The following is a 56966-nucleotide window of genomic DNA, read 5'->3' on the forward strand; positions in this document are numbered from 1 at the left end:
GAACCGAGGGCGCTTCGACCGGCGGGTGCCCGTCGGACCGCTGCGGGGGCTGGTAGCCGTGCTGTCCGGGGTCCGGGTAGCCGTAGCCGCTCCGGCGCGTGTCCTGGTAGCCGCCCTGCTGCTGGTCCTGGAGGAGGTGGGCGAAGGCGTCCGGCTCGTGGCGGTTCTCGCCGGAGTGGCTGACCAGGTCGTCGACGCCGACGAACTGTGTGGTGCGGGGGTCCTCGCCGTGCGGCAGGTACTGGGTGGCGCCCGACGGCTCCGGCGGCGGGGTCTGTGCCCACACCCGTGGGTCGGGGGCGTACGGCGACTGCGGGGGCTGCCCGTAGAGCGGCTGCCGGGGCCCGTGGGCGCCGGGTGGCGGCGGGGGGTGCGCGGCGCGGTCGTACAGTGCCTCGCCGACCGGGTCCTGCGCGGTGAGGTCCTGAGCCCGGTAGGGGTCCTCGTCGTAGGCGTCCTGGAGGTACATGTCCGCGGGCGGCTGCGGCGGTGCCTGGCCGTGCTCGGGCGGCGGGGCGTCGGGGTCGCCCGAGCCGCCCACGGCGTGGCCGCGGTCACCGTCGTACGGCGCGTTCATGGATTACCCCACCTCATTGTCCCGGGCCCTCCGGGCCACGACATGCTCAACGGTCCACTTTCTCACCCGTGCCGGACGGGTCGGCGTTTTCCGCTGCGGTGTCCGGTGCCGGGTCACTCGGCTGCTCCGGGGCGCCGCCTTCCGGCTCGTCTGCGCTCTCGCCGGTTCCGCCGGTGCCGCCCTCACCGCTGTCCGCGTCCGTCTTCCCGGCGTCCTCGGCCGTCTCGGCGCCCTGGGCGGTCTCCCGGGCCGCCGCCCGCTTGCGCTGGGTGTACATGCGGAAACCGGCGAGGACGAGCAGCAGGACACCGCCGCCGATGACCAGCATCACCGTGGCCGTGATCTCGGTGACCTTCACGTCGAAGGTGACGGGTGCACCGTACTCCCGGCCGTCCTGCGTGTAGAGCTGGGCGACCACCGTCACGGGGCCGTTGGCGTTGGCCGATGTGGTGAACTTCACGGACTGGCTGTGCCCGCCGGAGACAGTGACGGACTGTTCGGAGTAGGCCTTGCCGCCGATCTTGAGACGGGTGGGATTGGTCGAGGTGAGCCGCAGCACCAGGTGGTCGACGTCCTGCACCAGGTTGTTCTGCACGGTCACCGGGATCGTGGCGCTGCGGCCGGAGAGCTTCGTCTCCGACTTGTCGATCAGCTTGACCTGTTCGGAGAGGTCGTCGAGGTACGCCTCCACGCCGTTCCGGAAGTGCTTCGCCTCGCCGGCCCGGCCGCGCCACGCCGTGGACATCTCCCGGTTCATGGCCCGTCCGAAGGGTGTGACGACCCGGGACTCGTTGGTCAGGACGACCTTGAAATTGTTGACCTTGTCCTGCGTTCTGGCGATCGCCGCGAAGGCGGAGCGGCCCAGTTCCTTCTTGCGCAGCGAGGAAGGGTAGGCGGTGGTCGACGGGACCTTCGTGGTGGCACCGGGATCCGGCGTGGCCTTGGCGGCCGCGGCCAGGTCCTGCGACTGGGACCAGGTGCTCTGCTGGAGGGCTGTCAGCGCCTGCGCCATGGCCTGGGCCTGGTGCGCGGTCGGCATGCGCTGCGGGGCCACGACGATGCTGCGCTGTTCGTTCGTCTGGTCGTGGAGTTCCAGGCTCTGGGCGAGGAACTGCTGCACGGCGAGCGTGGTGGCGCCGGCTCGCGACATGTCGCCCTCGAACGCCGTCGACAGGCGCTCGTCCGCGACGACGGCCGTGGTGCCGCCGCCGATGGGACGGGCCGCCGAGGGCGTGTAGGTCATGTCGCCGGTCTCCCGCAGGCTGTCGCTGCGCGCGATGACCTTGTCGGCGCCCGCGGAGGTGGCGACCTTGACGATCGAGGGGTCCACGGCGCCGTCCACGGGCCAGGCGAAGTCCGTGCTCGGTTTCACGTGGAGCACCGTCTCCACCGTGCCGGCGGCGACGTCGGTGGCGTCCTTGAGCTGGCTCAGCGAGCCGGTCACGCTCGTGCCGCGGTGGGCGAGGGAAGCCAGGTCGGGGTCGGCGAAGGGCAGTGCCACGACCTCCTTGCCCGTCACCGCCTGCTGCAGCTCGGCGAGCCACTGCTTGGCGACCGCCTGGTGGGTGCCCGGGGTGGGTGTGCCGCCGTCCGTCTGGATGCGGTAGTTGCGGGTCATGGCGTCCACGGATGCCAGCAGGTCGGGGTCGATGACCCAGGTGACGTCGAGGTTCTTGCCCAGCGACAGCATCTGCTCCAGGCGGCCGCCGGGAGCGATGTCCTTGGCCAGGTCGTCGTTGAGGAAGACCGGCGTCTGCTGGGCGCTGGGGCCCGTCTCGGCGGTCATGTGGACGGGGGACACGAGCGGCCACAGATAGGTCGTCTTCGTCTTCGTGTCCGCATCGGCCGGCTGCCACGGCAGGAACGTGTGCCGGATGCCCAGGACCTGCTCCCAGGGCTGTCCGGAGGTCTGCCCGGACAGCGAGACGGAGAGCTGGTAGACCCCGTCCTCGCCGAGGTTCAGCTTGTCGACCGGCACGGAGAGGTTGAAGTGCTCGGCGACGCCCGGGGAGAGCTTGGGGAACTTCTGGACGTACTTGCCGCCGACCTCAAAGCCGTCGGCGCCCGGCTCGAACGCGGTGCGCCGGGCCACGGCGTCGATCGCCGAGCGGGTGTTCAGTTCCTGACCCACGCGCAGGCCCACGTGGGCGTCGGTGACCGCCTGCCTGCCGTTGTTCGTCACGGTGCCCGAGACGGTCAGCGTGTCCCCGTCCGAGGGCACGCTGGGGCTGAGGGAGTCGAGGGAGACGGCCACCGTGCGCGAGCCCGACGCGGACCGGAGGGAATCCTGGCCGGCGGCGTGCGCGGCCGCCGCGGCGGGCAGCTGGAGCAGTCCGGCCAGCAGGGGCGTTCCGGCGAGCAGTGCCCCGGCGCGCCTCAGCAGGCGGCGGGCAGGTGAGGGACAGGTCCCCTGGAAGTCTGCCGCCTCGGCCACGCGCTCGCCCGTCCCTCGTCGTCAGTGGTCGTCGGAATGTGCGTCCACGCATGGTAACGATGCGCGCTGAAGGGAAGTGCCGCGGAGGCGGCCACACGATCATGGGACGCCGACGACTGCCCTGGATATGGGTGTATCCGGGGATGCTGTTCGTTATGTCACAAAGGCTGGTACTGGGTGAGTGACAGGGGGTTTGTCGCCGGCATCCCACGGGGTGCCGTCCCCGCGCGCCCGCAGGGTGTCCCCGCAGGAACATCGACGGCGCGGCCGGCAGCCCGGGCCACGTACTCTTTTCTGTTGTGCCGAACGCCAACGAAGACACTTCCTCTGCCCTGAGCCAGGTGCAGCAGCGCGCGGTGAGCGAGCTGCTGCGGGTGGCCCCCGTCGCCGACGATCTCGCGCGTCGCTTCCAGGAGGCCGGGTTCTCCCTCGCCCTGGTCGGCGGCTCGGTCCGGGACGCGCTGCTCGGCCGGCTCGGCAACGACCTGGACTTCACCACCGACGCCCGCCCCGAGGACGTACTGAAGATCGTGCGGCCGTGGGCCGACGCCGTGTGGGATGTCGGGATCGCCTTCGGCACGGTCGGGGCGCAGAAGCGGGTCCGCGCCGGAGATGCTGATCGATGCTTCCAGATCGAGGTGACCACCTACCGGTCGGAGGCGTACGACCGCTCCTCGCGCAAGCCCGAGGTGTCGTACGGCGACTCCATCGAGGACGACCTCGTCCGGCGTGACTTCACCGTCAACGCGATGGCCCTGACGCTGCCGGAGAAGACGTTCATCGACCCGCACGGCGGCCTCGAGGACCTCGCGGCCCGCGTGCTGCGCACCCCCGCCACGCCCGAGGAGTCCTTCTCCGACGATCCGCTGCGCATGATGAGGGCCGCGCGCTTCGCCGCCCAGCTCGACTTCGAGGTCGCCCCCGAGGTCGTCACGGCGATGAAGGAGATGTCCGCACGCATCGAGATCGTCTCGGCCGAGCGGGTCCGGGACGAGCTGAACAAGCTGATCCTGTCGGCCCACCCGCGCAAGGGCCTGACCCTGCTCGTCGACACCGGTCTCGCCGACCATGTCCTGCCCGAGCTGCCGGCCCTGCGTCTGGAGAGCGACGAGCACCACCGGCACAAGGACGTCTACGACCACACACTGATCGTCCTGGAGCAGGCGATGGCGCTGGAGGAGGAGGGCCCCGACCTGACCCTCCGCCTGGCTGCCCTTCTGCACGACATCGGCAAGCCGCGCACACGGCGTTTCGAGAAGGACGGCCGGGTCTCCTTCCACCACCACGAGGTGGTCGGCGCGAAGATGACCAAGAAGCGCATGACGGCGCTGAAGTACTCCAACGAGCTGGTGAAGGACGTCTCCCGTCTGGTCGAGCTCCACCTGCGCTTCCACGGCTACGGCACCGGCGAGTGGACGGACTCCGCGGTCCGCCGCTACGTCCGTGACGCGGGCCCGCTGCTCGGCCGGCTCCACAAGCTGACCCGCTCGGACTGCACCACCCGCAACAAGCGCAAGGCGACCGCGCTGTCCCGGGCGTACGACGGTCTGGAGGCACGCATCGCCCAGCTCCAGCAGCAGGAGGAGCTCGACGCGATTCGCCCGGATCTCGACGGCAACCAGATCATGGAGATCCTCGGCATCAAGCCCGGTCCGGCCGTCGGCAAGGCGTACAAGCACATGCTGGAGCTCCGCCTGGAGAACGGGCCGATGGAGTACGACGCGGCGGTCGAGGCCCTCAAGGAGTGGTGGACCGAGCAGGACGGGCCGAACTGACAGCACGCGACGGGGTCATGTTTCACGTGAAACATGACCCCGGGGAGAACACCGAGGGGCGATGTTTCACGTGAAACATCGCTCCTTCCTCGCCCTCCGCCACCCTTCGTCACCCTCCACCACTCTTCATCAAGGAACCATCGGTGTGACCTCTACCGGCGTTCGAAACCGACCATGAGGGCCGCGACCGCCGCGTAGATGACAGCGACCGTGATCACCAGCACGGCCGAGCGGCCGTCCGGTGGCAGCATCAGTGTGGCGGCGCCCGCAGCGCCCACGAAGGCGACGTTGAACAGCACGTCGTACACGGAGAAGATCCGGCCGCGAAAGCCGTCGTCGACCGCGGACTGCACCACTGTGTCCGTGGCGATCTTCGCGCCCTGAGTGGTCAGTCCCAGGACGAACGCCGCGACCAGCAGGGGGCCGGTGGTGAACGGCAGGCCGAGGGCGGGTTCGAGGACTGCCGCGAAGCCGGCGCACACGGCGATCCAGCGGACGGGCCCGAGCCGTCCCGCCGCCCACGGCGTCACGACGGCCGCCGCGAAGAACCCGGCACCGGAGAGTCCCAGCGCCAGCCCGAGCAGGCGCAGCCCGTCCCTCGTGTTCGAGGTCAGACCATAACGGCACAGCATCAGCACCATGACCGTCAGAGCGCCGTAGCAGAACCGCATCAGCGTCATCGACGCCAGCGCCCGGGCAGCCTCCCGGCGCGGCGGTGCGGCGAGATGCCGTATGCCCGCCAACAGGCCGCGCGCGGTGCCGGTCAGTGTCGTTCCCAGCCGGGGTCGGGCCGCGCCCCGGTCGGGGCCGAGCAGTTCCGGGGCCATGAGGAGCGAGGTGAGGGCCGCGCACAGATAGAGGGCGGCTCCCAGCAGCACCACGGCAGCGTCGGAGTCCGCGCCCAGCAGCCGTACGAGGAAGGCGAGACCGCCACCCGCGAACGCGGCCAGGGAACCGGCGGTCGGCGACAGGGAGTTGGCCATCACCAGTCGCTCGGCGTCGACCACGCGCGGCAGCGCGGCGGACAGCCCGGACAGGACGAAGCGGTTGACGGCGGTGACGCACAGGGCGGAGACGTAGAACAGCCAGTCCGGCACGGCGGCGACCATCAGCACCGCGGTGGCGGCCGCCATCACCGCGCGTGCCAGATTGCCGTAGAGGAAGACCTGGCGGCGCCGCCAGCGGTCCAGCAGGACACCGGCGAACGGGCCGACCAGGGAGTACGGCAGCAACAGCACCGCCATCGCGGAGGCGATCGCGGCGGCCGAGGTCTGCTTCTCCGGGGAGAAGACGACGTACGTGGCGAGCGCGACCTGGTAGACCCCGTCCGCGCCCTGGGAGAGCAGCCGCACGGCGAGCAGGCGTCTGAAGTTCCTCAAGCGCAGCAGAACGCGCAGGTCACGGACGACGGGCATGGGGCACAGCCTCACATACGGCAGGCCCCCGGGAGCACACGGTGCGCCCGGGGGCCCGACAGCCCTGGCAGGAGCGGTTTCAGAGGCGGGGGGTCAGCGCTCGACCTCGCCGCGGATGAACTTCTCCACGTTCTCGCGGGCCTCGTCGTCGAAGTACTGCACCGGCGGGGACTTCATGAAGTAGGAGGACGCGGAGAGGATCGGGCCGCCGACGCCCCGGTCCTTGGCGATCTTCGCGGCACGCAGGGCGTCGATGATGACACCCGCGGAGTTCGGGGAGTCCCAGACCTCGAGCTTGTACTCCAGGCTCAGCGGGACGTCGCCGAAGGCGCGGCCCTCGAGACGGACGTAGGCCCACTTGCGGTCGTCGAGCCAGGCCACGTAGTCGGACGGGCCGATGTGGACGTTCTTCTCGCCGAGGTCCCGGTCGGGGATCTGGGAGGTGACGGCCTGGGTCTTGGAGATCTTCTTGGACTCCAGACGGTCGCGCTCCAGCATGTTCTTGAAGTCCATGTTGCCGCCGACGTTCAGCTGCATGGTGCGGTCCAGGATGACACCGCGATCCTCGAACAGCTTCGCCATGACGCGGTGCGTGATGGTCGCGCCGACCTGCGACTTGATGTCGTCACCGACGATCGGCACGCCCGCCTCGGTGAACTTGTCCGCCCACTCCTTGGTGCCGGCGATGAAGACCGGGAGAGCGTTGACGAAGGCGACCTTGGCGTCGATGGCGCACTGGGCGTAGAACTTCGCCGCGTCCTCGGAGCCCACGGGCAGGTAGCAGACGAGGACGTCGACCTGCTTGTCCTTGAGGACCTGGACGACGTCGACCGGGGCCTCGCCGGACTCCTCGATGGTCTCGCGGTAGTACTTGCCGAGGCCGTCGAGGGTGTGGCCGCGCTGGACCGTCACCCCGGTGGAGGGCACGTCGCAGATCTTGATGGTGTTGTTCTCGGAGGCGCCGATGGCGTCCGCGAGGTCCAGGCCGACCTTCTTGGCGTCGATGTCGAAGGCGGCGACGAACTCGACGTCACGCACGTGGTAGTCGCCGAACTGCACGTGCATGAGGCCCGGGACCTTGGACGCCGGATCGGCGTCCTTGTAGTACTCCACGCCCTGTACCAGCGACGCGGCGCAGTTGCCCACGCCGACGATGGCTACGCGAACCGAACCCATTGGCGGTTGCTCCCTGTGTGTACTCGGTGAGGCCCCGACGGGACCTCACGTGGCGGTGTCGTCGGGCGTATCCGGCCGGGAAGGCTCCCCGGACCGGGGCAGGCCGCCCGTCGCTCCAGTTGCGGTGTCCTGAGAGGCGGGCTCCCCGGAGCCGGAACCCTTGAGGTCCCGCCCGGCCCGCTCGCTCTCGATGAGCTCGTTCAGCCAGCGCACTTCGCGCTCCACGGATTCCATCCCGTGGCGCTGGAGCTCGAGTGTGTAGTCGTCGAGGCGCTCCCGGGTGCGCGCCAGGGAGGCCCGCATCTTCTCCAGGCGCTCCTCCAGCCGGCTGCGGCGGCCCTCGAGCACGCGCATGCGTACGTCGCGCGACGTCTGTCCGAAGAAGGCGAAGCGCGCGGCGAAGTGCTCGTCGTCGTACGCGTCGGGACCCGTCTGGGAGAGCAGCTCCTCGAAGTGCTCCTTGCCCTCGGCCGTCAACCGGTAGACGATCTTGGCGCGGCGTCCCGCGAGCGCGGCGGAGACGGCGTCCTCCGGTGCGTTGCCCGGCTCCTCGATCAACCAGCCGTTGGCGACCAGCGTCTTGAGGCAGGGATAGAGCGACCCGTAGCTGAACGCCCGGAACACACCCAGTGACGTATTGAGTCGTTTGCGCAGCTCATAGCCGTGCATCGGGGATTCACGCAGCAGGCCGAGTACGGCGAACTCCAGGATCCCGGAACGCCGGCCCATCGTCGCCTCCTCTCTGCCGCGACCCGGTGCGGTGGGATGCCGCTCCGAGTGTCGTGACGGTCTTTATCTCGCGCTGATGTATCGACTCGATACATCACGACGATAGAACGGTGCTTCGGATGCGACAAGAGGGGGCTGGGTGAGCGGGATCACATCACCGTCTCGTTGAAGCCAAGTTGCCTGGTTTGGGGTGAACTTCGGGGTTCAGTGGCTTGCGGTGGTGCGTAGTCTGTGCGGCATGCATACCGCCGGGAACCGTGTGACGCCTGGGGACGTCCTCGTCCCGGGTGCAGTACGGATGAATGAGCGACCGACCGCATCCGTACTTCGGGGGGACCGGAAACCAGCCGCCGTTTCCAGGCGCGCAAGGATGCGCCTGCCCGAGGAGTAGTCGTTCGATGAGCGAGCACCGTCGCAAACCGCCGCAGCCGCAGGGAGGCGGACGTGCCGCGGCCCGACGCGGCCAGTCCGGTTCGTCCTCCGGCCGCCGCGCGGCACCGCGAGGCGCCACCGGGTCTCCGTCCGATTCCTATGGGCCGGGTGCCCACGGCCCGGGAGGTGAGGGCCGTACGTACGGCGGCCGCGCCGAGGCACGACGCGCGGCACAGAGAGGCGGGAGCCGCCGAGCCGGTTCCACCGGGCCCGGGCGCGGCAGAGGGCGCGCGGCGCCTCCCGGCAAGGAGCGGATCATCGACTACCCCCGCCACGACAAGGACGGCTGGCGCCGCTGGATGCCGTCCTGGAAGCTCGTCTCCGGGTTGTGCATCGCCTTCTTCGGCAGCCTCGTGGCCGTCGCCGGCGTCGGGTACGCGATGGTGAGTGTGCCCAGTGAGGCGCACGCCGCGGCGTTGTCGCAGAACAACGTCTACTACTGGTCCGACAAGACGCAGATGGTCGCCACCGGCAGCGGTCAGAACCGGCAGAACCTTCCGTTCGACCGGATTCCCGAAGCCATGCAGTGGGCGGTGATCTCGGCCGAGAACAAGAGCTTCTACGACGACTCGGGTGTCGACCCGATGGGGATCGCCCGCGCGCTGGCCAACATGGCGCGAGGCGGTGACACGCAGGGTGGCTCGACGATCACCCAGCAGTTCGTGAAGAACACCTACCTGAGTCAGGAACAGACGGTCTCCCGGAAGTTCAAGGAGATGTTCATCTCGATCAAGGTGGGCACGAAGCTCACCAAGCAGGACATCCTCCAGGGCTACCTGAACACCTCGTACTACGGCCGTGGCGCCTACGGCATCCAGGCCGCCGCCCAGACGTACTACGGCAAGGACGCCGTCGATCTCACGCCGAGCGAATGCGCCGTCCTCGCCGCTCTGCTCAAGGGCCCGACGTACTACGACCCCGCGGGCAACGAGAACCTCGACGCCTCGGCCACCGCCGATGCCAACCGCAAGCGTTCGGAGCTGCGGTGGAGCTGGATCCTCGAGCAGATGCACAAGGACAAGCGCCTCTCGGACGCCGACTACCAGGAGGCGATCAAGAAGTACCCCCTGCCTCAGGGCCGTAAAGCGATCAAGGGCATGACCGGCCAGGTCAGCTATCTCGTCGACGCGGCGAAGCGGTACGTCCTGAAGCACTCCGACATCACGGAGGCGCAGTTCGACCAGGGCGGGTACCAGATCTACACCACCTTCGAGAAGGGCAAGGTCGAGGCGCTCGCCAAGGCCGTCAAGAAGGTGGAGAAGGAAAACATCGACCCGAAGCGCGAGGAGGACCAGCACGTCCAGTTCGGTGCGGCGTCGGTGAAGCCCAATGACGGTGCGATCGTCGCGCTCTACGGCGGTGTCGGCTTCGAGAACGGCCACTTCAACAACAACGCGGACACCTCGGGCGTCCCCGTCGGTTCGACGTGGAAGCCGTTCGTGCTCGCCGCGGCGATGCAGTACGGCACCTACAAGACCGATGGCGTGGGGATCTCACCGCTCAGCAAGTACAACGGTGACGACCGCCTGAAGATCAGGAACAACGACGGGTCCTTCGTCCTCAAGAAGGACAACACGCCCTTCCTCCAGAAGAACGAGAGCCCCTACCCGTGGGGCTTCATCACCCTGCGCAAGGCGATGGAGCAGTCCGTCAACACCCCCTTCGTACAGCTCGGCATGGACGTGGGGATGAGGAACGTGGCGGACGTGGCGGAGAAATCCGGCATTCTGAAGGACAGCTTCGCCGACCTCAACGCGTCGTTCGCCCTCGGTACGTCGACCCCCAGCGCGATCCGCATGGCCGACTCCTACGCGACGTTCGCGGCGTCGGGCAAGCAGGCCGACCCGTACTCGGTGACAGCCGTCAAGCACAACGGTTCGGAGGTGCCCGGCTTCGAGAAGCCGCGCATCAAGCAGGCGATGCCCGAGAGCGTGGCGCACAACGTCACCGACGTCCTCGAGAACGTCATCGAGAACGGCACGGCCAAGAACGCGCTCGCCCTGGGCCGTAAGGCCGCGGGCAAGACGGGCACCACCGACGAGAACAAGTCCGCGTGGTTCGTCGGCTACACCCAGCAGCTGTCGACCGCGGTGGCGATGTTCCGTGAGGACCCCAAGAGCCACAAGCTGCTCTCCATGAACGGCACGGCGGGCAAGGACTCCATCCACGGTGGTGACATTCCCACGCAGGTGTGGACCGAGTACATGAAGGAAGCCCTGAGGGGGAAGCCCGACCCCGGCTTCCCCAAGGCCGAGGAGATCGGCGAGATCGCGGACGGGATAGGCGCACCCTCCCCGACTCCGTCCCCGACCGTCACCGAGACCGTGGAGGAGAGCCCGACTGCCTCGCCCGAGCCCAGCCAGACCGAGACCAGCCCGGAGCCCACGCCGACCCGGACACGTTGCGGTTTCTTCGGCTGCAACGGCAACGGCAATGGCAATGGCAACGGCAACGGCAACGGCAACGGTGGTCAGACGGGCGACGGCGGCACGGACGGCGGCATCACTCCGGAGCCTTCGGCCACCGACACAGGTGGTATCGACAACAGCACCGGAGGCGGCAACCGGGGCAGCGGCAACGGAGGCACCGGTTTCTTCGGAGGCCCGGCCGGTTGATCCGAGGCGAGCGCGCGCCACGACCAAGTCGTGGCGCGCGCTCGTATGGGTGATACAGCGCCACGCCCATGCGCGAGACGGTCTCAGGCTGCTCACCCGAAGCGCCCCTTCCCTGCAACCGTCGTGCTGCCCATCGCGGCCACCCCTACCCTGAAGATGCGACTGGTGAGGCACGGAGCCACCCATGGAGTGCTCTCCGGCGCGGTGCTCGCTGCGACGGCGGGTCGCGGCGCCACAGCGGCCGACAGTCCTCCCGCCCGCCCAGTACGTCGCCCGGCGAGCACCGCGAGCCGTCGACCGGCACCGCACGGGCCGCGACGGGTGTATCGATCCGGGTGATGGAAGCCGGCAGCGGGATCGGGCCCGCGCCGTTCGCGGTCTCGTACGGCAGGATGTGCGGCATGCCCAGTGGAGAATCGACGCACGCGAGCGTCCACGAACCGGAGCCGGTGGGGCCGACCAAGGAGGATCCGGTCGCCGCTGCCGGCAGTGAGCTGATCGGCGGCCCGGTCGGGCGGCGCGCCCTGACCGGGACGTCCTGGTGGACCCCGGTGCGGGTCGTCGCGCTCGTCGCGATCGGCATGTTCGCCCTCGGCCTGGTCCAGAAGGCGCCCTGCTACCAGGGCGCCTGGTTCTTCGGTCCGAGCTCGCAGTACACGAAGGCCTGCTACTCGGACATCCCGCACCTCTACCAGGGGCGCGGCTTCGCCGACGGCCTCGTGCCCTACTTCGACAGACTCTCCGGCGACATGCCGTACCTGGAGTACCCGGTGCTGACCGGGCTGTTCATGGAGGTGGCCTCCTGGCTGACCCCGCACAGCGGCAGCATCCAGCACCAGGAGCAGTGGTACTGGATGGTCAACGCCGGGATGCTGATGGTGTGCGCGGCCGTCATCGCCGTCTGCGTGACCCGTACGCACGCCCGGCGGCCGTGGGACGGTCTGCTGGTCGCCCTGGCGCCAGCCTTCGCGCTGACCGCCACCATCAACTGGGACCTGCTGGCGGTCGCCCTGACGGCCGCCGCGATGCTGATGTGGTCCCGGGGACGCTCGCTCGCCTTCGGCGTCCTGCTGGGGCTCGCCACGGCCGCCAAGCTCTACCCCGTCTTCCTGCTCGGCCCGCTGTTCCTGCTGTGCTGGCGTGCGGGGAAGTGGCGCGACTTCGGCAGGGCCCTGGCGGGCGCGGTCGCCGCCTGGCTGGTGGTGAACCTGCCGGTGATGGCCTTCGCCACGGACGGCTGGTGGCAGTTCTACAAGTTCAGCCATGACCGGGGCGTCGACTTCGGTTCCTTCTGGCTGATCTGGTCCCAGAACTCCAGCAATCCGCCCAGCACCGACTTCGTCAACACCACGGCCACCCTGCTGGTGGTGCTGTGCGCCCTCGGCATCGCGGTGCTGACGCTGACCGCCCCGCGCCGTCCGCGCTTTGCCCAGCTCGCCTTTCTGATCGTGGCGGCCTTCATCGTCACCAACAAGGTCTATTCGCCGCAGTACGTCCTGTGGCTGGTGCCGCTGGCCGTGCTGGCGCGGCCCAAGTGGCGGGACTTCCTGGTCTGGCAGGCCTGCGAGGTGGCGTACTTCCTCGGGATCTGGATGTACCTCGCGTACACGACCAGCGGAGACGCCCACAAGGGTCTGCCGACCGACGGCTACCACTGGGCGATCGCCGTGCATCTGCTGGGCACGCTGTACCTGTGCGCGGTCGTCGTGCGCGACATCCTCATGCCGGAGAGGGACGTGGTGCGCCGCGCCGGCGACGACGACCCCTCGGGCGGCGTTCTCGACGGCGCCGAGGACGTCTTCGCCCTCGATACGCGCACTCCTTCGCCGCGCCACGTGGCCCACGTCGGCGCACCGCAGGTGGAGTGGGGCGGCCGGAGCGCGGCCGCACCCCGGGACGATTCGCCCTGAGCGAACGCGCCCGCTCACGGAGGACCTGCGGACCTGAGGACCTGAGGGCATGAGGGCATGAGGACATACGGAAAGGCCGTACACGGTCACTGCCGTGTACGGCCTTTTTGCAGGAGAAGAGGGCTCAGCGGTCCACGAGCCGGTCGAACTGCGTGGTGGTGTGCCGCAGATGCGCCACCAGCTCGTCACCGACCTCGGGCTCCTGGGCGTCCGCGGGGATGAACAGGATCGACACCTGCATGTGCGGCGGCTCCGCGAACCAGCGCTGCTTGCCGCTCCAGACGAACGGGGAGAGGTTCCGGTTCACCGTGGCCAGACCGGCGCGGGCGACGCCCTTGGCCCGCGGCATGACGCCGTGCAGCGCTTTGGGGGCCTCCAGGCCCACCCCGTGCGACGTACCGCCCGCCACGACCACCAGGAAGCCGTCCGAGGCCGCCTTCTGCTGGCGGTAGCCGAAGCGGTCACCCTTGGCGACCCGCGTGACGTCCAGGACCGCGCCGCGGTACTCGGTGGCCTCGTGGTCCCCCAGCCACAGCCGTGTGCCGATCCGGGCACGGAAACGGGTCTGCGGGAACTGCTGCTGCAGCCGGGCGAGTTCGTCCGCCTTGAGATGGCTGACGAACATCGTGTGCAACGGCAGCCGGGCCGCGCGCAGCCGGTCCATCCAGCCGATGACCTCCTCCACGGCGTCCGAGCCGTCGGTGCGGTCCAGCGGCAGGTGGAGGGCGAAACCCTCCAGCCGGACGTTCTCGATGGCGGAGTGCAGCTGCGGCAGGTCCTGCTCGCTGACTCCGTGCCGCTTCATCGAGGACATCACCTCGATGACGACACGGGCCCCGACAAGGCCGTACACCCCGTCGACCGACGACACCGAGCGGACCACCCGGTCGGGCAGCGGCACCGGCTCCTCGCCGCGGCGGTACGGCGTGAGCACCAGCAGGTCACCGCTGAAGAAGTCCTTGATGCGCGCGGCCTCGTACGTCGTGCCGACGGCGAGGATGTCCGTACCCAGCCGGGTGACCTCCTCCGCCAGCCGCTCGTGCCCGAAGCCGTAGCCGTTGCCCTTGCAGACCGGGACGAGCCCCGGGAACTGCTCCTGCACGTGCTTGTGGTGCGCCCGCCAGCGCGCGGTGTCGACGTAGAGCGTGAGCGCCATGGCCGGACCTGGAACCTTTCTCGTGGCTGCGGTGTATCAGAAGTATGGGAAGTGTGGAAGGTGTCGACGGAACAGAGGCGAAGAGCGTCAGGTCAGCGTCGCGACATGTAGATGTCGAGCGCCTTGTGGAGCAGCTTGTTCAGCGGGAAGTCCCACTCGCCGAGGTACTCGGCGGCCTGTCCGCCGGTGCCGACCTTGAACTGGATCAGGCCGAAGAGGTGGTCGGTCTCGTCCAGAGAGTCGGAGATGCCGCGCAGGTCGTAGACCGTGGCGCCGAGCGCGTAGGCGTCGCGCAGCATCCGCCACTGCATCGCGTTCGAGGGCCGGACCTCCCGGCCGATGTTGTCGGAGGCACCGTAGGAGTACCAGACGTGCCCGCCGACGATCAGCATGGTGGCCGCGGCCAGGTTCACACCGTTGTGCCGGGCGAAGTACAGCCGCATGCGGTTGGGGTCCTCGGTGTTGAGGGCCGTCCACATGCGCTGGAAGTACGACAGCGGGCGGGGCCGGAAGTGGTCGCGCACCGCGGTGATCTCGTACAGCCGCTGCCATTCCTCGAGGTCCTGGTAGCCGCCCTGGACGACCTCGACACCGGCCTTCTCGGCCTTCTTGATGTTGCGGCGCCACAGCTGGTTGAAGTTCTTGTGCACCTCTTCCAGGGACCGGTTGGCCAGCGGCACCTGGAAGACGTAGCGGGGCTGGACGTCACCGAAGCCCGCGCCGCCGTCCTCACCCTGCTGCCAGCCCATACGGCGCAGCTTGTCGGAGACCTCGAAGGCGCGGGGCTCGATGAAGTCGGCCTCCAGGTCGCGCAGGCGCTTGACGTCCGAGTCCTGGATGCCCTTCTTGATGGTCTCGGCGTTCCAGCGGCGGATGACCACCGGCGGGCCCATCTTCACCGAGAAGGCGCCCTGCTGCTTCAGATGCGCCAGCATCGGCCGGATCCAGTCGTCGAGATTCGGCGCGAACCAGTTGATGACCGGGCCCTCGGGCAGATAGGCGAGATACCGCTTGATCTTGGGCAACTGGCGGTACAGGACAAGTCCGGCGCCGACCAGCTCACCGGTGCGGTCGTCGAACCAGCCCAGGTTCTCCGAGCGCCACTCCGACTTGACGTCCGCCCAGGCCGGGACCTGCATGTGACTCGCCGCGGGCAGGCTCTGGACGTAGGCCAGATGCTGCTCTCGACTGATGGTCCTCAGGGTCAGGCTCATTCGGGGCGCTCCTCGGGCTGGTGTGTCCCCATGGGGTCAGGGGCTCCGGCTCTCGCGCCGAAGCCTACTGCGCCCGGGGAGCGCGCAGACTGGCCGTACGCGACCTTCGCCCCGCCCTGGCGCCCGCCGGGGCGCCGTGCGCGGTCGTGCGGGCGGCGTCCGCGGAGTTTGGGGGACGCCGCCCGTCAGGAGCGGCCGGAGTGCCCGGGATCAGCTAGAAGAGGCCGCCGAAGAGACCGCCGTGCGCCAGGCCGAGGTAGAAGCCGACCGCGGAGGCGCCGAGGCCGAGGATCAGCCCGAAACGCTGACGTGTCGTCACCGAGACCCACTGACCGTACGCGCCGGTGAAGATGCCCACCAGACCGGCCCAGGAGCTCAGCAGGTGCAGACTGTGGAAGAGGAGCCCGGTGATGAAGGCCAGCACGCCCAGCGCCAGGGTCACCACGAGCAGGGTGTCCTGGAGAGGGTGGGGCTTGCCGTCCGTGGCGAAGAGGCCGCCGCCCGCGGCGGGGTTCGGTCGCATCGTCTGTGCCATGGGCACCTCCTGCGAAAGACGGCGCGTCCTGGCGCCGTGCACACCCGTGACGTCCAGATTGACGGGTCCTGCCACCCGATTTCAACCGGAAGCAGGTGTGCGGGTAATCTGTACGGTCTGCACAGTGTCTGCCCCGGCGGAGCCGCGGCGAACCCGGAGAGTGCGTCGGCCGCCCCCGATTGTCAGTGGCGGCTGATGTAATGCAGACACTGTTGCGTACGCATCACAACCCTCCTGCCACGGAACGACCGTGGCCGCTGAGTCCAAAGGAGGTGGGTTCCACATGCGTCACTACGAGGTGATGGTCATCCTCGACCCCGATCTCGAGGAGCGCTCTGTCTCCCCGCTGATCGAGAACTTCCTTTCCGTCGTCCGTGATGGTGGCGGAAAGGTCGAGAAGGTCGACACCTGGGGCCGTCGTCGTCTCGCGTACGAGATCAAGAAGAAGCCCGAGGGCATCTACTCGGTCATCGACCTGCAGGCCGAGCCTGTGGTCGTCAAGGAGCTCGACCGCCAGATGAACCTGAACGAGTCGGTCCTCCGGACCAAGGTCCTCCGCCCCGAGACCCACTGAGCCCTTCCGCTCAGCCGGCCCCGGGATTCGAGTAGCAGCACAAGCAGCCAGCAGCACACCCGCCGAGAGGTTCCCCATGGCAGGCGAGACCGTCATCACGGTCGTCGGCAATCTTGTCGACGACCCCGAGCTGCGCTTCACCCCTTCCGGTGCGGCGGTCGCGAAGTTCCGCGTCGCGTCCACGCCCCGCACCTTCGACCGCCAGACGAACGAGTGGAAGGACGGCGAGAGCCTCTTCCTCACCTGCTCGGTCTGGCGCCAGGCGGCGGAGAACGTCGCCGAGTCGCTCCAGCGAGGCATGCGCGTCATCGTGCAGGGCCGGCTGAAGCAGCGGTCCTACGAGGACCGTGAGGGCGTCAAGCGCACGGTCTACGAGCTGGACGTCGACGAAGTCGGCGCCAGCCTGCGCAACGCCACGGCCAAGGTCACCAAGACCACCGGCCGCGGTGGCCAGGGCGGTTACGGCGGCGGTGGCGGCCAGGGTGGCGGCGGCTGGGGCGGCGGCTCCGGCGGCTCCGGCGGCTCCGGCGGCGGTGGCGGCTACTCGGACGAGCCGCCCTTCTAGGTCCTCGGACCGAGGGTGGGCCGTACCCACACTTCTTGATCACACAGGAGAAACACCATGGCGAAGCCGCCTGTGCGCAAGCCTAAGAAGAAGGTCTGCGCTTTCTGCAAGGACAAGGTCACGTACGTGGACTACAAGGACACGAACATGCTGCGGAAGTTCATTTCCGACCGCGGCAAGATCCGTGCCCGCCGCGTGACCGGCAACTGCACGCAGCACCAGCGTGACGTCGCCACGGCCGTCAAGAACAGCCGTGAGATGGCGCTGCTGCCCTACACCTCCACTGCGCGCTAAGGGAAGGGTGAGCCACTCATGAAGATCATCCTCACCCATGAGGTTTCCGGCCTCGGCGCCGCCGGCGACGTCGTCGACGTCAAGGACGGTTACGCCCGCAACTACCTGATCCCGCGGAAGTTCGCGATCCGCTGGACCAAGGGCGGCGAGAAGGACGTCGCGCAGATCCGTCGCGCTCGCAAGATCCACGAGATCCAGACCATCGAGCAGGCCAACCAGATCAAGGCCCAGCTCGAGGGCGTGAAGGTCCGCCTGTCGGTCCGCTCCGGCGACGCCGGCCGTCTCTTCGGTTCCGTCACCCCGGCCGACATCGCCTCGGCGATCAAGGCTGCCGGCGGTCCCGAGGTCGACAAGCGCCGCATCGAACTGGGCGCGCCGATCAAGACCCTGGGCGCCCACGAGACGTCCGTGCGTCTGCACCCCGAGGTTGCCGCCAAGGTCAACATCGAGGTCGTCGCGGCCTGACCGCCGCACTCGGCTTGAGCAGTCGGCAGAGGGGCCGCACCCGTCGAGGGTGCGGCCCCTCTGCGTGGTCGGCGCGCGGTGGTGGGAGAAGCGGCGTTTCACGTGAAACGGTCAGCGCGTCGCTCCCGTGACGACCCAGCGGCCCGAGCGGGAACGCAGCCACAGGGTCAGCATGCGCACGGTCATCATCAGCGTCATGGCCGCCCAGAGCGTGGTGAGTCCGCCCCCGAGGGTGGGAACGAGCAGCGCCACCGGAGTGAAGACAGCCAAGGTGACCAGCATGGCACCGGCGAGATACGGCCCGTCTCCAGCGCCCATCAGCACACCGTCCAGGACGAAGACGATGCCGCAGACCGGCTGGGAGAGCGCCACCACGAGCAGTGCGGGCAGCGCGGTGTCCTTGACGACGACGTCGCTGGTGAAGAGGGACAGAAAGAGCGGGCGGCTCAGGATCACGAGGAGCCCGAGGCAGAACCCGACGGCTACGCCCCACTGCACCATGCGCCGGCAGGCTTCCCTGGCGCCTGCGGCGTCCCCGGCGCCCAGACAGCGGCCGATGATGGCCTGTCCGGCGATCGCGATGGCGTCGAGGGCGAACGCGAGCAGACTCCACAAGGACAGGATGATCTGGTGAGCGGCGATGTCCGCGTCACCGAGGCGGGCCGCCACCGCCGTGGCGATCATCAGGATCGCGCGCAGGGAAAGCGTACGGACGAGCAGGGGGACACCGGCCTGCGCGGACGCCCTGATGCCGGCCGCGTCGGGACGGAGAGAGGCGTTGTGCCTGCGTGCTCCGCGGACGACCACGGCAAGGTAGACGGCCGCCATGCCGCACTGGGCGATGACAGTGCCCCAGGCCGAGCCCGCGATGCCGAGTCCGGCACCGTAGACGAGACCGGCGTTCAGGGCCGCGTTGGCGACGAAACCCGCGACGGCGACATACAGCGGGGTCCGGGTGTCCTGCAGCCCGCGCAGGACTCCGGTGGCGGCCAGAACGACGAGCATGGCCGGAATGCCCAGCGAGGAGATACGCAGGTAGGTGGTCGCGTACGGAGCCGCGGTCTGCGAGGCACCGAAGAGGTCCACCAGAGCGGGGGCGGTGGGCAGCACGACCGCGATCACGGCAGCGCCGAGCAGCAGCGCCAGCCAGATGCCGTCCATGCCCTGGCGGATGGCTGCCTGGAGATCGCCCGCGCCGACGCGGCGGGCGACGGCCGCCGTGGTGGCGTAGGCAAGAAAGACGAAGACGCTGACGGCAGTCATCAGGAGGGCCGAGGCGACGCCGAGCCCGGCGAGCTGTGCCGTGCCGAGATGGCCGACGATCGCGCTGTCGGCCATCACGAAGAGCGGCTCGGCGACGAGTGCGCCGAAGGCCGGAACGGCCAGCGCGACGATCTCTCGGTCATGCCGGCGCCGGGTGACCGTGCGGCGTGCGGGGGCCTGTGTCATGAGCACCAATCTAATCGTCCACAGGTAAGAGACGCAAAGGTGCGTCACTCCTTACTTTCGTTCTCGTGGCATTCGCTTGTGCGTACCGCCTCGAGCGATCTTGGTCCGACTGGGAAAGTTTTTCTCCTGCACAGCCGGTGGATGGGAAAACAGCAGGTCAGAGCTGTCCCGCAGAAGGTGTCGAGGGCTTGTTCACAGCGCTGTCCACCGGGTCGTGCACAGGTTTGGCGGAGTTCTCCACAACATCCGGCCGCTTGTCCACATGGCCTGTGGATAACCAGATTGGCTGACGCCTCCCGGGGCCCTACCGTGGTGCGGCGCCCACTCTGTTCGCCGGCCTTCCGAACCGTCATAAACCTGACACGCCTGAAGCGGAGACGGGCCTCTCATTTGTCAGTGCCGTCCCTTAGAAAAGAGGGGCACGGCGAGGTCCGCTCGGCGGACGGGAGGAGGTCGCTCGGTGAGCATTTCCGAGCCCTTGGACGACCCGTGGGCCGACAGAGGGCCCAGTGATCGTCTGCCCACCTCCCGCCGCTTCGACTCGGGGCCTGGCCGCGACGAGCAGCACGACCGGGGCCAGGACCGGGGCGCGTGGGACGACGGGGGCTCCTCCTTCGAGCGACTCCCCCCCCAGGACCTGGACGCCGAGCAGTCGGTCCTCGGCGGAATGCTCCTGTCCAAGGACGCCATCGCCGATGTCGTGGAGATCCTCAAGGGCCACGACTTCTACAAACCGGCGCACGAGACGATCTACCAGGCGATCCTCGACGTCTACGCCAAGGGTGAGCCCGCCGACCCCATCACCATCGCCGCCGAGCTCACCAGGCGCGGCGAGATCAACAGGGTGGGCGGCGCCTCCTACCTCCACTCGCTCGTGCAGACCGTGCCGACGGCGGCGAACGCCGCGTACTACGCGGAGATCGTCCACGAGCGTGCGATCCTGCGTCGTCTCGTCGAGGCCGGTACGCGCATCACGCAGATGGGATACGCGGCCGACGACGACGTCGACGAGATCGTCAACCGTGCTCAGGCCGAGGTCTACGCGGTCACCGAGCAGCGCACCAGCGAGGACTACCTGCCGCTGGGCGACATCATGGAAGGCGCGCTCGACGAGATCGAGGCGATCGGCTCGCGCAGCGGCGAGATGACCGGTGTGCCCACCGGATTCACCGACTTCGACTCGCTGACGAACGGCCTGCACCCGGGCCAGATGGTCGTCATCGCAGCGCGCCCCGCGATGGGCAAGTCGACGCTCGCGCTGGACTTCGCGCGAACGGCGTCGATCAAGCACAACCTGCCCAGTGTCATCTTCTCGCTGGAGATGGGGCGCAACGAGATCGCGATGCGTCTGCTGTCCGCCGAGGCCCGCGTCGCCCTGCACCACATGCGCTCGGGCACGATGACCGACGAGGACTGGACGCGGCTGGCCCGCCGGATGCCGGACGTCTCGGCCGCTCCGCTCTACATCGACGACTCTCCGAACCTGTCGATGATGGAGATCCGCGCCAAGTGCCGGCGACTGAAGCAGCGCAACGACCTCAAGCTGGTCGTCATCGACTACCTGCAGCTGATGCAGTCCGGTGGCTCCAGGCGTGCCGAGAGCCGGCAGCAGGAGGTCTCGGACATGTCCCGCAATCTCAAGCTGCTGGCCAAGGAGCTGGAGATCCCGGTCATCGCGCTCTCCCAGCTCAACCGTGGCCCCGAGCAGCGCACCGACAAGAAGCCGATGGTCTCCGACCTGCGCGAGTCGGGCTCCATCGAGCAGGACGCCGACATGGTCATCCTGCTGCACCGCGAGGACGCCTACGAGAAGGAGTCGCCGCGCGCCGGGGAGGCCGACCTGATCGTCGCCAAGCACCGCAACGGCCCGACCGCGACGATCACGGTCGCCTTCCAGGGCCACTACTCGCGGTTCGTGGACATGGCACAGACCTGAGCGGCGTCTGGCTAGGTTCTCAAATGATCTACCAAATGAGCAGGCCTCAGGTTAAAAGGTTGACGAATGGGAGCCATTTGAGCCAGGCCAGTGTTAAATCGACGCTGGCGCCCCGGATGCATGAGTAGTGGTGATTCGGTGCCCGGGTGGCCCGGGCCTCGTGGAGGGTCTCAGATTTCGTGGCCAAATCTCACGAGCGATGGCCAAGCGATGGCATATCTGACACGAATCTGAGACTGGCAGGTCAAGCCGCCCAGACGATCCCGGCTGAGGAAATGCCACGACGGTGAGAGGAAACACCCATCCAAGCCGTGAGACAGCGGGCAGCTGCTCAGCGCCTCGTCTCGTACCTGGTCAGGACCACGCCGCCGGGAAACGTCCGCGTCTCCACCAGGTTCAGGTTCACCCAGCTGTCCAGCGCGGTGAAGAACGGCGTGCCGCCGCCCACCAGGACCGGATGGGCGACGATCGCGTACTCGTCGATCAGCCCGGCGCGCATGGCCGCCCCGGCGAGCGTTGCGCCGCCGATGTTCATTGGGCCGCCGTCCTCGGCCTTGAGCCGGGTGATCTCGGCGATCGCGTCGCCGGTGACCAGGCGGGTGTTCCAGTCGACCTTGTCGATCGTCGAGGAGAACACCACCTTCGGCGTGTCCCGCCAGTTCCGCGCGAACTCGATCTCCGCCGGGGTGGCGCCCGGCTGCTGGTCGCCGGTCGGCCAGTAGGAGCTCATCGTCTCCCACAGCTTGCGCCCGTACAGCGACAGGCCACTCGCCTGCTCGTGGTCGAGCCACCACTGGAACAGCTCGTCGCTCGGCGGTCCGCTCCAGCCGATGTCGTCGCCGGCCGCGGCGATGTAGCCGTCCAGGGTCAGGTTCATGCCGTAGATCAGTTTCCGCATGGCTCAGCCTTCCGTCCGTGGGTGTCCGGCGTATAGACCAGCGCGGCGCGGGAAACTCATCGGTGCGCGATCTGGGCTCGCCGGTGGTCCTCGTGCTCGGGGCTCAGCGTGGTGTACTCGGCCGACTCGGGCAAGCCGCCTGATCTCGACCTCGCCAGGAAATGCCACGGATTTGAGACTGATCATGGGTGACAAGGCCGTGAGACAGCCAAGAACGCCCAGGTCACGCAAGATCGACATGTCACGAGCGGCGATACCCTACAGTCCCGCGGTCCGCCGCGGCTGTCGCCGTGTCCGCCGGAAAAGCGCTCGACGTGCGCGGGCGCACCGGATGGAGTGAGGGCATGACGATTTCTCAGGATGGATTGCTTCCCGGTACGCGCCGGGCGCTGTCGCACCGGATCGCCGTGGCACAGACCGAGGGGCGGGCGCCGTCGCTCGTCGCCGCGGTCGTGCGCGAGGGGCGGACCGTCTGGCATGGCGCGCGGACATCGGTGGAGGGCCACGGACCGGACGAGAACACGCAGTACAGGATCGGCTCGATCACCAAGACCTTCACCGCCGTGCTCGTCCTGCGGCTGCGCGACGAGGGTGTCCTGAGCCTGACGGACCCGCTGGAGAGGCATCTGCCGGGCACCGGCGTGGGGGAGGCCACGATCGCCGACCTGCTGGCGCACACGGGCGGGCTGGCCGCCGAGTCGCCCGCGCCGTGGTGGGAGAGATCGCCCGGAGCTCTGCGCCCCGAACTCGCCGACGTACTGGGCGAGGAGCCGCTGCGGCATCCGGTCGGCCGTCGGTTCCACTACTCGAATCCCGGCTACACCCTGCTGGGCGCGCTCGTCGAGGAAGTGCGCGGTGCCGGCTGGGAGGAGGTCCTTCGGAGTGAAGTGCTCGAACCCCTGGGACTGAACCGCACGGGCGCTCACCCCGAGGCGCCGTACGCGGGCGGCTGGGCGGTACATCCCTGGGCCGATGTGATGCTGCCGGAGCCCGCCGAGGACCTCGGCCGGATGGCTCCGGCTGGGCAACTGTGGTCCACCACACGGGATTTGGCTCGCTTCGCCGCCTTCCTCGCCAAGGGGGACGATCGAATTCTGAGTGCCGATTCGCTTCGGGAGATGCGGACTCCGGCGGCTCCCTCCCAAGCGGCGGATGTGGTCTCCGGGTACGCGTACGGCCTGGGGCTCGAACTGCGGCGGTGGGGCGACCGGCTCCTCGTGGGGCACAGCGGGTCGCTCCCGGGCTTCCTGGCCTCGCTCACCATCGATGCGGAGGAAGACGTGGCCGCGGTCGTGCTGGCCAACTGCACGTCCGGCCCGCTGCCCGTCACGGTGGGCGCCGACCTCGTGCGTATCGTCGCCGACGCGGAGCCGCGGATTCCCGAGCCCTGGCGGCCGTTGCGGGAGATCGACCCGTCGGTACTGGAGCTGGCGGGGCAGTGGTACTGGGGGACGTACGGCTTCGGCCTGCGGCTGACCGCTGACGGGCTCCTCTCGCTGGAGCCGCTGTCCGGCAGCGGCCGGCGTGCACGGTTCCGGGCGAACGGTGACGGCACCTGGACGGGGCTGGAGGGCTACTACGCCGGTGAGGTGCTGCGGGCGGTACGGCGGCCGGACGGGTCGGTGGACCACCTGGATCTCGGGTCGTTCGTGTTCACGCGCCAGCCGTACGACACGAAGGCTTCCGTGCCCGGTGGCGTGGACCCGGAGGGGTGGCGAGGCATCGGTTAGGGCCCGTCCGGCATGATCCGCCGGACGGGTTCCAGGGGCCGGGGGTCAAAGTCGCAGTTTGAAGCCCAGGTGCGAGGCTTCGAAGCCCAGCCGTTCGTAGAAGCGGTGGGCGTCGGCGCGGGTTCGGTCCGACGTCAGCTGCACCAACTGGCAGCCCTGGCGTCGTGATGCGTCGATGGCCCACTCGATGAGCTGCGTGCCCAGGCCGCTGCCGCGCTCGTCGGAGTGGACGCGGACGCCTTCGATGATCGACCGGGTGGAGCCGCGCCGGGACAGGCCGGGAATGATCGAGAGCTGGAGCGTGCCGACGACGCGGCCCTCGCTCACCGCGACCATCAGGTGCTGGTGGGGGTCGGCGCTCAGCCGCTCCAGCGCGGTCAGATAGGGCGCGAGGTCGTCCGGGGACTCGCGCTGCGCGCCCAGCGGGTCGTCGGCGAGCATGCCGACGATGGCGGGCACGTCCCCGGCGACGGCCGGCCGTATCTCAAGATCTGTCATGTACCGCACTCTACGGTGCGATCACGGCCTGCTCCGGGGCGTGCGTGTGCGCGCCGTTCGTCCGTGGCGGCTTCCTCAACCCGCCGCCACGGTGAGGGGGGCGAAGCGCCGGCTCCAGTCCCCGGGGAGTTCCGCGATGCCGTAGGTCATGACGGCGTTGCGGATCACGGACACCAGTCCGCGTTCCTTCAGCCAGGCCAGCAGTTCCTCGTGGCGTACGTCGATGTCCGTGCGCAGCGGGCGGCTGGTGTGGGCGGCGAGGGAGGTGAGCAGGGCTTTGGCCGTCTCGGTGTCCCGGGCGATCAGGGGACCCACGACATGGGTGTCCATGTTGGGCCAGGCTGCGGCGTAGCCGATGATCCGGCCGTGGGCCTCGGCGACCCGTAGCTGGTCGGCGAACGCGGGAAGCCGGGTGATGAGGGGGGTGCGATCGGTGCCGAAGACCTCCTCGTCGAGCCGGAGGATGCCGGTGAGATCCCCGGCGGTGGCCGCTCGCGTGGCGATACGAGGGGGCTGCTCGTCCGGTGCCGGCGTGAAGCGTCCGAGTACCATCTCCGCCCACCCGGTGACCTTGAAGCCCAGCTCCTCGTACAGCGGACGGCCGTGCGGCGTCGCGTGGAGGGTCAGGGGTGTGGTGCCCGCCGTCGAGACGACATGGCGCATCATCCGGCGTCCGATGCCCCGGCGGGCATGTCGTTCGGCGACCAGGACCATGCCGATGGCGCCCAGCTCCGGGCGGTCCTGCGGTCCGTACGTGGTGAGGACGCACGCGGCGGTGAGTCCCCCGTTCGGATCGTCGATGCCGTAGCCCGTCCCGGCTGTCAGGAGGAAGCCCCACTTGTGCTCCTCACGCTGCCATCCCCGGTTCTCGGACAGGTCGGCGCAGGCGGTGAGATCGCGAAGCGTCAGACGGCGGATGGGGGAAGGGGCAGGCGAAGGAGTCGACACGCAGGTCAGGCTGTCCGACGGGCACCCTCGGCGTCCAGTTGTTTCCGACCGGATGGGCGTGGTTCTGGCCATGCGGTGGTCATCTGCGCGGTCCAGGGACAGGCGCGTCGGTGTTTCACGTGAAACGTCCGGTTTCTCAGCCGAGGTCAGGTGCGTGCATGGCGCGTACGCCCTCGATGTTCCCGTCCAGATAGTGCCGCAGGGACAGCGGGACCAGATGGACGGAGGCGATGCCGACCCGGGTGAACGGCACCCGTACGATCTCGTACGCGCCGGTGGGCTCGTCCACTTCGGGGCCGTGCCGCTGGGAGGTGTCCATGGACTCCAGCCGGCAGACGAAGAAGTGCTGCACTTTCACACCGGTCGCACCGCCGCTCTCGCCGATGTGCTCCACGGTGTCCACAAAGCAGGGCACCACGTCGGTGATCTTGGCGCCGAGCTCCTCGTGGACCTCACGATGCAGAGCGTCGACGACGGTCGTGTCCCCGGGCTCGACTCCGCCGCCGGGAGTGACCCAGTAGGGATCGACACCGGGCTTTGTGCGCTTGATCAGGATCAGGTCGTCACCGTCGAGGAGAACGGCACGGGCGGTGCGCTTGACCACGGGTCGGACGGTCATGGGAGAAATGTGGCCCGGCTGGTTCCAGGTGAAACATCGCGCGACGCCGCAGCCCTCGGGGCATGGCGTTCCGCTGGTGGCTCAGGACCAGTCGGCGGCCGCACGCAGTAGCCACTCGTGGGCCCGCGCGATGTGCGGCATCGCCAGCGTGCCGGTCCGGACGACGAGGAAATAGGTGCGCAGCGGCGGCACCGCCGGTTCGTGGAGGGCCACGACCTCTCTCCGCTCCAGGGCCGCCGCGCACAGGTACCGGGGCAGTACCGCGAGCCCGGCGCCCGCCACCACGCAGGCGAGGACCGCACGCAGGTCGGGGACGATCACCGTGCCGGACGCCGCCGGCCGGGAGTCGAAGACCGAGGCCCAGTAGCGGGAGGCGAAGGGAAGCGACTCATGGACCTCGACCAGGGGAATGGTCTCCGGAGGGGGTACGACCTTGTGGCGCGGCTTCGGGGAGTCGGTCCGCTCGGCCCAGCGCGGGGCGGCTACCAGGACGTGTTCCTCGTCGCACAACGGAGCCGCCGTGAGCAGTCCGCCGCGCGGCCGGACCGTGCTGATGGCCAGATCATGATGTCCGGCGGACAGGCCGTCCAGGGTTTCCTCGGCGGTTCCGAACGAGGTGCGCAAGGCGAATCCCTGCTTGTTGTCGCCGGTCAGTCCGGTCAGTCCGGTCAGCGCGGGCAGTGCCCGCTCCGCGGTGAATTCCGGTGGACCGGCCAGATGCAGGGTGCGTAAGGAGGATTCGTCGTCGAGGCCGGATTCGGTGATCTCCAGCAGGGCGTCGAGATGCGGCGCGGCCTTGTGGGCGAGTTCGTCGCCGATGGTCGTGGGCGTCACGCCACGGGCCCGGCGCAGGAACAGGGGGCGGCCCACCTGCCGTTCCAGCGTACGGATCTGGGAGGTGACGGCCGGCTGGGAGAGGCCGAGCAGCGCTGCGGCCCGGGTGAAGGAGCCCGCCCGGTGCACAGTCACGAACGTGCGCAGCAACGCCAGATCCATGGCGCACCCACCCCTCTCGGTGCCCTTCGCGCGGCCCCCGGACCCGCCCAACTATAAATATGTCGATAGGTCTCTGTCGCTACCGTGATTGGACACTGACACTCAGTCAACTAGCCTTGTTCGCGCGGTTCTACGCGCGGGAACCGGAGGACGGTCCGAGCCACGAGGGGGGAGGCTCGGACCGTCCGTCGTGCGCGGCCGGCGACCTGCCGGTGGCCGCAAAGCGGTCAGCGGGCCGATTCGTCCAGTGCCCGGAGCACATCCGCCACGAGATCCTCGGGGTCCTCGGCACCGACGGACATCCGGATGAAGCCCTCCGGCACCGCGTCCCCGCCCCAGCGCCCGCGTCGCTCGGCCGTGGAGCGCACCCCGCCGAAGCTCGTCGCGTCGTCCACGAGCCTGAGTGCGTCGAGGAAACGCTCGGCACGTGCGCGCGTGGGCAGAGTGAAGGACACCACGCACCCGTAGCGCCGCATCTGCTGTGCGGCGACCCTGTGCGAGGGATCGTCCGGCAGCCCCGGATAACGCAGTCCGGTCACCTCGGGGCGCCCGCGCAGCGCCTTGGCGAGTGCCAGGGCGGAGGCGTTCTGCCGGTCGACGCGCAGGTGCAGGGTGGCGAGGGAGCGGTGTGCGAGCCATGCCTCCATCGGGCCCGGGATCGCACCCACGATCTTGCGCCAGCGGCGTACGGCCGCCATGGCCTCGCCGCCGCGGCCGGCGACGTATCCCAGCAGGATGTCGCCGTGTCCGGTGAGCTGCTTGGTGCCGCTGGCCACCGAGAAGTCCGCGCCGAGCGCCAGCGGCCGCTGCCCGAGCGGGGTCGCCAGGGTGTTGTCGACCGCGACCAGGACCCCACGCTCGTGTGCCGCCTGAACCAGCCGCCGGATGTCGCAGACGTCGAGCCCCGGGTTCGACGGGGACTCGATCCACAGCAGCCGTGCCCCGTTCAGCACGTCGAGCTGGGCGTCCCCGCCGGTCGGCGCGGTACGTACCTCGATGCCGTACGCCTGCAGCTGTTCGCCTGCCAGGGGCAGCGCCTGGTAGCCGTCGCCGGGCAGGACCACCGCGTCCCCCGCGCGCAGCTGGGAGAAGAGCACCGAGGAGATGGCGGCCATGCCGGAGGCGAACACCAGTGTCTCCACGCCGCTCCGCCCGGGCGCTTCCAGCTCGCCGATGGCGCGCTCCAGCAGGGTCCAGGTCGGGTTCTCGTCGCGGCCGTAGGTGTAGGGGCCCGTCGGATCGCCCGGCAGATGGTAGTGGGCGGCGAACACCGGCCCCGGAAGCGTCGGCTCGTGTTTGACCGGCTCGGGCAGTCCGGCCCGCACCGCGCGCGTGCCGTCACCGGTGTCGGCGGGGGAACAGGAATCCTTCCGAGCACCGTCCGGGCCGTTCGCCGCGGAATCGTTCATGCCGCCCTGCCCTCCTTCGTTCGGCCCGTCATCGGCCACTCAGTCCTCGTCCGGCAGGACCATGTGCAGGGCCCAGGAGACGACCGAGACGACCAGACCGCCGAGGACGGCCGTCCAGAAGCCCTCGACGTGGAAGCTCACCTCGAGCTTGCCGCACACCCACGACGTGAGCAGCAGCATCAGCGCGTTGACCACCAGGGTGATCAGGCCGAGCGTCAGGAGGAACAACGGGAGGGTCAGCACCTTCACCACCGGCTTGACCAGGAAGTTCACCAGGCCGAAGACCAGGGCGACGGCGATCAGCGTGCCGGCCTTCCGGGCAGTGCTGTCGCCGGTCAGGGTGATCTTGTCGAGCAGCCAGACGGCGACCGCCAGGGCACCCGCGTTGACGATCGTCTTGACTACAAAATTCTTCATGTGTCTGATCGTGGCAGACGAGAACGGTGACGAGCACGGGCGAGGGCGATGAAGGCATTCCGGCTGGACGAACTGGAGGCGGAACGAGCCGCCAACGAGGGCGCCTACCTTCAATTCCTGCGGGAGCGGAACATGTCGGTCGGTCTGTACGCCCTCGACGCGGGCGACCACGACCCGCAGAAGCCGCACAACCAGGACGAGGTGTACTTCGTCGTGAGCGGCCGTGCCTCGATCACGGTGGGTCCGGAGACGACCCAGGTGGCGCGCGGCAGCGTGGTCTACGTGCCGGCCGGAGTCGCCCACAAGTTCCACCACATCAGCGAGGATCTGCGGGTCTTGGTGGTGTTCTCTCCCCCGGAAGCCTGAGACGCCGTCTCGGGGTTCCCTAGGGGAACGGTCAGGGGAGGACAAGGGGTGCGGGGGCCCCACCGGACCCCTGGCCGTCCTAGCATCGAGTGCAGGACATCCGAAGGGCCCGTACCGGGGGGTGCGGGACACCGACAGGGCCGGCACAAGGCCGGTGGAGAGATGAGGACGAGGGCAATGCGAGAGATCTTCGCGGGTCTGCCGTGGTGGGTGAAGTGGATCGCGGTGCCGGTCATCGCCCTGGTCGTCTTCGGCGGCCTGATAGCGAGCGTGGTCGGCTTCGTGATCAGCCTGCTGTTCAAACTGCTGGTCTTCGTGGCCCTGGTCGGCGGACTGGTCTACACCGTCCGGAAGTTCATGTCGAGCTCGTCCTCGCGCAGCGACTGGTGAGAGCCGTGGGGCACCGGTGACCGGTAACGGGAATCGCCGGTTCCCTCGCGAGAGGGAAGTTTTCCGGACAGTCCGTCTGTGAGTGGTGGCGGACGGATAAGGTCCGGAAATCGACGCGGGGCAGGTCCCCGCGGGCGGCTCGCACCCCCACCCGTGCTCCCGGCACGGCTGCCCCCTCGCGCTACGGGAGTGACCCTTGGCCACGGTTGACACCGCACCCGCAGAACGGCACGCGCCCCCCGCGCCCCGGGGGCCGTCCCGTTCCACGGCACTCCCGGCGCAGCCCCGCTCATCGCCCCCCGTGGAGCAGCCCCGCGCCGCGGTCCCGGATCAGCAGCCCCAGACTCTCATCGGGTCCGTGCAGCGCGCGATGCGCCTGCTGGAGTCCGTCGCACGGCACGAGCAGGGAGCACCTGCCAAACAGCTCGCCCGCGAGACGGGTCTGGCGCTCCCCACCGCCTACCACCTGTTGCGCACCCTCGTCCACGAGGGCTATCTGTACCGCGACCGGGGCCTGTTCTTCCTGGGCGAGGCGGCCGAGCGGCTGGGCAGCAGCGGAGCGGCGCAGAAACGTCGCAGCGTGGTTGTCGAGACGATGGCGCGGTGGCGGGATGTGATCGGCGCGCCGGTGTACTACGCGATGTACCGCGACGGCGAGATCGAGATCATGTGCGTCTCGGCCTCCGCGGCCCACCCGGCGGTCGAGGAGTGGGCCGACTTCCGTGAGACCGGGCACGCGCACGCGGTCGGCCAGTGCCTGCTGTCTCAGCTGGACGACGGCGCCCGCCGCGACCACCTCGGCCGTTACCCCGTGCTGTCCCTCACTCCGTACACGGTCCGTGACGAGCACAGCCTGCTGCGGCGCCTGGAGCGGACGCCGCGGATGGAGCCGGTGACCGAGCGGCAGGAGTACGCGCTGGGGGCGGTGTGCGCGGCGATTCCCATCACGGTGGGCACCACGGCGGCCACCATGGCCCTGTCTCTTCCCGCACACCAGGCCGACCGGCTGCTGCCCGCCGCGCGACAACTGCAGCGCGAGGTGGGACGGTGTCTGGGCTCTCTGGCGCTCTCTATCAGCATCTGAAAACTCACTCCTTGTGATCTGTTGTGTACTTTCAGCAAGATGCACCAGTGTTACGGGATGGGTTCCCGGCCAGTCGACGGCAAATGACGGGGTAGCGATGCGCGAGTCCGTACAGGCAGAGGTCATGATGAGCTTTCTCGTGTCCGAGGAGCTCTCCTTCCGCATTCCGGTGGAGCTGCGGTACGAGACCTGTGATCCCTATGCCGTGCGGCTGACCTTCCATCTTCCCGGCGACGCCCCGGTGACCTGGGCGTTCGGGCGGGAGCTCCTGATCGACGGGGTGGGCATGCCGTGCGGGGACGGCGATGTGCGCATCGCGCCCGCCGACACCGGTTCGCTCAGCGAGGTCCTGATCCGGCTTCAGGTCGGTGGCGACCGGGCGCTGTTCCGCTCCTCCACGGCGCCGCTGGTGGCGTTCCTGGACCGCACGGACAAGCTGGTGCCGCTGGGCCAGGAGGGCGCGCTGGCCGACTTCGACGCCCATCTCGACGAGGCTCTGGACCGTATCCTGGCGGAGGAGCGGAGCACGGGCTGAAGCGTTACGGCATCCGTACACGGGTGGTGATGCAACGCTTGACCGCGTTCCGCAAGGGTGCAGGAACGGTTCACCAGCCGGGTGCCGGCCCGCACCGGGTCATCGCTTGCGACGCCTGCCCCTCCTGCCCCGTGCCGGAGCGGGCACGGCGGCCGATCCGGCGGCCGGTCCCTGGTCGCCGCGGTCGGCCGAGACCATGAGCGCCGCCAGGGCCGTGGTGACCGGAACGGAAGCAACCAGGCCGATCGAGCCCACCAGTGTGCGCACGATCTCCTCGGCGACCAGCTCACTGTTGGCGACGGTCCCCACGCCGCTCTGCGCGATGGAGAAGAGCAGCAGCAACGGAAGCGCGGCACCCGCGTACGCGAGGACGAGGGTGTTGACCACCGAGGCGATGTGGTCGCGCCCGATGCGGATGCCCGCGCGGTACAGCGCACGCCGGCCCATGGAGGGATTGGCCTCGTGCAGTTCCCAGACCGCGGACGTCTGCGTGACCGTCACGTCGTCGAGCACTCCGAGCGAGCCGATGATGACGCCGGCCAGCAGCAGACCGCTCATGTCGATCGACGGGTACAGGCCGTGGATCAGCCCGGTGTTGTCGTCGGTGTTGCCGGTGAGCGCGGCCCAGCCGATGAACAGTGAGCCCAGCACGCCGATCAGCATCAGCGAGATCAGTGTGCCGAGCACCGCCACCGACGTACGGGCGGACAGGCCGTGACACATGTACAGCGCGATCAGCATGATGGCGCTCGACCCCACGACCGCCACGGCCAGCGGGTTCGAGCCCTGCAGGATCGCGGGCAGGACGAACAGGTTCAGCACCAGGAAGCTGACGGCCAGCGCGATCAGCGCCATGACGCCCCGCAGCCGCCCGACGGCCACGACGGCGAGTGCGAAGACACCGGCCAGCAGCGCCATCGGGAAACGCCGGTTGACGTCGGCGACCGAGTACTGCAGGTCCCTTGGCGCGGAGGGCTCGTAGGCGACCACGACCTTCTCGCCCTGGTGCAACTGGCGGGACTGGTCGGGCTGCACGATCTCGGTGAACGTACGGCCCTTGTCCTTGCCGGTGTCCACCCGGATCGTGGCCTTCTTGCAGGTGCTGGAAGCCTGTTGCTGTGCGGAGGAACCTTCGGCGGTGGAGGTGTCGCCGGTCGGTGCGGCCGCGGAGGCGTTCACCGACTTGCAGCTCACCTCGACCACCTGGGCGACGGTGGCCTGCTGCGTCTGCCGGTCGAAACCCACGCCGGTGCGCTCGTGCGCCGGGGCACCGCCCGGCCACAGCACGACGAGACCGACCACCACCGCGGCGGCGAACGGGATCAGGATCGCCGCGATGACCTTGCGGAGGTGCTTGGAGGCGGGTGCGGCCGGCCCGTGGTTGTGCGAGTGCCCGTGTCCGCCGCCGGTTCCCGGGCCGTGCCCGTGCCCGTGTCCGGTATCGGTGGCGTTCCGGCCGTGCCCGGGGCCGTGTCCGTGCCGCGGTTCGGGCGGCGGATGGGGGTGCTGCTGTGCCGTGGTCACCGCCCGATCATCGCAAGAACGGCGCAGGCCCACTGTTCACCGCGCCACACATGACGCTAGCGTGGAGGCACCTTTGCACACGCGGGAGCTCGGAGCACCGGGCTGAGAGGGCGCTGACCTCCGTCTTTGCGATGTTTCACGTGGAACACATGGTGTTTCACCGTGAAGCACCGGCAGACGGACACCGCTGCGTCGACCGCCGAACCTGTTACCGGGTAATGCCGGCGTAGGGAGTAGGTCTCATGACCGACAAGGACGTACGCACACCTGCCTCCACGCAGAAGTCCATCGGCTGGCACAAGGGGTACGTGGAGGGGGCACGTCCCGATCTGCGGGTGCCGGTCCGTCAGGTGCACCTCACCAACGGGCAGACGGTCACGCTGTACGACACTTCGGGCCCGTACACCGATCCACTTCTCGACACCGATGTCCGCAGGGGGCTGCCGCCGCTGCGGGAGAAGTGGATCGTCGCCCGCGGCGACACCGAGGACTACGCGGGGCGTCCCGTCCGCCCCGAGGACGACGGGATCAAGCACACCTCACCGCGCGGCGGTCTGCGCAACCTCGACGCGGTGTTCCCCGGACGGCCGCGTCAGCCGCGCCGCGGTCGAGAAGGCAGGGCGGTGACGCAGCTCGCGTACGCGCGCCGCGGCGACATCACACCGGAGATGGAGTTCGTGGCGATCCGGGAGAACGTCGATCCCGAGGTCGTCCGTGAGGAGATCGCGGCGGGCCGCGCCGTGCTGCCGGCCAACGTCAACCACCCGGAGATCGAGCCGATGATCATCGGCAAGCGGTTCCTGGTGAAGGTCAACGCCAACATCGGCAACTCCGCGGTGACCTCGTCCATCGAGGAGGAGGTGGAGAAAATGACCTGGGCGACCCGCTGGGGTGCCGACACGGTCATGGACCTCTCCACCGGCCGCAATATCCACACCACCCGGGAGTGGGTGCTGCGCAACTCCCCCGTCCCCATCGGCACGGTGCCGCTGTACCAGGCCCTGGAGAAGGTGGACGGCAAGGCCGAGGAACTGACCTGGGAGATCTACAAGGACACGGTCATCGAGCAGGCCGAGCAGGGCGTGGACTACATGACCGTCCACGCCGGCGTGCGCCTGGCCTACGTGCCGTTGACCGCGAACCGCAAGACCGGCATCGTCTCGCGCGGCGGCTCGATCATGGCGGCCTGGTGCCTTGCGCACCACAAGGAGTCGTTCCTGTACGAGCACTTCGAGGATCTCAGTGAGATCCTCGCCGCCTACGACGTCACCTACTCCCTCGGCGACGGCCTCAGGCCCGGCTCCATCGCGGACGCCAACGACGAGGCCCAGTTCGCGGAACTGCGCACGCTCGGGGAACTCGGCCGGATCGCCAGGCGTTACGACGTACAGACCATGATCGAGGGCCCGGGACATGTCCCGATGCACAAGATCAAGGAGAACATCGACCTTCAGCAGGAGATCTGCGATGAAGCACCGTTCTATACGCTCGGCCCGCTGACGACCGACATCGCGCCGGCCTACGACCACATCACCTCCGGCATCGGCGCCGCGATGATCGCCTGGTGGGGCACGGCCATGCTCTGCTACGTCACGCCCAAGGAGCACCTGGGCCTGCCCCACCGCGACGACGTCAAGACCGGCGTCATCACCTACAAGGTGGCCGCTCACGCCGCCGACCTCGCCAAGGGACACCCGGGTGCGCAGAAGTGGGACGACGCACTGTCCGACGCCCGCTTCGAGTTCCGGTGGGAGGACCAGTTCAACCTGGCCCTCGATCCGGACACGGCACGGGACTTCCACGACGAGACCCTCCCGGCGGAGCCCGCCAAGACGGCTCACTTCTGCTCGATGTGCGGCCCGAAATTCTGTTCGATGAAGATCTCGCAGGACATCCGCCGTGAACACGGCGTCGGCAGGGCCGAGATCGAGGAGGGCATGGCCCGGAAGGCGAAGGAGTTCGCGGCCGCCGGCAACCGGGTGTATCTGCCGGTCGTGGACTGAGCCCCGCCGCGTGCGGGGCGGGGAGGCGTGCCGGAGCCCTCGGGGTGAGGGCTCCGGTCACTCCGGCTGGTGGTCCGGACCTCCGAAGTCCGGGCTGGTGAAGTCGGGGCTGGAGAAGCTCGGACGAGGGCTCGGGACTCCGTCGTGGGGGCTGCTGAAACCAGGGCGGTCGTAGCCGAGTTGCGGGATGCGGCCGGACGGCGCCGACGGGTCCGTACGGGTCGGCGCGGGGGAGCCGGTGTCGGCGAGTGCGTCGCGCAGGAACGGCAGGATGCCTCGTTCGAGCAGGGCTTCGTGCCAGGCCTCCCTCGCCTGGACGAGTTCTTCGGCCGGTTCGCCGTAGGGTCCGGTCTCCAGCGGGGGACGGTTGCGCAGTGCGGTGAGCAGCAGTCCGGCGGCGGCCACGAGGATCGCGGCCGCGGTCACGGCACCGAACACCCAGCCCATAGTGATCATGGTCTGGGCGAAGGGCTGCGCCGGGTCGAGCATCTTCAGGATGTAGCCGACGAGCAGGAAGAGGGCGGCGGCTATCCCGGCCAGGACGGGGGCGAGCACCGCCGCGACGGCGCCCGCGCCCGCGCCGGTGGTCTCGACGACCCCCTCCACGGTGGCGGCCAGTCCGGTTCCGTCCGGCTCGGCGGAGCCGGACCGGCCGGTGGTGGACAGGGTGGCCGACACCGGCCGGCGCAGCTCCTCGCGGATCTTGACGTAGTGGTGGTATTCGGTCGCCGCGGCCGCCGTGATCAGAGCGGTGGCGCCCAGTGCCATGGTGCGCAGTTGTTCCGAGTTGAGCCGCTGTCCGACAGCGGCCAGTTCCGGACGGTGAGGGGCGGAGCGCAGCGCCTCATCGAGGATCCGCTCGTATTCCTGGCGGTCCTCGCTCAGCAGGTGCTGCGGAACGCTGTTCATGTGCATCCCCCGATGCTCCGTAGGGCTTGGGGCTCGCGCGGCGGCGAGCCGTCGGGCAGAAACGGAGGGGAGCCTGCTACGGATAAACCGATGGTAGAGCCGTGACGGTGCGCGGTGACAGGGGATTTCCACAAATTGGGTGCCGACCTGCGCGGTCGTCTCGGCAGGGCGGCTTCCCGGTGAACGGCCGGACTTACAGCGGAAGTTGCTGGACCAGCAGCTTTCCGGCCATGGTCACGCCGCCGTCCATCGCGATGGCGAGTCCGTCGGCGTAGACGTGCGGTCCCTCCACGACCGGGCCCGCGCTCTCGTCGTCGTCCTCGGAGCCGACCTGGCCCAGCAGATAGGGGATGGGGCTGTGGCCGTGAACGATTCGGGTGCCGCCGTACGTATGGAGCAGGGAGCGTACGGCGTCGGCGCCGCCCTCGTCGCGGAAGGAGAAGCGCTTGGTGAACTTGCGGAACAGGTCCCAGACCTCGTTCACGTCGTTGCGCGTGAGCGTCTCGCGGACGGTGTCGTTGACCTCTTCGATCGAGGCGCCGTAGTCGAGATAGGCGGTGGTGTCGGAGTGCACGAGCAGATAGCCGTCGACCTCCTCGACCGCGTCGAGGCGGGCCATCCACTGCAGGTGGTGGTCCTGGAGGCGGTCCATGTCGGACTTCTGGCCGCCGTTGAGCAGCCAGGCCGCCTGGAAGGTGGCGGTGCCCGCGCCGGAGTTGACGGGGGTGTCGCCGAACCGCTTGGCGCCGAGCAGCAGCAGCTCGTGGTTGCCCATGAGGGCCTTGCAGTAGCCGCCGGCGGCGGCCGCCTCGGCGGACAGCCGCATCACGAGGTCGATGACGCCGATGCCGTCCGGTCCGCGGTCGGTGAAGTCGCCGAGGAACCACAGCCGCGCGGTGCCCGCGCACCAGTGGCCGGCGGAGTCGATGAGCCCCTTCTCCTGGAGGGCGGCCACCAGCTGGTCGAGGTAGCCGTGCACGTCACCGACGACGTACAGGGGACCCGGGCCGGTGCCGGGCTGTGCGGCGGGCGCGGGGGCCGGGTCGACGGTCACCTGGACCGTGTCACCGCGGTTGATGACCGGCAGGTCGCGCTCGGTGGGCGTGTACGCGTCGGAGTAGCCCGTCCGGGCCGGCCGGGCCCTCTCGGCGGGAGGCGTGCTGTGGGCGTACGGACCGGTCTCGTTGACGTACGCGGGCACCCGGAAGTCGCGCAGCGTTGCCGTGCGCTCCACCTCGGGTCCCTGACCGGCCCCCTGAGTCATCGACCCCTCCACCATCGCGCCGCATCTGCACCGCTTCGGACTGCCTGGTCGCAGCGGCCCGCGGTGTCGTGGGCCCATCATAGGAATGCGGATCGCGCCATGTGATGACCCAGGGGTGGTGAATCGGGACAGGACTCCGGTTCGCCGCGGCTTTCGCCCCGTTTGACCGATCTACGGCGGTCCCGCGGTCGCCCCGTCCTAGTGCCCGTCCGATGTACGTGGTGGGCTGATCGTCCGGCGTTGCGGGCGTCGCTGGGACGAGGTGCGCACGATCAGCTCGGTCGGTACGACCTGCTCGACCGGGTGGTCCGACTCGACGCCTTCGATCGCGTCGATGAGGAGCTGGACGACCGCCGTGCCGATCCGGCGCGGCTTCAGGGACAGCGTGGTGATGGGGGGCTCGGTGCTGGCGTACACGGTGGACTCGCTGCAGCACACCAGCAGCAGGTCCTCGGGGACGCGCAGGCCGTAGCGACGGGCGGCGGCGAGCAGATCGGTGCCGTTGGGGTCGAACAGTCCGTAGACGGCGTCGGGCCGGTCGGGGCGGGCCAGCAGCCGGTCGGCGGCGACGGCGCCCGCGCACGGGTCGTGGGCGGGGTAGGCCTCGTAGACCGGGTCCTGGCCGACGCGCTCGCACCAGTGCAGGTAGGCGGTCGTCGACAGGCGGGTGTACGTGTCCGTGGTGGTGCCGGTGAGCAGGCCGATACGGCGGGCGCCGGCCTCGGCGAGGTGGTCGAGGATGCCGAGGACGGCGGCTTCGTGGTCGTTGTCGACCCAGGCGGTGACCGGGAGCGTGCCGGCCGGGCGGCCGTCGCTGACCACCGGTAAGCCCTGGCGGACCAGTTCGCTGACGACCGGGTCCTGGTCGGAGGGGTCGATGACGACCGTGCCGTCCAGGGCGACGTTCGACCACACGTCGTGGCGCGAGGTCGCCGGCAGGATCACGAGGGCGTAGCCGCGGGCGAGCGCGGCCGAGGTGGCGGCGCGGGCCATCTCGGCGAAGTACGCGAACTCGGTGAAGGTGAAAGGTTCATCCCCGTATGTCGTCACGGTCAGGCCGATGAGGCCCGACTTGCCGGTACGGAGGGTGCGGGCCGCGGCCGAGGGGCGGTATCCCAGCCGGTCGGCGACCTCGCGGACATGGCGTCGGGTGGCGTCGGGGAGCCGTCCCTTGCCGTTGAGGGCGTCGGAGACGGTCGTGATGGAGACGCCGGCGGCGGCGGCCACGTCTCTGATGCCCGCCCGGCCCGGCCGGCCGCCTCGGCGTGAGGTTTCCGCGCGGCTCACCTGGTGCTCCCCTGCTGCTGTCATGGCGAGCCGATAGTAGGGCTCATGCGGTGGGGTAGTGCGGACGCATATGCACTCGTTGACAGGCACGTTTCTGCATGGTCATCCAGGCCCAATTTCCTTTGAAACCATGTCAGTTAAGCGACGAGATGCCAGGACCTGACGTGGTGGCACGCATGGACCTGCCGAGCCCTCGATGTTTCGAAGAGGTCTCAACTCACCTTCACGAGGGATGCGCGCCACGGCGTGAGCCACCGGCGCGTAGATATATCCTGACGCGCCCCTCGATTCGTATGCCTTCGTATGGCGATGCCTCCGGTGTCAGTGTGACCCATGAGGTCAGCGCCGGTGCACCGCAGGTGGTGGCGTCCGACCCATACGCAGCGGCGCCCAATCCTCATAAGGTGTGCAGTATTGGAAGCCGGTGGTGATCACGAGGAGGACTGCGGTGAGCGAGACGAGCCCGAAGCTGCGTGCCGAGCTGGAGGGTATCCCCACCTACAAGCCGGGAAGGCCCGCCGCGGCCGGCGGCCCGGTGGCGTACAAGCTGTCCTCCAACGAGAACCCCTACCCGCCGCTGCCGGGAGTGATGGAGGCGGTGACGGCGGCAGCCTGCTCCTTCAACCGCTACCCGGACATGGCGTGCACGGCCCTGACCGGGGAACTGGCCGAGCGCTTCGGCGTGCCGGTCTCCCACGTGGCCACCGGCACCGGCTCCGTCGGTGTCGCCCAGCAGCTGATCCAGTCCACCAGCGGCCCCGGCGACGAGGTCGTCTACGCCTGGCGGTCCTTCGAGGCGTACCCGATCATCACGCAGATCAGCGGGGCGACCTCCGTGCAGGTGCCGCTGACCTCGGGTGAGGTGCACGACCTGGACGCGATGGCGGACGCGATCACCGACCGCACCCGTCTGGTCTTCGTCTGCAATCCGAACAACCCGACCGGCACGGTGGTGCGGCGGGCCGAGCTGGAACGCTTCCTCGACCGCGTGCCCTCCGATGTGCTGGTGGTGCTGGACGAGGCCTACCGCGAGTTCATCCGCGACCCCGAGGTGCCGGACGGTGTGTCGCTCTACCGCGACCGGCCGAACGTCTGTGTGCTGCGTACGTTCTCCAAGGCCTACGGCCTCGCCGGGCTGCGGGTCGGCTTCGCGATCGCCCATGAGCCGGTGGCGGCGGCGCTGCGCAAGACGGCGGTGCCGTTCGGTGTGAGCCAGCTGGCTCAGGAGGCGGCGATCGCCTCGCTGCGGGCCGAGGACGAACTGCTGGGCCGGGTCGGTTCGCTGGTGTGCGAGCGCACGCGTGTGGTCGACGGGCTGCGCGCGCAGGGCTGGACGGTGCCCGAGACGCAGGCCAACTTCGTGTGGCTGCGGCTGGGGGCGCGGACGGTCGCCTTCGCCGAGGCGTGCGAGCAGGCGGGCGTGGTGATCCGGCCGTTCCCGGGCGAGGGTGTGCGGGTGACCGTCGGGGAGGCCGAGGCGAACGACATCTTCCTGAAGGCGGCGGAGGCGTTCCGCAAGGAGGTCTGAGCGTCACGGCCGGGGCGGGCATCGGGACGAGTCCCGGGGTGCCCGCCCTGTTTGCTGCCGGCCGGCACGTCGCGCTCAAGGGGTTGACGCAGGAGGGGACCCCTCTTACGGGCTTCGAAGACATGTGCGTCATAATTGCTTGTGAATGTGAACGCGTTCACAAGCGAGTCCGATTGTTGCCCTGTTGCGCAGGACACACCGGGGCAAACGGCCGCCGCCGCAGCGGTGACGTAAGGAGAGTGACGACGTGGACCTGGCTTTGGCGCCGGAGACACTGGCGCGCTGGCAGTTCGGCATCACGACCGTCTACCACTTCCTGTTCGTCCCCCTGACGATCTCGCTGGCCGCCCTGACGGCCGGACTGCAGACCGCCTGGGTGCGCACGAGCAAGGAGAAGTACCTCAGGGCCACCAAGTTCTGGGGCAAGCTTTTCCTGATCAATATCGCCATGGGTGTGGTCACCGGCATCGTCCAGGAGTTCCAGTTCGGCATGAACTGGTCCGACTACTCCCGCTTCGTCGGTGACGTCTTCGGTGCCCCGCTCGCCTTCGAGGCGCTGATCGCGTTCTTCTTCGAGTCCACGTTCATCGGACTGTGGATCTTCGGCTGGGACAAGCTGTCCAAGAAGATCCACCTGGCCTGCATGTGGATGGTGGCGCTCGGCACGATCCTGTCGGCGTACTTCATCCTCGCGGCCAACTCCTGGATGCAGCACCCCATCGGCTACCGGATCAACGAGGCCAAGGGGCGCGCGGAACTCACCGACTTCTGGGCGGTGCTCACCCAGGACACGGCGCTGGCCCAGGTCTTCCACACGCTGACCGCGGCCTTCCTGACCGGTGGCGCCTTCATGGTCGGCATCGCCGCCTACCACCTCGCCCGCAGGAAGCACGTGCGCGAGATGAAGACCTCGCTGCGGCTCGGCCTGATCACGGTCGTCATCGCCGGCCTGCTCACCGCGGTCAGCGGCGACGTCCTCGGCAAGGTCATGTTCAGGCAGCAGCCGATGAAGATGGCGGCCGCCGAGGCACTGTGGGACGGCGAGAAGTCGGCACCGTTCTCGGTCTTCGCCTACGGCGATGTCGACAAGGGGCACAACAAGGTCGCCATCGAGATTCCGGGCCTGCTGTCCTTCCTGGCCAACGACGACTTCGGTTCGCACGTCCCCGGCATCAACGACGTCAACAAGGCGGAGCAGGAGAAGTACGGGCCCGGCGACTACCGGCCCAACATCCCCGTCACCTACTGGGGCTTCCGCTGGATGATCGGGTTCGGCATGGCCTCCTTCGCCATCGGTCTTGCGGGACTGTGGCTGACCCGCAAGAAGTTCCTGCTGCCGAAGCATCTGCGGGTCGGTGACGACGAGGTGCCGCATCTGGTGCTCTTCCGGAACAAGGCACTCGGCCCGCAGCTGACGACGTGGTACTGGCGCGTCGCGATCTGGACGCTGGCCTTCCCGCTGATCGCCAGCTCCTGGGGCTGGATCTTCACCGAGATGGGCCGCCAGCCGTGGGCCGTCTACGGCGTGCTGCAGACCCGGCACGCGGTCTCCCCCGGCGTCTCCCAGGGCGAGGTCCTCACGTCGATGACCGTCTTCACGCTGCTCTACGCCATCCTCGCCGTGATCGAGGTCAAGCTGCTCGTGAAGTACGTCAAGGCCGGCCCGCCCGAGCTCACGGAGGCCGATCTCAACCCGCCCACGAAGATCGGCGGCGACGAGCGTGACGCCGACAAGCCGATGGCCTTCTCGTACTAGGCCGAGGGAGCTGCACAGTCATGGAACTGCACGACGTCTGGTTCGTTCTCATCGCCGTCCTGTGGATCGGATACTTCTTCCTGGAGGGTTTCGACTTCGGGGTCGGCATCCTCACCAGGCTGCTCGCCCGGAACCGGGCCGAGAAGCGGGTGCTGATCAACACCATCGGCCCCGTGTGGGACGGCAACGAGGTCTGGCTGCTCACCGCGGGCGGCGCGACCTTCGCCGCCTTCCCCGAGTGGTACGCCACCCTCTTCTCCGGCTTCTACCTGCCCCTGCTCGTCATCCTGGTCAGCCTGATCGTGCGCGGAGTCGCCTTCGAGTACCGGGCCAAGCGGCCCGAGGAGAACTGGCAGCGCAACTGGGAGACCGCGATCTTCTGGAGTTCGCTGATCCCCGCGTTCCTGTGGGGCGTGGCCTTCGGCAACATCGTGCGGGGCGTGAAGATCGACCAGAACCTCGAGTACGTCGGCGGCGTCAGCGACCTCCTCAACCCGTACGCGCTCCTCGGTGGACTGGTCACCCTGACGCTGTTCACCTTCCACGGCGCGCTGTTCACCGCTCTGAAGACCGTCGGTGACATCCGCGAGCGGGCACGGAAGCTGGCCCTGCGCGTGGGCCTGGTGACGGCCCTGGCCGCCCTGGTCTTCCTGCTGTGGACACAGGCGCACACGGGCAACGGCGAGAGCCTGGTGGCGCTGGTCGTGGCGGTGGTCACCCTGGTGGCCGCGCTCGCGGCCAACCAGGCGGGCCGCGAGGGCTGGGCCTTCGCGCTGTCGGGCGTCACCATCGTGGCCGCCGTGGCGATGCTGTTCCTGTCGCTCTTCCCGAACGTCATGCCGTCCACGCTCGACACGGACTGGAGCCTGACGGTCACCAACGCCTCGTCCAGCCCGTACACCCTGAAGATCATGACCTGGTGCGCCGCGATCGCCACGCCGATCGTCCTGCTCTACCAGGGGTGGACCTACTGGGTGTTCCGCAAGCGGATCGGCACACAGCACATCGCCGAACCCGCGCACTGAGTCCGGTGAGGGTGTGTTTCACGTGAAACACACCCTAGGGACCGAAGGGCATGCTTCACGTGAAACCGATCGATCCGCGACTTCTCCGTTACGCCCGTGCCACCCGGCTCTTCCTGGTGGCCGTCGTCGGGCTGGGCGCCGTCGGCGCGGGACTGGTGATCGCACAGGCGATGCTCATCGCCGAGGTGGTGGTGGGCGCTTTCCAGCACCGGACGGCGGTCGCCGGACTGCGCACGCCCCTGCTGCTGTTGGTGGCCGTGGCCTGCGGCCGTGCGCTGGTCTCCTGGCTGACCGAGCTCGCCGCGCACCGGGCGAGCGCGGCGGTGAAGTCGGAGCTGCGCGGGCGGCTGCTGGAGCGTGCGACGGCACTCGGCCCCGGCTGGCTGGGCGAACAGCGGACCGGCTCGCTGGTCGCCCTGGCCACACGTGGGGTCGACGCCCTGGACGACTACTTCTCGCGCTATCTGCCGCAGCTGGGGCTGGCGGTGGTCGTCCCGGTGGCGGTGCTCGCGCGGATCGTCACCGAGGACTGGGTCTCCGCGGCCATCGTCGTGGGCACCCTTCCGCTGATCCCCGTCTTCATGATGCTGATCGGCTGGGCCACGCAGTCCCGCATGGACCGTCAGTGGCGGCTGCTGTCCCGGCTGTCCGGGCACTTCCTGGACGTCGTGGCGGGACTGCCGACCCTGAAGGTGTTCGGCCGGGCCAAGGCACAGGCGGAGTCGATCCAGCGCATCACCGGCGAGTACCGGCGGGCGACCATGCGCACCCTGCGGATCGCCTTTCTGTCCTCGTTCGCCCTGGAACTGCTGGCCACGCTGTCGGTGGCCCTGGTCGCGGTCACGATCGGCATGCGGCTCGTCAGCGGCGACATGGACCTGTACATCGGGCTGGTCATCCTCGTGCTCGCGCCCGAGGCGTATCTCCCGCTGCGGCAGGTCGGTGCGCAGTACCACGCGGCGGCGGAGGGGCTGGCGGCGGCCGAGGAGATCTTCGCCGTGCTGGAGACCCCCGTGCCGAAGTCCGGCACGGCGGTCGTCCCGACGGGCGACCTGTCCTTCGAGAACGTGAGCGTCCGCTACCCCGGGCGGTCCGGGGATGCCGTGAAGGACGTGTCCTTCGCCGTGCGGCCGGGGGAGACGGTCGCGCTCGTCGGGCCCAGCGGTGCGGGCAAGTCGACACTGCTGAACGTCCTGCTGGGGTTCGTGCGGCCCACCGAGGGCCGGGTGCGGATCGCGGGGGTCGATCTCGCCGACGTCGACCTGGAGCAGTGGCGGTCGCGGATCGCCTGGGTGCCGCAGCGGCCGCACCTGTACGCCGGGACGATCGCCGAGAACGTACGGCTGGCACGGCCCGACGCGGACGACGCCGCCGTACGCGGGGCGCTGGCCGACGCCGGTGCGCTGGAGTTCGTGGACGCGCTGCCCGAGGGGATGGACACCGGGCTCGGCGAGGACGGGGCCGGACTGTCCGCGGGACAGCGCCAGCGGCTCGCGCTCGCCCGGGCCTTCCTCGCCGACCGGCCCGTCCTGCTGCTCGACGAGCCGACGGCCGCGCTGGACGGAGCCACCGAGGCGGAGGTCGTGGCAGCGGTACGACGTCTGTCCGCCGGGCGGACCGTGCTGCTGGTGGTGCACCGGCCGGCCCTGCTGGAGGTGGCGGACCGGGTGGTGCGCCTCGACGAGGCCGGGTCCCCCGCGTCCGCACGGTCCGCGGTCCCGAGCGCCGCGGCACGGCCGGGGGAAAAGCCGCAGCCGGAACGCACCGCCACCCCGACCGGCCCCGGGGCCGAGGCCACGACGGCCGCGGGTGGCGTTCTCGGCCGGGTCCGGGCGATGTCCGGGCCCCGGCGCGGCCGTCTCGCCCTCGCCCTGCTGCTCGGCAGCCTCGCGCTCGGCAGCGCGGTCGGGCTGATGGCCACGTCCGGATGGCTCATCTCGCGGGCGTCCCAGCAACCGCCCGTGCTCTACCTGATGGTGGCCGTCACGGCGACCAGGGCCTTCGGCATCGGGCGGGCGGTCTTCCGCTACGCGGAACGGCTGGTGTCGCACGACGCCGTACTGCGGATGCTGGCCGATACGCGGGTGGCCGTCTACCGGCGGCTGGAACGGCTGGCGCCCGCCGGGCTGCGCCGGATGCGCCGCGGCGACCTGCTCACGCGGCTCGTCGCGGACGTGGACGCCCTGCAGGACTACTGGCTGCGCTGGCTGCTGCCCGCCGGTGCGGCACTGACCGTGTCCGCCGTCTCCGTCGCCTTCACCACCTGGCTGCTGCCCGAGGCCGGTGCGGTGCTCGCCGCCGGCCTGCTCACGGCCGGGGCGGGCGTCCCCCTCGTCACCGGGGTCGTGTCACGGCGCGCCGAGCACCGGCTCGCCCCCGCACGCGGCGCCCTCGCCACCCGGGCTGCCGACCTGCTCACCGGCACCGCCGAACTGACGGTCGCCGGTGCCCTGCCCGCCCGCGCCGAAGCAGCCAGGCGGGCCGACGGCGCGCTGACCCGGATCGCCTCGCGCGCCGCCACCGCCACCGCGCTCGGTGACGGACTCACCGCCCTGATCTCCGGGCTGACCGTCGCGGCGGCGGCCCTCGTCGCAGCCCAGGCGGTCGCCGACGGGCTGCTGGCCGGTGTGACCACGGCCGTCGTCGTCCTCACCCCGCTGGCCGCCTTCGAAGCGGTCCTCGGCATGCCGCTCGCCGTGCAGTACCGGCAACGGGTGCGGCGCAGCGCGGAGCGGGTGTACGAGGTCCTGGACGCCCCCGAACCCGTCCGCGAGCCGGAGCGGCCCCGGCAGGCGCCCGCCTCACCGTTCCCGCTCGCCGTCGGCAACCTGACGGCCCGGCACGCGGGCCAGGACCGGCCGGCACTCGCCGGCGTCGGCCTGACGCTCCAGGAGGGCCGCAGGGTCGCCGTGGTCGGGCCGTCCGGGTCCGGCAAGACCACGCTCGCCCAGGTACTGCTGCGCTTCCTCGACGCGGAAGCGGGCACCTACACCCTCGGCGGCGTCGACGCCCACGCCCTGGCCGGCGACGACGTACGACGGCTGGTCGGACTGTGCGCCCAGGACGCGCACCTGTTCGACAGCTCGGTGCGGGAGAACCTGCTGCTCGCCAAGAAGGACGCGACCGAGGCCGAGCTGCGGGACGCCCTCGCACGGGCCCGGCTGCTGGACTGGGCCGACACCCTGCCCGACGGGCTCGACACGCTCGTCGGCGAGCACGGGGCCCGGCTGTCGGGCGGGCAGCGGCAGCGGCTGGCCCTGGCCCGTGCGCTGCTCGCCGACTTCCCGGTGCTCGTGCTCGACGAGCCCGCCGAACACCTCGACCTGGCCACCGCCGACGCGCTCACCGCCGACCTGCTGGCCGCCACCGAGGGCCGTACGACGCTGCTCATCACGCACCGCCTGGCCGGGCTGGAGGCCGTGGACGAGGTGATCGTCCTGGACCAGGGACGCGTGGTCCAGCGGGGGGCGTACACGGAGCTGGCCGCACTGCCGGGACCGCTGCGGCGGATGGCCGAGCGGGAGGCGGAGACCCAGCTGCTGGTGGGGGCGGGGTAGCGGCTTCACCCGCGCGCCAGGTCCCGCCGGGTGGGCAGCGCGCCGGTTACAGCCGCTCCCCCAGCATCCGTTCGATCACCGCGGCGACCCCGTCCTCGTTGTTGGCGAACGTCACCCCCGAGGCCGCGGCGATCGCGTCGGGGTGGGCGTTGCCCATGGCGTAGGACCGGCCGGCCCAGGTGAGCATCTCGATGTCGTTCGGCATGTCGCCGAAGGCGACGACCTCCTCGTGCGAGACGCCGCGCTCGGCACAGCACAGCGCCAGAGTGCTCGCCTTGGAGACGTCCGGGCCGCTGATCTCCAGCAGGGCGCTGGGGCTGGACCGGGTGATCGTGGCGCGCTCGCCGACGGCGAGCCGGGCGACGGTGAGGAACGCGTCCGGGTCGAGCGTGGGGTGGTAGGCGAGGATCTTCAGGATCGGCTGCTCGGCTCCGGCCCCGTCCGGCGCCAGCAGTTCCTCGGCGGGCGCGCGGGTGTCGGGTATCTCCATGTGCAGCTTCGGATAGGCCGGCTCCTGATAGAAGCCGTACGTCTGCTCGACCGCGTACACCGTGCCCGGCACCGCCGCGCGCACCAGCCGTACCGCGTCCAGCGCGATCTCCCGTGCCAGCTCGCGCACCTTCACGAAGCGGTGGGCGCCGGGTCCGCCGTGCAGGTCGACCACGGCCGCGCCGTTGCCGCAGATCGCCAGGCCATGCCCGTGGACGTGGTCGCTGACCACGTCCATCCAGCGGGCCGGGCGGCCGGTGACGAAGAAGACATCGATACCCGCCTCCTCCGCGGCCGCCAGGGCGGCGATCGTGCGGGGGGAGACCGACTTGTCGTCGCGCAGCAGAGTTCCGTCGAGATCGGTGGCGATCAGCCGCGGCGGCAGGGCGGCGGCCAGGGTCTCGGGCTGTCGAGTCGCTGAGGTCACCGGGGCATTGTCCCGCATATGCCCGCACGACCGTGCGGCACTCCGCACATTTGAGGGGTTGTCTCGGTCACGCCAGCTGGGCGGGCGCTTCCAGGGCGATCCGCTCGAAGACCTTCTCCTCAGCGGCGAAATCCGAGTCGGGGATGGGCCAGTGGATCACGATCTCGGTGAAACCCAGCTCCTGGTGGCGGCCGGCGAAGTCGACGAACGCGTCGAGGGACTCCAGCGGCCGCCCCCGGTCCGGGGTGAATCCGGTCAGCAGGACCTTGTCGAGCACGGCAACGTCACGGCCCACCTCGGCACAGGCGTCCGCGAGCTTCTCGGCCTGAACGCGGAGGGCCTGGACGGACTGCTCCGGCGTGCCGTTCTCGTACAGCTTGGGGTCGCCGGTGGTCACCCACGCCTGCCCGTGCCGCGCCGCGAGCCGCAGCCCGCGCGGACCGGTCGCGGCCACCGCGAACGGCAACCGGGGCCGCTGCACGCAGCCGGGGATGTTGCGGGCCTCGTGGGCGGAGTAGAAGTCGCCCTGGTAGGACACCGAGTCCTCGGTCAGCAGCCGGTCGAGCAGGGACACGAACTCGGCGAACCGGTCGGCCCGCTCCCGAGGTGTCCACGGCTCCTGCCCGAGCGCGGTGGCGTCGAAGCCGGTGCCACCCGCGCCGATGCCGAGCGTGATCCGCCCGCCGGAGATGTCGTCGAGGGAGATCAGCTCCTTGGCGAGGGTGACCGGGTGCCGGAAGTTCGGCGAGGTCACCAGCGTGCCCAGCCGCAGCCGGTCGGTCACGGCCGCGGCGGCGGTCAGTGTCGGCACCACCCCGAACCACGGGCCGTCCCGGAAGCTGCGCCAGGACAGATGGTCGTAGGTGTACGCGGTGTGGAAACCGAGCTGTTCGGCACGGGTCCATGCCGAACGGCCGCCCTCCTGCCAGCGGCGGTACGGAAGGATCACGGTGCTCAGGCGCAGACTCATGGCCCCGAGCCTAAGCGCCCGCAAGCGTTTCACGTGAAACCGTCACCGCCCGCGGCCGGGTGGTCCAGGCCGCCGACCGTGCCGGACCGGGCTCAGTGGTGGGAGGCAAACCGCAGGTAGCGAGGTGGCACGGTCTTCGTCAGCCATACCCCGTTGGCGCTGACGTGGAAGACATGACCGTCGCGGTGCATGGCGGCCGCGTCCACGGCGAGCACCACCGGACGGCCACGGCGGGCGCCGACACGGGCCACGGTCTCGCGATCGGGTGAGAGGTGCACGTCGTGTCGGTTCATGGGCCGCAGGCCCTCGACGCGGATGGCGGTCAGGTTGCGGGCCACCGTTCCGTGGTAGAGGTACGGCGGCGGGGTCGCGGCCGGCAGTGCGAGGTCGACCTCGATGCTGTGGCCCTGACTGGCGCGGATACGGGTGCCCTCGATCGCGAAGCGCCGCTTGTCGTTGGTGGCGATCACATGCTCCAGTTCCTCGCGCGAGATGCGGAAACCATGGGCGGCCGCCGCCGCGAGCAGCGTGTCGATCTCGACCCAGCCGCCCTCGTCGAGGGTGAGCCCGATCCTCCCGGGCTGGTGGCGGAGGTGTCGGGAGAGGTACTTCGACACCTTCACGGCGCGCCTTTCGTCCATCCGACCAGCTTGCCGGGAGAGACGAACATCACGCAGGTCAATTTCGCCAGGGAGGTTTGATCCACAGCCAACTTGCCTTATCCACAGGTGAATTGGCAGAACCTGTGGACAACCGGCCGCTGTTTCGGGGCGTCGTGCCGGAATCGGCGGCTCCCAGCGGAGGCTCCACCCGCGCGAGCCTGCGCAGCGCCCGCGGAGCGAAACGCGACATCGCGTGGAAGAGACGCGCCTCCGGCGTCACCGGCACCACCGCGTCGTCGCGCACGACCGCGCGCAGGATCGCGTCGGCCACCTTCTCCGGCGGGTAGCCGCGCAGCCCGTACAGGCGGGCCGTGCGCTGCCGCAGGCGCTTCTCCTCCGCCGCGTCGACGCCCGCGAAGTGCGCCGCCGACGTGATGCCGGTGTCGACGAAGCCGGGACAGACCGCCGTGACGCCGATCCCCCGCCCGGCCAGCTCCGCGCGCAGGCACTCGCTCAGCATCAGCACCGCCGCCTTGGAGGTGCTGTAGGCGGGCAGAGCCCTCGAGGGCTGGTACGCCGCCGCAGACGCGGTGTTGACGATGTGGCCGCCCTGCCCGCGCTCGGCCATCCGCCTCCCGAAGAGCCGGCAACCGTGGATCACCCCCCACAGGTTGACGTCGAGGACCTCCCTCCAGTCCTCGGGGGTGTGGTCGAAGAACGAACCGGACAGGCCGATGCCGGCGTTGTTCACCAGCACGTCCACCACGCCGTACTCGGCGGCGACCTTCTCGTCCAGCTCCTCCATGGCCCGCTCGTCACGGACGTCCACCGGCTCGGCCCAGGCGGCCGGCGCGCCGAGCAGCCGGGACCGCTCGGCGGTGCGGACCGCGGACTCGGCGTCCCGGTCGACGGCCACGACGCGCGCGCCCGCCTCGGCGAAGGCGAACGCAGTGGCCCGTCCGATGCCGCTGCCCGCGCCCGTGACCAGCACGAGCTGCCCGGCGAAGCGGTCGGCGTACCTGCCGACGGCGGCGGGCCGCGGCCGTCCGTCCTCGGTGGCCGTCACGAAGTCCGTGATCCAGGCCGCCAGCTGGTCGGGCCGGGTGCGCGGGACCCAGTGCCCGGCGGGGAGCGTACGGCGCACCAGGTCCGGGGCCCACCGCTCCAGGCCGTCGTACAGGCACTCCGACAGGAAGGCGTCCTCCAGGGGCGTGATGAGCTGCACCGGCACGCGCGCGTAGGCGTCCGGTCGCGGCCTGCGCAGCCGGGCGCGGACGTTGTCCCGGTACAACCAGGCGCCGTGCGCCGCGTCCCGGGGCAGCGACGAGGTCGGGTAGCCGTCGGCGGGCAGCTTCTCGACACGTCCGAGAATCCTGGGCCAGCGCCTGCCGAGCGAACCGCGCCAGGCCAGTTCGGGCAGCTTCGGCGTGTGCAGCAGGTACACGTACCAGGACTTGGCGCCCTGGCCGAGGAGCTGGCCCACCCGGCGCGGGGTGGGGCGCTTGACGCGCGTGCCGATCCAGTGGCCGAAGTGGTCCAGGGACGGCCCGGACACGGACGTGAAGGAGGCGATCCGGCCCTCGGTGCGCCGGACGGTGACGAACTCCCAGGACTGCACCGAGCCCCAGTCGTGCCCCACGAGATGCACCGGCCTGCCGGGACTGACCGCGTCCGCGACCGCCAGGAAGTCGTCCGTGAGCTTCTCCAGCGTGAAGCCGCCGCGCAGCGGCAGGGGCGCGGTGGAGCGGCCGTGGCCCCTCACGTCGTACAGCACGACGTGGAACCGGCCGGCCAGACGCCGGGCCACCTGGGACCAGACCTCCTTGCTGTCCGGATAGCCGTGCACCAGGACGACCGTCGGCTGTTGTGGGTCCCCCAGTTCGGCCACGCACAGCTCGACCCCGCCCGTGCGGACCCGGCGCTCCCGCGCGCCCTTCAGCGGCATCACGCGCGTCACCTCTCCCGGGACTGTGTGAGACCTGAGGGTGTGACCCTTAAGGTCCCCGTAATACTCGAGTCTGATGCCAAGACGGCTCTCGGGTCTGACGACGTGCGTGGCACGGGTCACTACCGTCGAGGGCGTGACTGTGATCGCGACCGAAAGCCTGAGCAAGCGGTTCCCCAGGGTGACCGCGCTTGACCGGCTCTCCGTGGACGTCGGACCCGGTGTGACCGGACTCGTCGGCGCCAACGGAGCCGGCAAGTCCACACTCATCAAGATCCTGCTGGGTCTGTCCCCCGCCACCGAGGGCCGCGCCGAAGTGCTCGGTCTCGATGTCGCCACCGAGGGCGCCGCCATCCGCGAGCGCGTGGGCTACATGCCGGAGCACGACTGTCTGCCGCCCGACGTCTCGGCCACCGAGTTCGTCGTCCACATGGCGCGCATGTCCGGCCTGCCCCCGACGGCCGCGCGGGAACGCACCGCGGACACCCTGCGCCACGTCGGCCTGTACGAGGAGCGCTACCGCCCCATCGGCGGCTACTCCACCGGCATGAAGCAGCGCGTCAAGCTCGCCCAGGCCCTGGTGCACGACCCGCAGCTGGTCTTCCTCGACGAGCCGACCAACGGCCTCGACCCGGTGGGCCGCGACGAGATGCTCGGCCTGATCCGCCGTATTCACACCGACTTCGGCATCTCGGTCCTGGTCACCTCCCACCTGCTGGGCGAGCTCGAACGCACCTGCGACCACGTCGTCGTCATCGACGGCGGCAAGCTGCTGCGCTCCAGCTCCACCACCGACTTCACCCAGACCACGACCACCCTCGCCATCGAGGTCACCGACAGCGACGAGCACCCGGACGGCACCCGCGCGGTGCGCGACGCGCTCCACGCGCGCGGGGTGGACACCCAGGACGGTACGGGCCTGCCGGGCGCCGGCCACGTCCTGCTGCTCACCGCGCAGAGCGAGGAGACGTACGACCTGGTGCGGGACGTGATCGCGGGCCTCGGCCTCGGCCTGGTGCGCATGGAGCAGCGCCGGCACCACATCTCGGAGGTCTTCCGGGACCACGACGAACAGCGCGACGGACAGCGGAAGGAGGCGGTCGGCCATGGCAGTTGAGCACTCCGCGGCACCGCCCTCGGGCGACGGGGCCCGCATCCACAACATCGGCTACCGCAGCTACGACGGCCCCCGCCTGGGCCGCGCCTACGCCCGCCGCTCGCTGTACTCGCAGTCCCTGCGCGGCGCCTACGGCCTCGGCCGCTCGGTGAAGTCCAAGGTGCTGCCCATGCTGCTGTTCGTGGTGATGTGCGTGCCCGCGGCCATCATGGTCGCCGTCGCGGTCGCCACCAAGGCCAAGGACCTGCCCATCGCCTACACGGACAACGCCCTCATCATGCAGGGCGTCATCAGCCTCTACGTCGCCTCGCAGGCACCCCAGTCCGTCTCCCGCGACCTGCGCTTCAAGACCGTGCCGCTGTACTTCTCGCGGCCCATCGAGACCGCCGACTACGTCCGCGCCAAGTACGCGGCGCTGGCCTCGGCGATGTTCATCCTGACCGCCGCCCCGCTGCTGGTGCTCTACGTGGGCGCACTGCTGGCCAAGCTGGACTTCGCCGACCAGACCAAGGGATTCGCCCAGGGACTCGTCTCCGTGGCGCTGCTCTCCCTGCTCTTCGCCGGCCTCGGCCTGGTCATCGCCGCCGTCACCCCGCGCCGCGGCTTCGGCATAGCCGCCGTGATCGCCGTGCTGACCATCTCCTACGGCGCCGTCTCCACCCTCCAGGCCATCGCGGACGCCCGGAACAACACCGGCGCCATCCCCTGGATCGGCCTGTTCTCGCCGGTCACCCTGATCGACGGAGTGCAGACCGCCTTCCTGGGCGCGACCTCCTCGGCACCCGGCGGTGTCGGCCCCGGCACCGGCGAGGGCATCGTGTACGTCCTCGCCGTCCTTGGCCTCATCGCCGGCGCATACGGCCTCCTGCTGCGCCGCTACAAGAAGGTGGGAATGTGACGACCCTCAGCATCGACCACGTCTCCCGCTGGTTCGGCAACGTGGTCGCCGTCAACGACATCACCATGACGATCGGTCCCGGCGTCACCGGCCTGCTCGGCCCCAACGGCGCCGGAAAGTCCACGCTGATCAACATGATGGCCGGCTTCCTCGCCCCCTCCACCGGCAGCGTCACCCTCGACGGGCAGCCGGTGTGGCGCAACGAGCGGATCTACCGGCGCATCGGCATCGTCCCCGAGCGGGAGGCGATGTACGACTTCCTCACCGGCCGCGAGTTCGTCGTCGCCAACGCCGAACTGCACGGCCTGGGCGCCAAGGCCGCCCAGAAGGCACTCGCCACCGTCGAGATGGAGTACGCGCAGGACCGGAGGATCTCCACCTACTCCAAGGGCATGCGGCAGCGCGTGAAGATGGCGAGCGCCCTCGTCCACGACCCCTCGCTGCTCCTGCTCGACGAGCCGTTCAACGGCATGGACCCGCGCCAGCGCATGCAGCTGATGGACCTGCTGCGGCGCATGGGCGACGAGGGCCGCACGGTGCTGTTCTCCTCCCACATCCTGGAGGAGGTCGAACAGCTCGCCCGGCACATCGAGGTCGTCGTCGCCGGACGCCACGCGGCCAGCGGCGACTTCCGCAGGATCCGCCGCCTGATGACCGACCGCCCGCACCGCTACCTGGTGCGCTCCAGCGACGACCGCGCGCTCGCGGCCGCGCTGATCGCCGACCCCTCGACCTCCGGCATCGAGGTCGACCTCGCCGAGGGCGCACTGCGCGTCCAGGCCGTCGACTTCGGCCGGTTCACGGCGCTGCTGCCGAGGGTGGCCCGGGACCACGGCATCCGACTGCACACGGTCTCGCCGTCCGACGAGTCCCTCGAGTCCGTCTTCTCGTACCTGGTCGCGGCGTAGGAGGCCCACGATGTACGACCCCACAGTCGCCCGGCTCACCTACCGGGCCCTGCTCGGCCGCCGCCGGGCCCTCATCCTCGGCGCGCTGCCGCTGCTGCTCGTCGTGATCGCCGCCGCCGTCCGCGCTCTCGCCGGAGCCGACGACCAGACCGCGGTGAACGTCCTCGGCGGGTTCGCCCTCGCCACCATGGTGCCGATCATCGGCGTCATCGCCGGCACCGGTGCCATCGGGCCGGAGATCGACGACGGTTCGGTGGTGTACCTGCTGTCCAAGCCGCTGAAGCGGCCGACGATCATCTTCACCAAGCTGATCGTGGCGATCGCGGTGACCATGGTGTTCTCGGCGGTGCCGACCCTGGTCGCCGGGCTGATCCTCAACGGCAACGGGCAGCAGATCGCCGTGGCCTACACAGTGGCCGCACTGGTCGCCTCCATCGCCTACGCGGCCCTCTTCCTCCTGCTGGGCACGGTCTCCCGGCATGCGGTGGTCTTCGGGCTCGTGTACGCGCTCGTGTGGGAGGCGCTGTTCGGCTCCCTGGTCCCCGGGGCGCGCACGCTGAGCGTCCAGCAGTGGGCGCTGGCCGTGGCCCACAAGGTCGCCGGCGGCGACATGGTCACCTCCGACGTCGGGCTGCCGACCGCGACGGTGCTGCTGGTGGCGGTGACCGTGCTGGCCACCTGGTACGCCGGGCAGAAGCTGCGGTCCCTGACACTCGCCGGAGAGGAGTGAGGCGGGCGCTTCCTCGGCGGACGGGCCCACCCGGTCTTGACGGAGGCTTCACCTCCGTCCGGGCACACTGGGCAAAGCGGACGGACGATCGGGAGGACGGGCATGGCCGCCGGGACACCGGAGAGCGAGGGACGGGGGAGGACCGAGGACACCTGGGACGACGTCGTCCTCGACGCGGACTTCATACGGGCCGCCGAGACCACCGAGCCGTCCGCGAGGGCCCGGATGCTCACCGCGCGCTGGCGGCACGAGCAGCCCGAGCCGCAGCCGTGGCGCTCCGACGAGCCGCCCGCGGGATGGTTCTTCAGCAAGGCGCGCCGGCGCAGGTGGCGGCGCCGGTGACCGGGCCGGGTGCCCGCTAATTCGGTGGCGCCGACGCTGTCGTCACGGCACAGTGGTGGTGTCCACCACGCCGGACGGAGCGTCGGCGTCACGATCCGGGAGAGGAGCTGGGCGATGTCCATGCACGGCAGTACGCCGAGCTCCCGACAGGGCAGCCCGCGGCGGGCTCCGGGGTAGAACCACCCACTCCGTCGAGCCCGCCCCGCACGGGGAACTGCCCGGGGCGGCCGCTTCGAGCACGCGATCCGCTGTCGCGTGGGCCGCCCACCCGGAGGATTGGCCGAGTGGTAAGGCACCGGTTTGCTAAACCGTGGTCGGGGTTGTCCCCGCGCACGTTCGATCCGTGCATCCTCCGCACAGACAGAAAAGCACAGGCCGAAAGCACGGATAAAAGCACAGACAGAAAAGCACGGGCCGAAAGCTCAGCCCAGCAACCTCTCCAGCACCACCGCGATGCCGTCCTCGTCGTTCGAGGCCGTCGTCTCGTCCGCGACCGCCTTCAGCTCCTCGTGGGCGTTGGCCATGGCCACACCGTGGGCCGCCCAGGTGAACATCGGAACGTCGTTGGGCATGTCACCGAAGGCGACGGCATCCGCCGCCCTCAGACCCAGCCGCCGTGCCGCCAGCGACAGGCCCGTCGCCTTCGACAGGCCGAGCGGCAGCAGCTCGACGATGCCCTCGCCGGCCACGGTGACCGAGACGAAACCGCCGGCGGTCCGGCGGGCCACGTCGGCCAGTTCGTCGTCCGTGAGGGTCGGGTGCTGGATGTAGATCTTGTTGAGGGGCGCGCTCCACAGGTCCGAGGCGTCCGCGAGCGGAATCGCCGGAAGCGGGCCCGAGACCGCGTAGCCGGGACCCACGAGCACCTCGCCGTCCAGGCCGTCGCGGCCGGCCGCCAGGTGCAGCGGACCGACCTCGGCCTCGATCTTGGCCAGCGCCACACCGGCCAGCTGCCGGTCCAGGGTCACCGAGGTCAGCAGGCGGTGCTCCCCGGCGTCGTACACCTGGGCGCCCTGGCCGCAGACCGCGAGGCCCCGGTAGCCGAGGTCGTCGAGGACGTGCCGTGTCCAGGGCACCGCGCGGCCCGTGACCACGAGATGCGCGGCACCCGCCGCGGTGGCCGCGGCGAGTGCCTCACGGGTGCGCCCCGAGACCGACCCGTCGGAGCGCAGCAGGGTGCCGTCGAGGTCGGTGGCGATCAGCTTGTAGGGGAAGGACTCGGGGAGGTGGCTCACTTGGCCACCGGTTCCAGAACCTCCCGGCCGCCGAGGTGGGGACGCAGCACCTCGGGCACCCGTACGGAGCCGTCGGCCTGCTGGTGGTTCTCAAGGATCGCGACGATCGTGCGCGGGACGGCGCACAGCGTGCCGTTGAGCGTGGCCAGCGGACGGACCTTCTTGTCCTCGCGCACCCGGATCTGCAGGCGGCGGGACTGGAACTCGGTGCAGTCCGAGGTCGAGGTCAGCTCGCGGTACCTGCCCTGGGTCGGGATCCACGCCTCGCAGTCGAACTTGCGCGAGGCGGAGGCGCCCAGGTCGGCCGAGGCCACGTCGATGACCCGGAACGGCAGCTCCAGCGAGGTCAGCCACTGCTTCTCCCACTCCAGCAGCCGCCGGTGCTCCTCCTGCGACTCCTCCGGGGCGACATAGGAGAACATCTCCACCTTGTCGAACTGGTGCACGCGGAAGATGCCGCGGGTGTCCTTGCCGTGCGAGCCGGCCTCACGGCGGAAGCACGGCGAGAAGCCGGCGTACCGCAGCGGCAGGCGCTCGGCGTCGATGATCTCGTCCATGTGGTACGCCGCCAGCGGCACCTCGGACGTGCCGACCAGGTACAGGTCGTCCTTGTCGAGGTGGTACACGTCCTGGGAGGCCTGGCCGAGGAAGCCGGTTCCGGCCATCGACTGCGGGCGGACCAGCGCCGGGGTCAGCATCGGCGTGAAGCCGGCCGCGGTGGCCTGGGCCATCGCCGCGTTCACCAGGGCCAGCTCCAGCAGGGCACCGACACCGGTGAGGAAGTAGAAGCGCGAACCGGAGACCTTCGCGCCGCGCTCCACGTCGATCGCGCCGAGCGACTGCCCGAGCTCCAGGTGGTCCTTGGGCGTGAAGCCCTCGGCGTCGAAGTCGCGGATCGTGCCGTGCGTCTCCAGCGTGACGAAGTCCTCCTCGCCGCCGACGGGCACGTCGGGGTGCACGAGGTTGCCGAGCTGGAGCAGCAGCTCCTGGGTCTCCGCGTCCGCCGCGTCGCGTTCGGCGTCGGCCGCCTTGACGTCGGCGGCGAGCCGACTCGCCTTCTTCAGCAGCTCGGCCTTCTCCTCGCCGGAGGCCTTGGGGATGAGCTTGCCCAGCGCCTTCTGCTCGGCGCGCAGCTCGTCGAAGCGGACGCCGGACGACCTGCGCCGCTCGTCGGCAGACAGGAGGGAGTCGACGAGCGCGACGTCCTCTCCACGGGCGCGCTGGGAGGCGCGCACACGGTCGGGGTCCTCACGGAGCAGGCGAAGGTCAATCACGCGGTCAAGGCTACCGGTGCGGCGTTCCGCCTCAC

General features: G+C 69.8%; 48 protein-coding genes, 1 tRNA gene and 1 pseudogene. 24 read left to right on the forward strand and 26 right to left on the reverse strand.

The features are described from left to right. A pseudogene (locus C1I97_RS00005) lies at positions 1 to 577 on the reverse strand (murein biosynthesis integral membrane protein MurJ); the annotation flags it as partial. A gap of 46 nt (positions 578 to 623) precedes the next feature. Further along, the gene (locus C1I97_RS00010) at positions 624 to 3011 is read right to left on the reverse strand and encodes a DUF6049 family protein (protein WP_111001129.1); all 2388 of its coding nucleotides are present in this window, start codon (positions 3009 to 3011) and stop codon (positions 624 to 626) included. A 299-nt stretch (positions 3012 to 3310) separates the two neighbouring features. Here C1I97_RS00010 and C1I97_RS00015 point away from each other — a divergent pair, with 299 nt between their 5' ends. Further along, complete coding sequence (locus C1I97_RS00015) at positions 3311 to 4786, forward strand: CCA tRNA nucleotidyltransferase (RefSeq protein ID WP_111001130.1); 1476 nt, start codon at positions 3311 to 3313, stop codon at positions 4784 to 4786. 152 nt (positions 4787 to 4938) lie between these two features. On the opposite strand, the gene C1I97_RS00020 is transcribed toward C1I97_RS00015, so the two are convergent. The 3 genes from C1I97_RS00020 to C1I97_RS00030 form a co-directional block, all read right to left on the reverse strand. After that, positions 4939 to 6201: an MFS transporter gene (locus tag C1I97_RS00020; protein WP_111001131.1), complete on the reverse strand. Its 1263-nt coding sequence runs from the start codon at positions 6199 to 6201 to the stop codon at positions 4939 to 4941. 93 nt (positions 6202 to 6294) lie between these two features. After that, entirely contained in the window at positions 6295 to 7377 is a 1083-nt protein-coding gene (locus C1I97_RS00025) for an inositol-3-phosphate synthase (protein WP_111001132.1), read from the reverse strand. Between the two features lie 45 nt (positions 7378 to 7422). Continuing rightward, complete coding sequence (locus C1I97_RS00030) at positions 7423 to 8106, reverse strand: PadR family transcriptional regulator (protein ID WP_111001133.1); 684 nt, start codon at positions 8104 to 8106, stop codon at positions 7423 to 7425. A gap of 398 nt (positions 8107 to 8504) precedes the next feature. Here C1I97_RS00030 and C1I97_RS00035 point away from each other — a divergent pair, with 398 nt between their 5' ends. Both C1I97_RS00035 and C1I97_RS00040 read left to right on the forward strand, forming a co-directional pair. Continuing rightward, positions 8505 to 11153, forward strand: coding sequence for a transglycosylase domain-containing protein (locus tag C1I97_RS00035; RefSeq protein ID WP_441349071.1), 2649 nt, complete (start codon positions 8505 to 8507; stop codon positions 11151 to 11153). Between the two features lie 401 nt (positions 11154 to 11554). Continuing rightward, positions 11555 to 13063, forward strand: coding sequence for a glycosyltransferase family 87 protein (locus tag C1I97_RS00040; RefSeq protein WP_441349072.1), 1509 nt, complete (start codon positions 11555 to 11557; stop codon positions 13061 to 13063). A 124-nt stretch (positions 13064 to 13187) separates the two neighbouring features. Here the strand turns inward: C1I97_RS00040 and C1I97_RS00045 are convergent, their stop codons facing one another. The 3 genes from C1I97_RS00045 to C1I97_RS00055 all read right to left on the reverse strand — a co-directional run bounded on the left by C1I97_RS00045 (position 13188) and on the right by C1I97_RS00055 (position 15968). Then, entirely contained in the window at positions 13188 to 14219 is a 1032-nt protein-coding gene (locus tag C1I97_RS00045) for an alanine racemase (RefSeq protein WP_111001135.1), read from the reverse strand. Between the two features lie 92 nt (positions 14220 to 14311). Next, complete coding sequence (gene femX / locus C1I97_RS00050) at positions 14312 to 15433, reverse strand: peptidoglycan bridge formation glycyltransferase FemX (protein ID WP_111001136.1); 1122 nt, start codon at positions 15431 to 15433, stop codon at positions 14312 to 14314. 214 nt (positions 15434 to 15647) lie between these two features. Beyond that, on the reverse strand, positions 15648 to 15968 hold the full coding sequence (locus C1I97_RS00055) for a hypothetical protein (RefSeq protein WP_111001137.1): 321 nt from the start codon (positions 15966 to 15968) through the stop codon (positions 15648 to 15650). Between the two features lie 283 nt (positions 15969 to 16251). Here C1I97_RS00055 and rpsF point away from each other — a divergent pair, with 283 nt between their 5' ends. The 4 genes from rpsF to rplI all read left to right on the forward strand — a co-directional run bounded on the left by rpsF (position 16252) and on the right by rplI (position 17866). Further along, complete coding sequence (rpsF, locus tag C1I97_RS00060) at positions 16252 to 16542, forward strand: 30S ribosomal protein S6 (protein ID WP_111001138.1); 291 nt, start codon at positions 16252 to 16254, stop codon at positions 16540 to 16542. Between the two features lie 76 nt (positions 16543 to 16618). Continuing rightward, positions 16619 to 17107 (forward strand): single-stranded DNA-binding protein, encoded by a 489-nt coding sequence (locus C1I97_RS00065; RefSeq protein ID WP_111001139.1) that lies wholly within the window; start codon positions 16619 to 16621, stop codon positions 17105 to 17107. A 57-nt stretch (positions 17108 to 17164) separates the two neighbouring features. Further along, complete coding sequence (gene rpsR / locus C1I97_RS00070; protein ID WP_003949403.1) at positions 17165 to 17401, forward strand: 30S ribosomal protein S18; 237 nt, start codon at positions 17165 to 17167, stop codon at positions 17399 to 17401. An 18-nt stretch (positions 17402 to 17419) separates the two neighbouring features. Then, the gene (gene rplI, locus C1I97_RS00075; protein WP_111001140.1) at positions 17420 to 17866 is read left to right on the forward strand and encodes a 50S ribosomal protein L9; all 447 of its coding nucleotides are present in this window, start codon (positions 17420 to 17422) and stop codon (positions 17864 to 17866) included. Between the two features lie 111 nt (positions 17867 to 17977). On the opposite strand, the gene C1I97_RS00080 is transcribed toward rplI, so the two are convergent. Then, complete coding sequence (locus tag C1I97_RS00080; protein ID WP_111001175.1) at positions 17978 to 19315, reverse strand: MATE family efflux transporter; 1338 nt, start codon at positions 19313 to 19315, stop codon at positions 17978 to 17980. Positions 19316 to 19775: 460 nt separating this feature from the next. Between C1I97_RS00080 and dnaB the strand changes: the two genes are divergently transcribed. Continuing rightward, entirely contained in the window at positions 19776 to 21251 is a 1476-nt protein-coding gene (dnaB, locus tag C1I97_RS00085; protein ID WP_111001141.1) for a replicative DNA helicase, read from the forward strand. Between the two features lie 331 nt (positions 21252 to 21582). Here dnaB and C1I97_RS00090 read toward each other — a convergent pair whose 3' ends face one another. Continuing rightward, a complete protein-coding gene (locus tag C1I97_RS00090; RefSeq protein ID WP_111001142.1) occupies positions 21583 to 22149 on the reverse strand; it encodes a dihydrofolate reductase family protein in 567 nt (188 codons plus the stop codon). A 344-nt stretch (positions 22150 to 22493) separates the two neighbouring features. On the opposite strand from C1I97_RS00090, the gene C1I97_RS00095 reads away from it, so the two are divergent. After that, positions 22494 to 23879 carry a serine hydrolase domain-containing protein gene (locus C1I97_RS00095; protein WP_111001143.1) on the forward strand — a complete coding sequence of 462 codons (1386 nt, stop codon included), beginning with the start codon at positions 22494 to 22496 and terminating at the stop codon, positions 23877 to 23879. A 45-nt stretch (positions 23880 to 23924) separates the two neighbouring features. Here C1I97_RS00095 and C1I97_RS00100 read toward each other — a convergent pair whose 3' ends face one another. From C1I97_RS00100 to C1I97_RS00125, 6 genes are all read right to left on the reverse strand, one after another. Then, positions 23925 to 24377 (reverse strand): GNAT family N-acetyltransferase, encoded by a 453-nt coding sequence (locus tag C1I97_RS00100; protein ID WP_111001144.1) that lies wholly within the window; start codon positions 24375 to 24377, stop codon positions 23925 to 23927. 75 nt (positions 24378 to 24452) lie between these two features. Beyond that, positions 24453 to 25325 (reverse strand): GNAT family N-acetyltransferase, encoded by an 873-nt coding sequence (locus C1I97_RS00105; RefSeq protein WP_111001145.1) that lies wholly within the window; start codon positions 25323 to 25325, stop codon positions 24453 to 24455. 136 nt (positions 25326 to 25461) lie between these two features. Then, complete coding sequence (locus tag C1I97_RS00110; protein WP_111001146.1) at positions 25462 to 25944, reverse strand: NUDIX domain-containing protein; 483 nt, start codon at positions 25942 to 25944, stop codon at positions 25462 to 25464. Positions 25945 to 26025: 81 nt separating this feature from the next. After that, the gene (locus tag C1I97_RS00115) at positions 26026 to 26940 is read right to left on the reverse strand and encodes a LysR family transcriptional regulator (protein ID WP_111001147.1); all 915 of its coding nucleotides are present in this window, start codon (positions 26938 to 26940) and stop codon (positions 26026 to 26028) included. A gap of 227 nt (positions 26941 to 27167) precedes the next feature. Continuing rightward, entirely contained in the window at positions 27168 to 28349 is a 1182-nt protein-coding gene (locus C1I97_RS00120) for a cystathionine gamma-lyase (protein WP_111001148.1), read from the reverse strand. Positions 28350 to 28388: 39 nt separating this feature from the next. Then, the gene (locus tag C1I97_RS00125) at positions 28389 to 28766 is read right to left on the reverse strand and encodes a phage holin family protein (protein ID WP_111001149.1); all 378 of its coding nucleotides are present in this window, start codon (positions 28764 to 28766) and stop codon (positions 28389 to 28391) included. Positions 28767 to 28814: 48 nt separating this feature from the next. Between C1I97_RS00125 and C1I97_RS00130 the strand changes: the two genes are divergently transcribed. The 4 genes from C1I97_RS00130 (at position 28815) to C1I97_RS00145 (ending at position 31141) form a co-directional block, all read left to right on the forward strand. Then, on the forward strand, positions 28815 to 29132 hold the full coding sequence (locus tag C1I97_RS00130) for a cupin domain-containing protein (RefSeq protein WP_111001150.1): 318 nt from the start codon (positions 28815 to 28817) through the stop codon (positions 29130 to 29132). A 177-nt stretch (positions 29133 to 29309) separates the two neighbouring features. Beyond that, a complete protein-coding gene (locus tag C1I97_RS00135; protein ID WP_111001151.1) occupies positions 29310 to 29522 on the forward strand; it encodes a DUF5326 family protein in 213 nt (70 codons plus the stop codon). 301 nt (positions 29523 to 29823) lie between these two features. After that, positions 29824 to 30606, forward strand: a complete 783-nt coding sequence (locus C1I97_RS00140) for an IclR family transcriptional regulator (RefSeq protein WP_258382346.1) — start codon at positions 29824 to 29826, stop codon at positions 30604 to 30606. 97 nt (positions 30607 to 30703) lie between these two features. Next, positions 30704 to 31141, forward strand: coding sequence for an SsgA family sporulation/cell division regulator (locus tag C1I97_RS00145; protein WP_111001152.1), 438 nt, complete (start codon positions 30704 to 30706; stop codon positions 31139 to 31141). 99 nt (positions 31142 to 31240) lie between these two features. Here C1I97_RS00145 and C1I97_RS00150 read toward each other — a convergent pair whose 3' ends face one another. Further along, entirely contained in the window at positions 31241 to 32665 is a 1425-nt protein-coding gene (locus C1I97_RS00150) for a YibE/F family protein (protein WP_111001153.1), read from the reverse strand. A 242-nt stretch (positions 32666 to 32907) separates the two neighbouring features. On the opposite strand from C1I97_RS00150, the gene thiC reads away from it, so the two are divergent. Further along, positions 32908 to 34668 (forward strand): phosphomethylpyrimidine synthase ThiC, encoded by a 1761-nt coding sequence (thiC, locus tag C1I97_RS00155; RefSeq protein WP_111001154.1) that lies wholly within the window; start codon positions 32908 to 32910, stop codon positions 34666 to 34668. Between the two features lie 57 nt (positions 34669 to 34725). Here the strand turns inward: thiC and C1I97_RS00160 are convergent, their stop codons facing one another. The 3 genes from C1I97_RS00160 to C1I97_RS00170 all read right to left on the reverse strand — a co-directional run bounded on the left by C1I97_RS00160 (position 34726) and on the right by C1I97_RS00170 (position 38152). Next, positions 34726 to 35583 (reverse strand): hypothetical protein, encoded by an 858-nt coding sequence (locus tag C1I97_RS00160; RefSeq protein ID WP_111001155.1) that lies wholly within the window; start codon positions 35581 to 35583, stop codon positions 34726 to 34728. A gap of 187 nt (positions 35584 to 35770) precedes the next feature. Continuing rightward, positions 35771 to 36856, reverse strand: a complete 1086-nt coding sequence (locus C1I97_RS00165) for a metallophosphoesterase (protein WP_111001156.1) — start codon at positions 36854 to 36856, stop codon at positions 35771 to 35773. A 183-nt stretch (positions 36857 to 37039) separates the two neighbouring features. After that, positions 37040 to 38152 carry a LacI family DNA-binding transcriptional regulator gene (locus C1I97_RS00170; RefSeq protein ID WP_111001157.1) on the reverse strand — a complete coding sequence of 371 codons (1113 nt, stop codon included), beginning with the start codon at positions 38150 to 38152 and terminating at the stop codon, positions 37040 to 37042. Positions 38153 to 38576: 424 nt separating this feature from the next. Here C1I97_RS00170 and hisC point away from each other — a divergent pair, with 424 nt between their 5' ends. The 4 genes from hisC (at position 38577) to cydD (ending at position 45994) form a co-directional block, all read left to right on the forward strand. After that, positions 38577 to 39656, forward strand: a complete 1080-nt coding sequence (hisC, locus tag C1I97_RS00175; RefSeq protein ID WP_111001158.1) for a histidinol-phosphate transaminase — start codon at positions 38577 to 38579, stop codon at positions 39654 to 39656. A 247-nt stretch (positions 39657 to 39903) separates the two neighbouring features. Further along, positions 39904 to 41412, forward strand: coding sequence for a cytochrome ubiquinol oxidase subunit I (locus tag C1I97_RS00180; protein ID WP_111001159.1), 1509 nt, complete (start codon positions 39904 to 39906; stop codon positions 41410 to 41412). 20 nt (positions 41413 to 41432) lie between these two features. After that, positions 41433 to 42437, forward strand: a complete 1005-nt coding sequence (gene cydB, locus C1I97_RS00185) for a cytochrome d ubiquinol oxidase subunit II (protein WP_111001160.1) — start codon at positions 41433 to 41435, stop codon at positions 42435 to 42437. Positions 42438 to 42487: 50 nt separating this feature from the next. Further along, positions 42488 to 45994, forward strand: coding sequence for a thiol reductant ABC exporter subunit CydD (cydD, locus tag C1I97_RS00190; protein ID WP_258382347.1), 3507 nt, complete (start codon positions 42488 to 42490; stop codon positions 45992 to 45994). Between the two features lie 46 nt (positions 45995 to 46040). Here the strand turns inward: cydD and C1I97_RS00195 are convergent, their stop codons facing one another. From C1I97_RS00195 to C1I97_RS00210, 4 genes are all read right to left on the reverse strand, one after another. Continuing rightward, positions 46041 to 46928, reverse strand: a complete 888-nt coding sequence (locus C1I97_RS00195; protein ID WP_181446486.1) for an HAD-IIB family hydrolase — start codon at positions 46926 to 46928, stop codon at positions 46041 to 46043. Between the two features lie 49 nt (positions 46929 to 46977). Continuing rightward, positions 46978 to 47880: an LLM class flavin-dependent oxidoreductase gene (locus C1I97_RS00200; RefSeq protein ID WP_111001162.1), complete on the reverse strand. Its 903-nt coding sequence runs from the start codon at positions 47878 to 47880 to the stop codon at positions 46978 to 46980. A 92-nt stretch (positions 47881 to 47972) separates the two neighbouring features. Continuing rightward, the gene (locus tag C1I97_RS00205; RefSeq protein ID WP_111001163.1) at positions 47973 to 48521 is read right to left on the reverse strand and encodes an RNA 2'-phosphotransferase; all 549 of its coding nucleotides are present in this window, start codon (positions 48519 to 48521) and stop codon (positions 47973 to 47975) included. Between the two features lie 37 nt (positions 48522 to 48558). Beyond that, positions 48559 to 50427: an SDR family oxidoreductase gene (locus tag C1I97_RS00210; RefSeq protein WP_181446487.1), complete on the reverse strand. Its 1869-nt coding sequence runs from the start codon at positions 50425 to 50427 to the stop codon at positions 48559 to 48561. A 142-nt stretch (positions 50428 to 50569) separates the two neighbouring features. Between C1I97_RS00210 and C1I97_RS00215 the strand changes: the two genes are divergently transcribed. The 6 genes from C1I97_RS00215 (at position 50570) to C1I97_RS00240 (ending at position 54777) form a co-directional block, all read left to right on the forward strand. After that, a complete protein-coding gene (locus C1I97_RS00215; protein WP_111001165.1) occupies positions 50570 to 51544 on the forward strand; it encodes an ABC transporter ATP-binding protein in 975 nt (324 codons plus the stop codon). Further along, entirely contained in the window at positions 51534 to 52442 is a 909-nt protein-coding gene (locus C1I97_RS00220; protein ID WP_111001166.1) for an ABC transporter permease, read from the forward strand. The genes C1I97_RS00215 and C1I97_RS00220 overlap by 11 nt, the downstream gene beginning before the upstream one ends. Further along, positions 52439 to 53350: an ABC transporter ATP-binding protein gene (locus C1I97_RS00225; RefSeq protein ID WP_111001167.1), complete on the forward strand. Its 912-nt coding sequence runs from the start codon at positions 52439 to 52441 to the stop codon at positions 53348 to 53350. Before C1I97_RS00220 ends, C1I97_RS00225 begins: the two co-directional genes overlap by 4 nt. 10 nt (positions 53351 to 53360) lie before the next feature. Beyond that, positions 53361 to 54080, forward strand: a complete 720-nt coding sequence (locus C1I97_RS00230) for an ABC transporter permease (protein WP_111001168.1) — start codon at positions 53361 to 53363, stop codon at positions 54078 to 54080. 102 nt (positions 54081 to 54182) lie between these two features. After that, entirely contained in the window at positions 54183 to 54422 is a 240-nt protein-coding gene (locus C1I97_RS00235) for an SGM_3592 family protein (RefSeq protein WP_111001169.1), read from the forward strand. 270 nt (positions 54423 to 54692) lie between these two features. Then, positions 54693 to 54777: transfer RNA gene (locus tag C1I97_RS00240), tRNA-Ser, on the forward strand. Positions 54778 to 54844: 67 nt separating this feature from the next. On the opposite strand, the gene C1I97_RS00245 is transcribed toward C1I97_RS00240, so the two are convergent. Both C1I97_RS00245 and serS read right to left on the reverse strand, forming a co-directional pair. After that, entirely contained in the window at positions 54845 to 55657 is an 813-nt protein-coding gene (locus C1I97_RS00245; protein WP_111001170.1) for an HAD family hydrolase, read from the reverse strand. After that, positions 55654 to 56931 (reverse strand): serine--tRNA ligase, encoded by a 1278-nt coding sequence (gene serS / locus C1I97_RS00250; RefSeq protein ID WP_111001171.1) that lies wholly within the window; start codon positions 56929 to 56931, stop codon positions 55654 to 55656. The genes C1I97_RS00245 and serS overlap by 4 nt, the downstream gene beginning before the upstream one ends. Positions 56932 to 56966 lie beyond the last annotated feature (35 nt).

The sequence above is a fragment of the Streptomyces sp. NTH33 genome (assembly GCF_003236365.1).
Taxonomy (GTDB): Bacteria; Actinomycetota; Actinomycetes; order Streptomycetales; family Streptomycetaceae; genus Streptomyces.

Bases quoted from the DNA above. Each gene is read 5' to 3' on its own strand.
- C1I97_RS00130 (WP_111001150.1), top strand. From the start codon at position 28,815: ATGAAGGCATTCCGGCTGGACGAACTGGAGGCGGAACGAGCCGCCAAC.
- C1I97_RS00165 (WP_111001156.1), bottom strand. From the start codon at position 36,856: ATGGTGGAGGGGTCGATGACTCAGGGGGCCGGTCAGGGACCCGAGGTG.
- rpsR (WP_003949403.1), top strand. From the start codon at position 17,165: ATGGCGAAGCCGCCTGTGCGCAAGCCTAAGAAGAAGGTCTGCGCTTTC.
- C1I97_RS00040 (WP_441349072.1), top strand. From the start codon at position 11,555: ATGCCCAGTGGAGAATCGACGCACGCGAGCGTCCACGAACCGGAGCCG.
- C1I97_RS00065 (WP_111001139.1), top strand. From the start codon at position 16,619: ATGGCAGGCGAGACCGTCATCACGGTCGTCGGCAATCTTGTCGACGAC.
- C1I97_RS00235 (WP_111001169.1), top strand. From the start codon at position 54,183: ATGGCCGCCGGGACACCGGAGAGCGAGGGACGGGGGAGGACCGAGGAC.
- C1I97_RS00230 (WP_111001168.1), top strand. From the start codon at position 53,361: ATGTACGACCCCACAGTCGCCCGGCTCACCTACCGGGCCCTGCTCGGC.
- C1I97_RS00145 (WP_111001152.1), top strand. From the start codon at position 30,704: ATGCGCGAGTCCGTACAGGCAGAGGTCATGATGAGCTTTCTCGTGTCC.
- C1I97_RS00110 (WP_111001146.1), bottom strand. From the start codon at position 25,944: ATGACCGTCCGACCCGTGGTCAAGCGCACCGCCCGTGCCGTTCTCCTC.
- C1I97_RS00080 (WP_111001175.1), bottom strand. From the start codon at position 19,315: ATGACACAGGCCCCCGCACGCCGCACGGTCACCCGGCGCCGGCATGAC.
- C1I97_RS00025 (WP_111001132.1), bottom strand. From the start codon at position 7,377: ATGGGTTCGGTTCGCGTAGCCATCGTCGGCGTGGGCAACTGCGCCGCG.
- rpsF (WP_111001138.1), top strand. From the start codon at position 16,252: ATGCGTCACTACGAGGTGATGGTCATCCTCGACCCCGATCTCGAGGAG.
- C1I97_RS00195 (WP_181446486.1), bottom strand. From the start codon at position 46,928: ATGCGGGACAATGCCCCGGTGACCTCAGCGACTCGACAGCCCGAGACC.
- C1I97_RS00090 (WP_111001142.1), bottom strand. From the start codon at position 22,149: ATGCGGAAACTGATCTACGGCATGAACCTGACCCTGGACGGCTACATC.
- C1I97_RS00205 (WP_111001163.1), bottom strand. From the start codon at position 48,521: ATGGACGAAAGGCGCGCCGTGAAGGTGTCGAAGTACCTCTCCCGACAC.
- C1I97_RS00030 (WP_111001133.1), bottom strand. From the start codon at position 8,106: ATGGGCCGGCGTTCCGGGATCCTGGAGTTCGCCGTACTCGGCCTGCTG.
- thiC (WP_111001154.1), top strand. From the start codon at position 32,908: ATGACCGACAAGGACGTACGCACACCTGCCTCCACGCAGAAGTCCATC.
- C1I97_RS00125 (WP_111001149.1), bottom strand. From the start codon at position 28,766: ATGAAGAATTTTGTAGTCAAGACGATCGTCAACGCGGGTGCCCTGGCG.
- C1I97_RS00210 (WP_181446487.1), bottom strand. From the start codon at position 50,427: ATGCCGCTGAAGGGCGCGCGGGAGCGCCGGGTCCGCACGGGCGGGGTC.
- C1I97_RS00200 (WP_111001162.1), bottom strand. From the start codon at position 47,880: ATGAGTCTGCGCCTGAGCACCGTGATCCTTCCGTACCGCCGCTGGCAG.
- C1I97_RS00045 (WP_111001135.1), bottom strand. From the start codon at position 14,219: ATGGCGCTCACGCTCTACGTCGACACCGCGCGCTGGCGGGCGCACCAC.
- C1I97_RS00100 (WP_111001144.1), bottom strand. From the start codon at position 24,377: ATGACAGATCTTGAGATACGGCCGGCCGTCGCCGGGGACGTGCCCGCC.
- C1I97_RS00095 (WP_111001143.1), top strand. From the start codon at position 22,494: ATGACGATTTCTCAGGATGGATTGCTTCCCGGTACGCGCCGGGCGCTG.
- C1I97_RS00135 (WP_111001151.1), top strand. From the start codon at position 29,310: ATGCGAGAGATCTTCGCGGGTCTGCCGTGGTGGGTGAAGTGGATCGCG.
- C1I97_RS00020 (WP_111001131.1), bottom strand. From the start codon at position 6,201: ATGCCCGTCGTCCGTGACCTGCGCGTTCTGCTGCGCTTGAGGAACTTC.
- C1I97_RS00160 (WP_111001155.1), bottom strand. From the start codon at position 35,583: ATGCACATGAACAGCGTTCCGCAGCACCTGCTGAGCGAGGACCGCCAG.
- C1I97_RS00035 (WP_441349071.1), top strand. From the start codon at position 8,505: ATGAGCGAGCACCGTCGCAAACCGCCGCAGCCGCAGGGAGGCGGACGT.
- femX (WP_111001136.1), bottom strand. From the start codon at position 15,433: ATGAGCCTGACCCTGAGGACCATCAGTCGAGAGCAGCATCTGGCCTAC.
- cydB (WP_111001160.1), top strand. From the start codon at position 41,433: ATGGAACTGCACGACGTCTGGTTCGTTCTCATCGCCGTCCTGTGGATC.
- C1I97_RS00170 (WP_111001157.1), bottom strand. From the start codon at position 38,152: ATGACAGCAGCAGGGGAGCACCAGGTGAGCCGCGCGGAAACCTCACGC.
- C1I97_RS00055 (WP_111001137.1), bottom strand. From the start codon at position 15,968: ATGGCACAGACGATGCGACCGAACCCCGCCGCGGGCGGCGGCCTCTTC.
- cydD (WP_258382347.1), top strand. From the start codon at position 42,488: ATGCTTCACGTGAAACCGATCGATCCGCGACTTCTCCGTTACGCCCGT.
- C1I97_RS00220 (WP_111001166.1), top strand. From the start codon at position 51,534: ATGGCAGTTGAGCACTCCGCGGCACCGCCCTCGGGCGACGGGGCCCGC.
- rplI (WP_111001140.1), top strand. From the start codon at position 17,420: ATGAAGATCATCCTCACCCATGAGGTTTCCGGCCTCGGCGCCGCCGGC.
- C1I97_RS00115 (WP_111001147.1), bottom strand. From the start codon at position 26,940: ATGGATCTGGCGTTGCTGCGCACGTTCGTGACTGTGCACCGGGCGGGC.
- C1I97_RS00120 (WP_111001148.1), bottom strand. From the start codon at position 28,349: ATGAACGATTCCGCGGCGAACGGCCCGGACGGTGCTCGGAAGGATTCC.